Origin of the sequence: Zoogloea sp., assembly GCF_028689785.1 — a bacterium.
In the GTDB taxonomy this organism is placed as follows: domain Bacteria; phylum Pseudomonadota; class Gammaproteobacteria; order Burkholderiales; family Rhodocyclaceae; genus Zoogloea.
In genome coordinates, this window is the sequence record NZ_JAQVCN010000009.1 from 55,622 (window position 1) to 99,813 (window position 44,192).

Annotated in this window: 36 protein-coding genes, 1 tRNA gene and 1 pseudogene (1 of these 38 cut by a window edge); 25 read left to right on the plus strand and 13 right to left on the minus strand. The window is 67.3% G+C overall.

Translation table 11 applies throughout. The annotated features are described in order from the left end of the window. The 18 genes from PHI64_RS06665 to PHI64_RS06750 form a co-directional block, all read left to right on the plus strand. On the plus strand, positions 1-412 hold the 3' portion of the coding sequence (locus tag PHI64_RS06665) for a type VI secretion system tube protein Hcp (protein ID WP_299880498.1). The gene continues 71 nt to the left of window position 1, outside the view; the window shows 412 of its 483 coding nt (coding positions 72-483); its start codon lies off the left edge, out of view; the stop codon is at positions 410-412. Positions 413-510: 98 nt separating this feature from the next. Next, positions 511-1,005, plus strand: a complete 495-nt coding sequence (locus PHI64_RS06670) for a type VI secretion system tube protein Hcp (protein WP_299880501.1) — start codon at positions 511-513, stop codon at positions 1,003-1,005. A gap of 58 nt (positions 1,006-1,063) precedes the next feature. Continuing rightward, entirely contained in the window at positions 1,064-1,897 is an 834-nt protein-coding gene (locus tag PHI64_RS06675) for a type VI secretion system accessory protein TagJ (protein ID WP_299880504.1), read from the plus strand. Then, positions 1,890-2,399: a type VI secretion system baseplate subunit TssE gene (gene tssE / locus PHI64_RS06680; RefSeq protein ID WP_299880507.1), complete on the plus strand. Its 510-nt coding sequence runs from the start codon at positions 1,890-1,892 to the stop codon at positions 2,397-2,399. The genes PHI64_RS06675 and tssE overlap by 8 nt, the downstream gene beginning before the upstream one ends. A gap of 7 nt (positions 2,400-2,406) precedes the next feature. After that, positions 2,407-4,281 carry a type VI secretion system baseplate subunit TssF gene (tssF, locus tag PHI64_RS06685; RefSeq protein WP_299880510.1) on the plus strand — a complete coding sequence of 625 codons (1,875 nt, stop codon included), beginning with the start codon at positions 2,407-2,409 and terminating at the stop codon, positions 4,279-4,281. A 14-nt stretch (positions 4,282-4,295) separates the two neighbouring features. Continuing rightward, positions 4,296-5,345 (plus strand): type VI secretion system baseplate subunit TssG, encoded by a 1,050-nt coding sequence (gene tssG / locus PHI64_RS06690; protein WP_299880514.1) that lies wholly within the window; start codon positions 4,296-4,298, stop codon positions 5,343-5,345. Between the two features lie 13 nt (positions 5,346-5,358). Continuing rightward, complete coding sequence (tssH, locus tag PHI64_RS06695; protein ID WP_299880517.1) at positions 5,359-8,085, plus strand: type VI secretion system ATPase TssH; 2,727 nt, start codon at positions 5,359-5,361, stop codon at positions 8,083-8,085. Positions 8,086-8,115: 30 nt separating this feature from the next. After that, positions 8,116-9,456, plus strand: coding sequence for a tetratricopeptide repeat protein (locus PHI64_RS06700; protein WP_299880520.1), 1,341 nt, complete (start codon positions 8,116-8,118; stop codon positions 9,454-9,456). Between the two features lie 10 nt (positions 9,457-9,466). Further along, positions 9,467-11,530, plus strand: a complete 2,064-nt coding sequence (tssI, locus tag PHI64_RS06705) for a type VI secretion system Vgr family protein (protein ID WP_299880522.1) — start codon at positions 9,467-9,469, stop codon at positions 11,528-11,530. Between the two features lie 5 nt (positions 11,531-11,535). After that, on the plus strand, positions 11,536-12,552 hold the full coding sequence (locus PHI64_RS06710; protein WP_299880525.1) for a DUF2169 domain-containing protein: 1,017 nt from the start codon (positions 11,536-11,538) through the stop codon (positions 12,550-12,552). Then, a complete protein-coding gene (locus PHI64_RS06715; protein WP_299880528.1) occupies positions 12,549-13,604 on the plus strand; it encodes a beta-ketoacyl synthase N-terminal-like domain-containing protein in 1,056 nt (351 codons plus the stop codon). The genes PHI64_RS06710 and PHI64_RS06715 overlap by 4 nt, the downstream gene beginning before the upstream one ends. A gap of 64 nt (positions 13,605-13,668) precedes the next feature. Continuing rightward, positions 13,669-13,995, plus strand: a complete 327-nt coding sequence (locus PHI64_RS06720) for a DUF4150 domain-containing protein (RefSeq protein WP_299880531.1) — start codon at positions 13,669-13,671, stop codon at positions 13,993-13,995. A 4-nt stretch (positions 13,996-13,999) separates the two neighbouring features. Continuing rightward, positions 14,000-14,902, plus strand: a complete 903-nt coding sequence (locus PHI64_RS06725) for an AHH domain-containing protein (RefSeq protein ID WP_299880534.1) — start codon at positions 14,000-14,002, stop codon at positions 14,900-14,902. A gap of 22 nt (positions 14,903-14,924) precedes the next feature. Continuing rightward, entirely contained in the window at positions 14,925-15,500 is a 576-nt protein-coding gene (locus PHI64_RS06730) for a DUF1629 domain-containing protein (protein ID WP_299880539.1), read from the plus strand. Positions 15,501-15,545: 45 nt separating this feature from the next. Continuing rightward, complete coding sequence (locus PHI64_RS06735) at positions 15,546-15,974, plus strand: hypothetical protein (RefSeq protein WP_299880542.1); 429 nt, start codon at positions 15,546-15,548, stop codon at positions 15,972-15,974. Between the two features lie 171 nt (positions 15,975-16,145). Continuing rightward, entirely contained in the window at positions 16,146-17,198 is a 1,053-nt protein-coding gene (locus tag PHI64_RS06740; RefSeq protein ID WP_299880545.1) for a hypothetical protein, read from the plus strand. Positions 17,199-17,236: 38 nt separating this feature from the next. Beyond that, positions 17,237-19,039 carry a type VI secretion system-associated FHA domain protein TagH gene (gene tagH / locus PHI64_RS06745; RefSeq protein WP_299880548.1) on the plus strand — a complete coding sequence of 601 codons (1,803 nt, stop codon included), beginning with the start codon at positions 17,237-17,239 and terminating at the stop codon, positions 19,037-19,039. Beyond that, positions 19,039-19,833: a protein phosphatase 2C domain-containing protein gene (locus PHI64_RS06750; protein WP_299880551.1), complete on the plus strand. Its 795-nt coding sequence runs from the start codon at positions 19,039-19,041 to the stop codon at positions 19,831-19,833. The genes tagH and PHI64_RS06750 overlap by 1 nt, the downstream gene beginning before the upstream one ends. Before the next feature lie 33 nt (positions 19,834-19,866). Here PHI64_RS06750 and tagF read toward each other — a convergent pair whose 3' ends face one another. From tagF to tssJ, 5 genes are all read right to left on the minus strand, one after another. Next, positions 19,867-20,538: a type VI secretion system-associated protein TagF gene (gene tagF / locus PHI64_RS06755; RefSeq protein WP_299880554.1), complete on the minus strand. Its 672-nt coding sequence runs from the start codon at positions 20,536-20,538 to the stop codon at positions 19,867-19,869. Positions 20,539-20,584: 46 nt separating this feature from the next. Next, entirely contained in the window at positions 20,585-24,142 is a 3,558-nt protein-coding gene (gene tssM / locus PHI64_RS06760) for a type VI secretion system membrane subunit TssM (RefSeq protein WP_299880557.1), read from the minus strand. A 16-nt stretch (positions 24,143-24,158) separates the two neighbouring features. Continuing rightward, positions 24,159-25,472, minus strand: a complete 1,314-nt coding sequence (locus PHI64_RS06765; RefSeq protein ID WP_299880560.1) for a DotU family type VI secretion system protein — start codon at positions 25,470-25,472, stop codon at positions 24,159-24,161. Positions 25,473-25,537: 65 nt separating this feature from the next. Further along, positions 25,538-26,878, minus strand: a complete 1,341-nt coding sequence (tssK, locus tag PHI64_RS06770) for a type VI secretion system baseplate subunit TssK (RefSeq protein WP_299880563.1) — start codon at positions 26,876-26,878, stop codon at positions 25,538-25,540. Positions 26,879-26,905: 27 nt separating this feature from the next. Next, positions 26,906-27,385, minus strand: coding sequence for a type VI secretion system lipoprotein TssJ (tssJ, locus tag PHI64_RS06775; protein WP_299880565.1), 480 nt, complete (start codon positions 27,383-27,385; stop codon positions 26,906-26,908). A 195-nt stretch (positions 27,386-27,580) separates the two neighbouring features. On the opposite strand from tssJ, the gene PHI64_RS06780 reads away from it, so the two are divergent. The 6 genes from PHI64_RS06780 (at position 27,581) to PHI64_RS06805 (ending at position 35,513) form a co-directional block, all read left to right on the plus strand. After that, positions 27,581-29,815 (plus strand): hypothetical protein, encoded by a 2,235-nt coding sequence (locus PHI64_RS06780; protein ID WP_299880567.1) that lies wholly within the window; start codon positions 27,581-27,583, stop codon positions 29,813-29,815. 35 nt (positions 29,816-29,850) lie between these two features. Continuing rightward, a complete protein-coding gene (locus tag PHI64_RS06785; RefSeq protein WP_299880569.1) occupies positions 29,851-31,176 on the plus strand; it encodes an OmpA family protein in 1,326 nt (441 codons plus the stop codon). Positions 31,177-31,239: 63 nt separating this feature from the next. Next, on the plus strand, positions 31,240-33,420 hold the full coding sequence (locus PHI64_RS06790) for a choice-of-anchor D domain-containing protein (RefSeq protein WP_299880571.1): 2,181 nt from the start codon (positions 31,240-31,242) through the stop codon (positions 33,418-33,420). Beyond that, complete coding sequence (gene mrtJ / locus PHI64_RS06795; protein ID WP_299880572.1) at positions 33,417-33,827, plus strand: JDVT-CTERM system glutamic-type intramembrane protease; 411 nt, start codon at positions 33,417-33,419, stop codon at positions 33,825-33,827. Before PHI64_RS06790 ends, mrtJ begins: the two co-directional genes overlap by 4 nt. A 57-nt stretch (positions 33,828-33,884) precedes the next feature. Then, the gene (locus tag PHI64_RS06800) at positions 33,885-34,895 is read left to right on the plus strand and encodes a porin (protein WP_299880575.1); all 1,011 of its coding nucleotides are present in this window, start codon (positions 33,885-33,887) and stop codon (positions 34,893-34,895) included. A 27-nt stretch (positions 34,896-34,922) separates the two neighbouring features. Continuing rightward, complete coding sequence (locus PHI64_RS06805; RefSeq protein ID WP_299880578.1) at positions 34,923-35,513, plus strand: hypothetical protein; 591 nt, start codon at positions 34,923-34,925, stop codon at positions 35,511-35,513. Positions 35,514-35,670: 157 nt separating this feature from the next. Here the strand turns inward: PHI64_RS06805 and PHI64_RS06810 are convergent, their stop codons facing one another. The 8 genes from PHI64_RS06810 to PHI64_RS06845 all read right to left on the minus strand — a co-directional run bounded on the left by PHI64_RS06810 (position 35,671) and on the right by PHI64_RS06845 (position 43,227). Continuing rightward, complete coding sequence (locus PHI64_RS06810; protein ID WP_299880581.1) at positions 35,671-37,293, minus strand: serine/threonine-protein kinase; 1,623 nt, start codon at positions 37,291-37,293, stop codon at positions 35,671-35,673. A gap of 195 nt (positions 37,294-37,488) precedes the next feature. After that, positions 37,489-37,573, minus strand: a tRNA-Leu gene (locus tag PHI64_RS06815). Positions 37,574-37,583: 10 nt separating this feature from the next. Continuing rightward, the gene (minE, locus tag PHI64_RS06820) at positions 37,584-37,844 is read right to left on the minus strand and encodes a cell division topological specificity factor MinE (protein ID WP_296411854.1); all 261 of its coding nucleotides are present in this window, start codon (positions 37,842-37,844) and stop codon (positions 37,584-37,586) included. Position 37,845: 1 nt separating this feature from the next. Further along, entirely contained in the window at positions 37,846-38,661 is an 816-nt protein-coding gene (minD, locus tag PHI64_RS06825) for a septum site-determining protein MinD (RefSeq protein WP_296566008.1), read from the minus strand. A 30-nt stretch (positions 38,662-38,691) separates the two neighbouring features. After that, positions 38,692-39,486, minus strand: coding sequence for a septum site-determining protein MinC (gene minC, locus PHI64_RS06830; protein WP_299880589.1), 795 nt, complete (start codon positions 39,484-39,486; stop codon positions 38,692-38,694). Positions 39,487-39,577: 91 nt separating this feature from the next. Then, on the minus strand, positions 39,578-40,447 hold the full coding sequence (locus tag PHI64_RS06835; RefSeq protein ID WP_299880591.1) for an Hsp33 family molecular chaperone HslO: 870 nt from the start codon (positions 40,445-40,447) through the stop codon (positions 39,578-39,580). Next, a complete protein-coding gene (locus PHI64_RS06840) occupies positions 40,444-40,809 on the minus strand; it encodes an ArsC family reductase (protein WP_299880595.1) in 366 nt (121 codons plus the stop codon). Before PHI64_RS06840 ends, PHI64_RS06835 begins: the two co-directional genes overlap by 4 nt. A 90-nt stretch (positions 40,810-40,899) precedes the next feature. Continuing rightward, complete coding sequence (locus PHI64_RS06845; RefSeq protein ID WP_299880598.1) at positions 40,900-43,227, minus strand: Tex family protein; 2,328 nt, start codon at positions 43,225-43,227, stop codon at positions 40,900-40,902. Positions 43,228-43,409: 182 nt separating this feature from the next. Between PHI64_RS06845 and PHI64_RS06850 the strand changes: the two are divergent. Continuing rightward, positions 43,410-44,192 (plus strand): annotated as a pseudogene (locus tag PHI64_RS06850) (hypothetical protein); the annotation flags it as partial.

Here is a 44,192-nt window from a genome sequence, read left to right on the forward strand (position 1 = left end):
AATTGACGTGCTGGCCTGGAGCTGGGGACTTTCCCAGAGCGGCAACACCCATGTGAGTACTGGCAGTGGTGCCGGCAAGGTGAACGTGCAGAACCTGAGCTTCACCAAATGGGTGGATTCGGCGTCCACTCCGCTCATCCTTTCCTGCTGCAAGGGTACGCACATCAAGGAAGCCAAGCTCACGGTGCGCAAGGCGGGCGATCAGCCCCTCGAATACATCAAGATCACCCTCAATGATGTGCTTGTGTCTTCGGTACAGACAGGGGGCAGTGGTGGCGAAGATCGTCTGACCGAGAACGTGACGCTGAACTTCGGCAAGTTCAAGGTTGAATACACTCCGCAGGATGCCAAGGGTGCTGGCGGAGGTGCGAAGACGGCGGCGTGGGACATTCCCGCCAACAAACCGGCTTGATGATCGGGCTGCCCCGGACTGATTGCGCTCCGGGGCGGGCCTGGCGGCCCTTGCGGCCGCCTCATGCATGAGATCCAGACACGCGTTCGGGAGCGGCCATGGCCATCTGCGACATGTTTTTGAAGGTCGAGTCTGCACGTCAGGGGCCGATCAAGGGTGAAAGCGGTGATTCCAAGCACGCCGGAGAGATCGAGGTGATCGCCTGGTCCTGGGGCATGGAATGCGAGGGGGACTGGTATCAGAACAAGGCCTCCCGGGAGGGCGGGCGCACCACCATCCACGAACTGCAGATCACCAAGCGTGTGGATGCAGCGTCGACGGGCCTGATGGCGGCCCTGCGTCGCAACGATCCGATCAAGAAGGCGGTGCTCAGCGTACGCAAGGCATCCGGTGAAACCGGCCTCGACTACCTGACCGTAACCATCGAACGGGGGCGGGTCACCGGGCACCGCATCGTTGGATCCGGCTCTCCGGAGCTGATCGAAGAAGTCCGCTTTGCCTTCCAGAAGGTCAACGTGGAATACCGGCAGCAGGACAAGGGCGGCTCGGGCAAGGGCGTGTGCAGCTTCGAAACCGAGATCGATCAGGCCTGAGCCCGTCAGGGGTGCTGCGCGCGGCCGCAATCAAGATGCACATTTCAGGAGCACCTCAATGAATGCAGTGAAGAATGCCGAGAGTGCTCTTCAGCAGGGCGAGCCGGCTCAGGCGCTCAAGCTCTTGCAGGACGGTGTCCGCGCCAATCCTGCAGACGCGCGCCTGCGCGTTTTCCTGTTTCAGCTCCTGTCCGTTCTCGGGCAGTGGGAGCGGGCGCTCAATCAGCTGAGCGTGGCGGCCGAGCTGGATGCCGCGGCGCTGCCCATGGCTCAGACCTACCGGGAGGCCATCCGGTGCGAGTCCCTGCGCAACGAGGTGTTTGCCGGGCGTAAGGTGCCCATGATCTTCGGCCAGCCCGACACCTGGCTGGCGCTGCTGATCGAATCCCTGCTCACGGCTGGCAAAGGTGATCAGGAGGGGGCCGAGCGCTTGCGCCAGAAGGCGTTCGATGCCGCACCGGCAAGCTCCGGTACCCTCGACGGAGAGGCCTTTGCGTGGCTTGCCGATGCCGACATGCGCCTCGGCCCGGTGTGTGAGGCGGTCATCAATGGCCGCTATTACTGGCTGCCCTACACCAATCTGCGTCGCATCCAGTTTGATGAGCCTGCCGATCTGCGCGATGTGGTCTGGACCCCGGTCCATTTTGAGTTCGTCAATGGCGGCGAAAGTGTCGGCCTGATCCCGACTCGCTACCCGGGCAGTGAGCTGTCCGCCGAACCCCTCGTCCAGCTGGCGCGTCGCACCGAATGTTTCGAGGCGCTGCCGGGCGTGTTTCACGGCAGCGGCCAGCGCATCCTGAGCACCGATGGCGGTGACAAGGCCCTGATGGATGTGCGCCTGATCGAGTTTGATGCCGTGCCGGAAGCGGGCACGGAGCCTGCGGATGACTGAGCTGGTGCCGCGGGAGCGGCTTCAGCCGTCCTTGCTGGATCGACTGACCGATGACGATCCGGGGAGTGTGCAGGAGCCGGTCGAGCGCCGTGTGCTCAGCAGAAGCCAGATGCGCGCGGCTGTCCTGCGGGATCTGACCGCCCTGCTGAACTGCACCCGCTTGAGCGACAAGGACAATCTTCTCGCCGCTGCGCCCCATGCAGGAAATTCGGTGCTCAACTACGGGGTGCCTTCGTTTTCCGGAGAAACGGCGGCTTCCATCGCGGTTAGCGACATTGAACGGGCCGTCAGGGACGCCATCATCCGATTCGAACCGCGCATCCTGCCGGACTCCCTCCTGGTCACGGCGATTCTCGACGACAACATGCTCGACTGGCACAACCTCGTCAGCTTGAAGATATCGGGCCTGCTGTGGGCCCAGCCCGTGCCCCTCGAGATGCTCATCAGGACCACCCTGGATCTGGAAACCGGACAGGTCGAACTGTTCGAACTGAGCAAATGAAGTCCGCATGAATCCTCGGCTGCTGCATCTCTACAATCAGGAACTTCGCCATCTGCGGGAGATGGGGAGCGAGTTCGCGGAGGAGTTCCCGAAGATTGCCAGCCGTCTGTCGATGGATGGCATCGAAGTCGCCGACCCTTACGTCGAACGTCTGCTCGAAGGGGCGGCCTTCCTCGCTGCGCGCGTCCAGCTGAAGCTCGAAGCCGAGTTTCCACGCTTTACCCACCACTTGCTGGAGATGGTGCATCCCCATTTCCTGTCGCCCACGCCGGCGATGGCGATCGCCCAGTTCCAGCCTATCCTGTCCGACGCAAACCTGGCCGAGGGCTTCGTCATCAAGCGGGGGAGTGCGCTGCAGACCGCCTCGGTTGCGCGGGATGGTAGCGCCTGCACCTTCACCACGGCCCGGGACGTCAGCCTGTGGCCCATCGAAGTGGTGGAGGCGCGTTATTTCAGCGCCGCCACCGACCTGCCCCTGCCGTCGCCAGACATCGCCCGCAAGTTCCGCGGTGGCGTGCGCATTCGGCTGCGCAGCACCGCAGGGCTGCGCTTCGATCAGCTCCGGGTGGAGCAGTTGCGCTTCTGCCTCGGCGGTGCCGACGAAACAGCCTACCGGCTCCTGGAGTGCATTGGCGGCAAGCCGCTGGGCGTCATGGTCACTGGCGTCGACCGGCCCATCCGCAACCGCCATTTTCTGGCCGGCTCCTGCCTGACCCTGGCGGGTTACGCTGACGACGAAGCCCTGCTGCCGTCCACGCCCCGGGGGTTCAGTGGCCACCGCCTTATCCACGAATACTTCGCCTTCCCCCAGCGCTTCCTGTTCTTCGACATCTCGGGCCTTGCCGCGGTGCTGTCGCGCATGCCGGTGAGCGAACTGGAGCTGCACCTGCTCTTCTCCAAAGGAGACGCGACCCTGGAGAGTCAGGTTGATGCGGGGAACTTCCTGCTCAACGCCACGCCGGTCATCAATCTCTTCCAGCGGCGGGCGGACCGGATTCATGTCACCACCGGTGAATACGAGTTCCATGTGATGCCCGATCGAACCCGGGCCATGGACTTCGAGGTCTACGACGTGCTGTCCCTCACCGGCTTCAGCTCCGGTGCGGAAAGGGAGCAGAACTTCGTCAGCTTCTACGAAAGCCATCACGGCTGGGATGCGGGGGCCCAAGGCTATTTCACCCTCCGTCGCGAGCCGCGGCTGCTGTCCGAGCGGCAGCGTCGCATCGGCACCCGGACCCGCTACACGGGTAGCGAGACCTTCGTCTCCATCGTGGATTCAGCCGAAGCGCCCTACAGCCCCGACCTGCGCCAGCTGGCGGCGACCATCCTGTGCACCAACCGGGATCTGCCCATACTGCTCAACCTGGGGGGGCAGGGCAGTGATTTCGCCCTGGACGTATCTGCGCCCATCGAGGGGGTGCGCTGCGTGCGCGGGCCCTCCATGCCCGCCGCACCGGTGGCCGATGGGCCCCAGGCCTGGAAGTGCATCAGCCTGCTCTCCCTCAACTATCTGTCGTTGCTGGACAGCGACAGCGCCAAGGGCGCAGCGGCCCTGCGGGAAATGCTCGGGCTCTACGGCGGCAGCAAGGATCTGAGCGTCCGGCGGCAGATCGAGGGGCTGCGCTCGGTGCACGCCGTGCCCTTCTCCACGCGCCTCCCGATGGCCGGGCCACCCTGTTTCGGGCGAGGCATCGACATCGCGGTGGAGGTGGACGAACTGGCCTTCGAGGGCGGCAGTGCCTTCCTGCTTGGTTCGGTACTTGAGCATTTCTTTGCCCGCTATGTGTCTATCAACAGCTTCACGCGGACCAGGCTGCGCTCCCTGACCCGTGGTGAGGTCATGAGCTGGGAGGTCCGATGCGGGCTTCGCCCGATCTTCTAAGCTTGCTGGAGTCCATGACCCGGGAGCCCTGGGCATGGGATTTCTACCAGGCCTTGCGCCGTCTCGATGCGCTCAATGCGGACGCGCCTCGCATCGGTCTCGGGCGTAGCCCCGGCGAAGAGCCGATACGCCTCGGGCAGGACCCCGACCTCACTTTTGCCCCGGCGTCACTGGCGGCTGTCGCCCCGCCCAAGGGGCGGCGGCCGAATCGCCTGGAAGTGCGTTTTTTCGGCATGCTCGGCCCCAACGGGCCTTTGCCGCGACATCTCACCGAGCATGCCCGCAACCGTCTGCTGCATGGTGGCGATGCCAGCTTCGCGCGCTTCCTGGATGTCTTCCATCACCGTTTCCTGAGCCTTTTCTACCGCGCCTGGGCGCAGGCCCAGCCGACAGTCAGCCTCGACCGGCCCGACGACGATCCCTTCGGGGGTTATCTGGGGGCCCTGGCCGGCATCGGCTTGTCCGAGCTGCGCGACCGGGATGCGCTGCCCGACTTTGCCAAGCTCGCCCATACCGGCCACCTGAGTCGCCAGATCCGCAATGCGGAAGGGCTGGCCAAGCTGGTGGCGGCCTACTTCCGCTGCGAGGTGCAGGTCGAGCAGTTTGTCGGCCACTGGATCGTGCTCGACGAGGGCGATCGCCTGGTTCTCGGCACCGGGCGCCAGGCTCTCGGCCAGGGGGCGGTGGTCGGCGCCCGGGTTTGGGACAGGCAGCACAAGTTCCGCCTGCGTATCGGCCCTCTGGCGGGCGATGCCTACGCATCGCTGCTGCCAGGTGGCGCGGGTATCCGGGCGCTGGCGGCCTGCGTGCACAACTACGTGAATCTGGAGTTTTTCTGGGACGCTCGGCTGGTGCTTGCCGCCGCGGACGTCCCGCATGCACGGCTCGATGGTCGGGTGCGCCTGGGCTATTCGTCCTGGCTGGGCGGACGGGATGCCTCCCGCGATGCCGACGACCTCGTGCTCGACGTGGAGCGGGTGCTGGGGCGCCCCGCTTCGCCGTCCGGTGGCAGCAATCCACGCAGTTCAGCCGCCGATCGATTCCCTGCAGCCCAGTCAGCCTAATTGAAAGGTCGGTATGAGCGAGATCAGTCGTGTTGCGCTATTCGGCAAACTCAACAACGTGGCCTACAAGGCCATCGAGGGTGCCACCGTATTTTGCAAGCTGCGGGGCAACCCCTATGTCGAGCTGGTGCACTGGATCGCCCAGATCGTTCAGGCGGAGAACACAGACATCCACTGCATCGTGCGTCATTTCGAGATCGATGCGTCGCGTCTGTCGGCGGACATCACCGCAGCCCTGGACAAGCTGCCACGGGGCGCGACCGCCATTTCGGACCTCTCCGAGCACGTCATGGACATCTGTGAGCGCGGCTGGGTCTATGGTTCGCTGATGTACGGCGAGGGCGCCATCCGCACCGGCCATCTGATCGTCGGAGCGCTCAAGACGCCGCGCCTGTTCAATGTGCTGCTGGGCATCTCGCGCCAGTTCGAGCGCATCCGCGCCGACACCCTGGCCGATGAGTTCGCCGCCATCGTGGCCTCGTCCGCCGAAGAGGCCCTGTCGGTGCCCGGCAACTCCGGCCAGCCTGGCGAGGCCAGCGACGCCCTGGCGCCGGCCTCGATGGGCAAGCAGGAGGCCCTCAAGCGCTTCACCTCCGACCTCACCGCCCAGGCGCGGGAGGCCAAGATGGACCCCATCGTCGGGCGTGACGAGGAGATCCGCCAGCTCATCGACATCCTGATGCGGCGGCGCCAGAACAACCCCATCCTGGTCGGCGAGGCCGGCGTGGGCAAGACCGCGGTGGTGGAGGGCTTCGCCCAGCGCATCGTGCGTGGCGATGTGCCGCCGTCCCTCAAGGACGTGGAGCTGCGGGCCCTCGACGTGGGCCTGCTGCAGGCCGGGGCCAGCATGAAGGGCGAGTTCGAGCAGCGCCTGCGGGCGGTGATCGACGAAGTCCAGGCCAGCCCCAAGGCCATCATCCTGTTCATCGACGAGACCCACACGCTGGTCGGCGCCGGGGGCGCGGCAGGCACCGGCGATGCGGCCAATCTGCTCAAGCCGGCCCTGGCCCGCGGCCAGCTGCGCACCATCGGCGCCACCACCTGGGCCGAATACAAGAAATACATCGAGAAGGACCCGGCCCTGACCCGGCGCTTCCAGGCCGTGCAGGTGGATGAGCCGGACGAGCGCCGCGCCATCCTGATGATGCGCGGGGTCGCCTCCACCATGGAGAAGCACCACAAGGTACAGATCCTCGACGAGGCCCTGGAGGCGGCGGTGCGCCTGTCCCACCGCTACATTCCGGCGCGGCAGCTGCCCGACAAGTCGGTCAGCCTTCTGGATACCGCCTGTGCGCGGGTGGCGGTCAGCCTGCATGCCACGCCGGCCGAGGTGGACGATTGCCGCAAGCGCATCGAGGCCCTCGAAACCGAGGCGCAGATCATCGGCCGCGAGAAGGCGGTGGGCATCGATGTGGCCCAGCGTGAAGCCGAGGTGAGCGTCGCCCTGGAGGCGGAGCGGGCGCGCCTGGAAGAGCTGGAAGCCCGCTGGAAGCGCGAGAAGGAACTGGTAGACGAGCTGCTGGCCCTGCGCGCGCGCCTGCGCGGAGGCGCCCAGCCGGTCGAGGGGACCGGCAGCGCGCTGGAGGCGGCGGCCGGCGAAGTGGCCGAAGCCGATCCGGCGGCCCAATCCAGCGCCCCGAATGAGACCGAGCGGAGCGAACTGCTGGCACGGCTCGGCGAGGTGCAGACCGCCCTGGCCGAGGTGCAGGGCGAAAACCCCCTGATCCTCGCCACCGTCGACTACCAGGCCACCGCCAGCGTGGTGGGCGACTGGACCGGGATCCCGGTGGGGCGGATGGCCCGCAACGAAGTGGAGACCATCCTCAAGCTGGCCTCCGCGCTGGGCGAACGGGTGGTCGGCCAGGATCACGCCATGGAGATGATCGCCAAGCGCATCCAGACCTCCCGCGCCGGGCTCGACAATCCGAGCAAGCCGATCGGCGTCTTCATGCTCGCCGGCACCTCCGGCGTGGGCAAGACCGAGACCGCGCTGGCCCTGGCCGAGGCCTTGTACGGCGGCGAGCAGAACCTGATCACCATCAACATGAGCGAGTACCAGGAGGCCCACACCGTCTCCACCCTCAAGGGCGCGCCGCCGGGCTATGTGGGCTACGGCGAGGGTGGCGTCCTCACCGAGGCAGTGCGCCGCAAGCCTTATTCCGTGGTGCTGCTGGACGAGGTGGAGAAAGCCCACCCGGACGTGCATGAAATCTTCTTCCAGGTCTTCGACAAGGGCTTCATGGAAGACGGGGAGGGGCGCTTCATCGATTTCAAGAACACCCTGATCCTGCTCACCACCAACGCCGGCACCGATCTGATCTCGTCCATGTGCCGCGACCCGGAGCTGATGCCGGAGCCCGACGGCCTGGCCAAGAGTCTGCGCGAGCCGCTGCTCAAGATCTTCCCGCCGGCCCTGCTCGGCCGCCTCGTGGTGATTCCCTACTACCCCCTGTCGGACGAGATGCTCGGGCGCATCGTCAGCCTGCAGCTCAATCGCATCAAGGCCCGGGTCGAGGCGCGCTACCGGATCCCCTTCGAGTACACCGACGAGGTGCGCAAGCTGGTGGTGTCGCGCTGCACCGAGAGCGAATCGGGTGGCCGCATGATCGATGCCATCCTCACCAACACCCTGCTGCCCGACCTGAGCCGGGAGTTCCTGACCCGCACCATGGAGGGGCGTCCGGTGGCTGCCGTGCGGATCGGGGTGGTGGATGGCGGTTTCAGCTACGCCTTTGAATGAGCATGCCCTTGAACGCGAAGCGCTAAAGCCATGACTGCCGACATCGACACCGAGCTGGATGCCCCCGCCGAGCTGAGCCTGGGAGAAGCCCTGGGCCTGGCCCTCAGGCTGCATCGTGAAAAGGCCTACGAGGGGGCAGAGGCCTTGTACCGGCGAATCATCGAAGCCGCCCCCGAACTGGCGGATGCCCATCATTTCCTCGGCGTGCTGTGTCACGAAAGTGGCCGCAGCGCAGAGGGCATCGCCCTGATCCAGCGGGCGATCGAGCTGGTGCCGGATTTTCCGGGGTTCCATAACAATCTCGGCAACATCCACATGCAGTGCGGGCAGCTGGCAGAGGCCACCGCCTGCTATGGGCGCGCCATTCAGCTCGCACCGGACGACGCCGACCTGCATAACAACCATGGCGCGCTGCTGAAGGCCGAAAAGCGTTTCGAAGAGGCCGCGGCCAGTTTTCAGCGCGCCATGGGGCTCGATCCGGGCAACGTCCGGGCCTACAACAACATGGGTCTGCTGCATGCCGCCCAGGGGCAGACGGCGGAGGCGATCCGCTATTACTGCGAGTCCATCGGCCGGATTCCCGGGCACCCGGAGGCCCACAAGCTGCTCGGTCTGACCTACTACTCCCTCGGTCGTCACGAGGAGGCGGCAGAGGTGTTCCGGCAATGGGTCGAGGTGGCACCCGAGCATCCGGTGGCACGCCACATGTATGCCGCCTGTTCGGGCCAGGGTGTGCCGGAGCGGGCCGCCGACGATTACGTGGAGTACACCTTCGATCGCTTCGCTTCGAGTTTCGAGGAGCAGCTCAATCTCAAGCTGTCTTACCAGGCTCCCCAGTTGTGCGCCTCGGCGCTCACCCGCCAGGCGGGGGCGCGGCGCGGCCTGGATCTGCTCGATGCAGGTTGTGGCACCGGCCTGTGCGGCCCGCTGGTCGCGCCCCTGTGTGATCGTCTGGTCGGTGTGGATCTCTCCGGCGGCATGCTGGAGCTGGCCGCCACCAAGGGCGTCTACACCGAGCTGGCCAAGGCCGAGCTCACCGAGTTCCTGCTCGGCCAGGGCGAAGTGTGGGACGTGATCATGTCCGCCGATACCCTGTGCTATTTCGGTGACCTGCGGCGGGTCGTGGCCGCTGCGGCGGGGGGGCTGAAGGCTGACGGACTGCTGGTGTTTACCGTCGAGCAGGTGGACGATGGCACGCCGCCAGAGGGTTTCCGGATCAATCCCCATGGCCGCTACAGCCATACCCGCGGGCACGTGGAAGAGGTGGTCCGGGCGGCCGGGCTCGCCCTGCTGGAGGCGGGCGAGGACAGCCTGCGGACTGAAGGGGGCAAGCCCGTGCAGGGGCTGGTCGTGGTGGCACGCAAGCCTTGAGGGAGATGTCATGGAACAACTGATGGAGATCACGTCCCCGTTCGGGGATGCCGTGCGCTTCGAAACGATGCAGGCCCGGGAAGAGTTGGGGCGGCTTGCCGAGTACGACATCACGGTGCTGTCCGCCAAGGAAACCCTGCTGCCCAAGGACATTCTCGGGCAGGGCGTGACGGTGATCCACAATGGCCTGGAGGCCGGGCCGCGGCATTTCAATGCCTGCGTGACGCGCTTCGGCCTGGTGGGGGTGGAGGGGCGCTACTTCCGCTATCGCATCGTGGCCCACGCCTGGCTGTGGCTGCTGACGCGCAGCGCCGATTGCCGGATTTTCCAGAACAAGTCGGTGCCCGATATCGTCCGCGACATCTTCGGCAAGTACCCCGATGCCAGCTTCGACTTTCGCCTGACCGGCAGCTATGCGCCCCTCGAATACTGCGTGCAGTACCGGGAGAGCGATTTCGATTTCGTCAGCCGACTGCTGGAAACCGAGGGCATCTACTACTTCCTCAAGCACGTGCCGGGCAAGCACACGGTGGTGCTGTGCGACTCCATCAGCGCCCACAAGCCGGTGGTCGGTCATCCGTCCATCCGCTTTCTGCCCGAAGGCGGGCGCGGCCGGGCCGAGAACAAGACCATCGGCCAGTGGATGAGCGCCCGGGAGATCCGCACCGGCATGACCGAGCTGGATGACTACGATTTCGAGCGTCCCTCCCTGGATCTGAAGAAGTCCAGCAAGGTGTCCTCCAGCGATGGGGGGGCGAAGTTCGAGGTCTACGATTACCCCGGCGACTATTTGCGCACCGCCGATGGCGAGCGCTACGTGAAGACCCGCCTGGAGGCTCTGCGCGTCCCCTACGAGGTGATGGAGGGGCGCAGCGGCGTGGTGGAGATCGCCAGCGGCGCCACCTTCACCCTGCAGGAGCACCCCCGCGATGACCAGAACCGGGAATACCTGGTGGTGTCGGCGGAGTACGACATGGTCCATGGTGGGCACGAAACCGGTACCGGGCAGGGCTCCAGCCACAGCTGCCGCTTCACCGTGATGCCCACCGCCGAGGTCTTCCGGCCCGAGCGCCGCACACCCCGGGCCATCGTGCGCGGGCCGCAGACCGCCGTGGTGGTGGGGCCGGCCGGCGAAGAGATCTACACCGACAAGTACGGGCGGGTGAAGGTCCAGTTCCACTGGGACCGCCTCGGCCGCAAGGACGAGAACGCCTCCTGCTGGGTGCGCGTGTCCCACCCCTGGGCCGGCAAGAACTGGGGCATGGTGGCGTTGCCGCGCATTGGTCAGGAGGTCATCGTGGACTTCCTGGAGGGCAACCCGGACCGGCCGATCATCACCGGCCGGGTCTATAACGCAGAGCAGATGCCGCCCTACGCCCTGCCGGCCAACATGACCCAGACCGGTATCAAGACCCGCTCCAGCAAGGGCGGCTCCCCGGCCAACTTCAACGAGCTCCGCTTCGAGGACAAGAAGGGCGAAGAGCAGGTCTATGTTCACGCTGAGCGCAATTTCGATGGTGTCATCGAAAACTGCGAGACCCGCTCCATCGGGGTGGACCGCTCCAAGACCGTCGGCCACGATGAGACGGTGTCGGTGGGCCACGACCGCAGTGAATCGGTGCAGAACAACGAATCCATCACCATTGGCGTCAATCGCGACCTGGCGGTGGGGGCGGATGCCAGCACCTCGGTGGGGTCCAACCGCAGCATCACGGTGGGATCCAACGAAAGCCACGACGTGGGCGGGCGCCGCGATCGCAGGGTGGGTGGCGACGAGCACGTGGACATCGGCGCCAATCTCGCCGAGACGATAGGCAAGAACGTGACCCTCAGCATCGGCGAGAACCAGTCCGTGACGGTTGGGAAGGACGGGCGGGTCCAGCTCGGCAAGACCTACTATCTCGAGGCCGCCGACGCCATCACCTTCAAGACCGGCGACGCCTCCATCACCCTCAAGAAAGACGGCACCATCACCATCCAGGGGCGCGACATCGCCATCAAGGGCAGCGGCAAGGTGAGCGTCAAGGCCTCGGGCGAGGTGGCCATCAAGGGCATGAAGATCGCCAGCAACTGAGCCCGATGCTCCAGGTCATCAATACCACTCCCTATCCGGCCACGCTGGCGGTCTTCCCCGCGCCGAGTGGCGTCGAGTGCGCCTACGCCGCTGTGAAGATCAGTTACGACCTGTCCACCGGCGTGCCGCAGCTTGCCGCCAGCCAGGCGATGTTCCTCGCCAGCGACGTGTATTGGGGCGATACGGCCAGCACGTCCCTGCGCGCCGCGGCAGATCTGACCCTGCTCAAGCCCTCCACCGACGTGCTGCTGCTCGGTCGCGCGGTGGCGCCGGCTGGGCCGGTGGCGTGCATGGACGTCGCCTTGCGCGTCGGTGGTTTTGGTCGGCGTTTGCGGGTTTTCGGCGAGCGCAGCTGGCAGCGGGAGGGGGAGGGCTGGCGGCCTAGTGCTCCGCAGCCCTTCGAGCGCCTGCCTCTGCGCTGGGAGCTGGCCTTTGGCGGGCCGTCCCGGGGCCATCCCGAGCATCCGCCCGAATGCGAGCAGCGCAACCCGGTGGGGCGCGGTTTTGTGGCCAGTTGGGACAGTGATCCGGTTGGCTTGCCGCTGCCCTGCATCGAAGACCCGGACGCCCTGCTGCGCCATCCCCACGAGCGCCCCGAGCCGGCCGGCGTGGCGCCTGTGGCGCCAGGCTGGCTGGGGCGTGCCAGGTATGCCGGCACCTACGATGCGGCCTGGCAGAAGACCCGGGCGCCGTATCTTCCCCTCGACTTCGACCCCCGCTTCTTCCAGGCCGCCCCGCCCGGGTTGGTCGCGCCGGTGCGCCTGACGGGAGGGGAGGACGTGGCGCTGGAAGGGGTGACCGGGGGCGGGAAGGTCTGTTTCGCCTTGCCTCGCCCCGATCTGCACATGGCCTTCGATTTTGCCGGGCGCCACATGGCGGCTGAGCCGCTGCTCGATACCGTCCTCATCGAGCCGGACATGGCCCGCCTGCAGATGGTCTGGCGGGCCGAACTGGCGGTGGACAAGCACCTGCTCAAGCTGCGTGCCCTGCATGTGTCCGGCCAGCTGGAGAAGGCCCCATGAGCGCCGTCATCGCCGCCGCCGGCCTGGTGTGCCCGGCGGGTCTCGGTCTGGCGGAGAGTGCAGCCGGGGCACGGGCGCGACTGTCGGCCTTGCGCGAGATCGACTGGTGCGACCGACGCCTGGAGCGCTTCATCGTGGGCCGCGTGCCCGACCCGGGCCTGCCGGCCCTGGCGTCGGCGCTGGTCGACGCTCCCCTGCAGGCCCGCGAGGCCCGCATGCTGCGCCTGGCCCATGCCGCCCTGGTTGATGTGTATGCCGGGTTGCCTGCCGATCTGCCGGCGCCCCCGCTGCTCCTTGGCCTGCCGGAACATCACACCACCCTGCCCATCGATTCCGAACGCTTCCTCAAGCTGCTGGCAAATCAGGCTGGGGCGTGTTTCGACCCGGCGCTCAGCATTGCCGCGCCGCGCGGTCGGGCCAGCGGCCTGATGGCCCTGTCCCAGGCCGTGACGCGCATCGCCGCCGGGGAGGCTGGCCTGATCCTGGTGGGCGGGCTGGATTCCCTGGTGGATCTGTACGTGCTGGCGGCGCTGGACCGTGCCGGGCGGATTCGCGGGGAGACTGTCAGTGACGGCTTCAGCCCGGCGGAGGGGGCCGCCTTCCTGCTGGTGGCGAGCGAAGCAGAAGCCCGCCGCCACCGGCTGCCCGTGCTGGCGCGGATCGCAGCGACGGGGAGCGGCTTCGAGCCCGGGCATCTGTACGCCGACGAGCCCTACCTGGGGGACGGCCTGGCCGGTGTGGTCTCGGCTTGCCTCGACAACGCGGGCCTGGCGGCGCCGCTCCAGACCGTCTATTGCAGTTTCAACGGCGAGCGTTATTGGGCGCGGGAGTTTGGCGTGGCGCGCATCCGCAACGCTGCGGCCTTTGCCGACGAGGCCCGGATGGAGCACCCGGCCGAGTGCTTTGGCGACCTGGGGGCGGCCCACGGCGTGGCGCTGGCGGCGCTGGCCTGCCACGGCCTGGCTGGGGGCTATCGACCCGGCCCGGCTTTGGTCTATGCTTCTTCCGACAAGGGAGACCGGGCCGCGGTCATCTTCGAGCGCAGCAGCTGAGGGTCGGTCGATGCCATGCACTGTTCATAATATTGCCGGGTTCGCGCACAAGACCAGTGGTGGCATGAGCATGGTCTTTCCCGATGTCTGCAAGACCCCCGCACCGCCGGCCCCGCCCGTACCGATCCCGTATCCGAACATCGGCAAGTCCTCCGACACCATTGCCGGCACTACCACGGTCAAGGCTGACGGCTCGATGGTGATGGTGAAGGGCGCCAAGTACATGATGAGCATGGGGGACGAGCCGGGGACGCTGGGGGGCGTCATCAGCAGCACCTTCAAGCAGGAATGCGAGTTTCTGATGTACTCCTTCAATGTGATGCTCGACGGGAAGAACGTCTGCCGTCTGGGCGACCCCTTGTGGCACAACAAGAAGAACATTCTCGGGTGAGGGCATGACCGAACTTGCAGAATCCGTGATGATTGGCCTGATTGCCGATAGCGGCGATGTGCCCTGCCCCTTTGATCACGACGCCCCTGCCCCCGAGAAGGTCAATAACCAACTGGTGGGCAACGGCGGCACCCTGGGAAGCTACATGGAGGCGGGCAGCGGCACCACCCTGTACCCACCACTGAAGCGCAAGCTCAGGCCCGTGCCCTATCCCGAGCAGGCCGAGCGGGAGGTCACGGTGGGTGAGCACAGCTATCCGGTATGGTGCGCCGCCCATCACCTCATCCCGGCCCAGGCCTCCCTCAAGAAGGCCACCCAGCTCAAGCGTTTCATGGAAAAGGGGCGTGGCCCCAGCAAGTTGTGGAGCGATATCGGCTACGACGTGAATGGGCTGCAGAACGGCGTCTGGCTGCCGGGCAACTATGCCGTGGGGGGCATGGGTACGGGTGACTGGGTGGGGGCGCCCAGCGCCATGGACGGGGACGCCGAAGAGGGCAGCGTGCGCCGCCGCGCGGCACGCCGCAGTGCGTCGAGCACCAAGCTCGACGGCCTGCGCCACGAGATCGATCCGGACAACCGCAAGTGGCTGTATGTGGACAAGGCCACGCGCCTGGTGAATGCCCAGTTCCACGACGCCCACGTGGATTACAACAAGTTCGTGCTGGGCATCCTCAACAAGATCGGGGCGTCTTTGCAGGAGCGCAAGAAGAAGAACCTTGACGGCCTCGCCTGCCGCAAATGCGCCAAGCGCGAGGAGAAGATCGCCGAATATGGCATTCCCCCGCCCTTCAGCCTGATCAAGCGCCTGGACGGGGTGTCGGCGCGCCTGCGGTCTTACCTGAAGGGGCGGCGCGGGCATGCGATGGTGTTCACATCGCGCTGGGGAAAACTGATTGGCAAGGGCTGAATCGCCATAGCCGGAGTAGCCGATGACCGAACCATCCGCCGCGTTTTTCATGCTGGCCTGCCACAGCCCGGAGGAGGGCGACCACGCCCAGTACAGCTACGAGCCCGACGACGAGGAGCGCAGCTGGATCATGGGGCAGCCCTTTGACGCGCCACCCCCTGTGCCCGTGCCGGTGACCGTCGAGCCGGGGGAGGAGGGGCTGCAGCCGGAGCTGACCGACGTGCCCGTGCCGCTCATGTCCCGCCGGCTGGCCAAATGCCTGATGGCGGCGGGGGTGTCGAACATCGATTTCTATCCCGCCCGGGTGACGGAGCAGGCCAGCGGGTGCAGCCACGACGGGCTGCTGGCGTTCAACCTCATCGGCCTGGTGGCTGCGGCGGATCTGTCCCGCTCCACTTTCTCGGCGCCGGATGGCCCGCTGCTGTCGGTGGATTTCGACGGCCTGGCCATCGATCCCGCCAAAGCGGGGGCGGCCGACATGTTTCGCCTGGCCGAGTCGGTGAATGGCATCGTGGTGAGCCGGCGTGTCCGGCAGGCGATCCTCGATGCCGGCATCACCACCCTGGAGTTCATCCTGCCGGAGGACTGGGTCGGTTGAGCGCCGCTCATCGCCCGGTCTCCGCCCCGCTGTCTGGAGTTGTCCATGTCTGAAACCGCACGTGTCCTGGCCTTGCCCCATGAAGTCGACCCGCTGCCCCAGCGGGCCGAAGTGACCGCCCTGCTGGAGGGCGGGCTGATCCGGGTGCGCCTTTCGGGGGGCCGCGAATGGGATGCGGCCTGGCTCCAGGCCGGCAGCAACGCCTCGGTGGCGCTGGCCATCCATGACTGGGTCATCGTGCTGCCCCCTGCCGGCGGGCATCCCGCCGTGGTGATGGGGCGGATCGGCCCTTACAGCCCCCCGGCACCCCCGGCGCGGCTGTGCCTTGAGGCGACCGAAGTGCTGACCCTCAAATGCGGCGCCGCCGTGCTCGATCTTCGGGCCGATGGCAAGGCCGTGCTGCGCGGGGAGGATGTACTGATCCGCGCCCGGGGCCTGCAACGCATCAAGGCCGGCAGCGTTTCCATCAATTAGGCGATGCCCGTCGTCGCTCCCCTCACGCGCGCCTGGCGCTTCATTCCGGAGCGGGTCCTTACCCATCTGTAAGAGCTGGCCTACCTGTGGCAGCGGCGCCGTGCATCCATTCGCTCCGACAGCCTGACCCTGCGGGATTTCGCCTACCTCAACGAGAGAATCGAGGCGCACGTGCAGGGGGCCATGGTGGCCGGCGCGGCCCTCGACGACATTGCCGGCAGTGCGCTGGTGTCCTCCGACCGGGATGAGGTCTTTGCCATCGGCTGGGCCCTCCTGCGCGGCGCGGCGGATCACCAGGTCTCCCGCGTGCTTGAGGTCTTCCTGGAAACCAAGGGGGGCGGGCTGGCCGGGCTCGGGGAGGCGCTCACCCTGGTGCCCCTGGCATCCACGGAAGCCGCTTTGCGCGATGCCCTTACCCACGGGAATGCCCCCCAGGCGGCATGGGCCAGCCTTGCCTTGGCCCAGAAGGGGCGGCTCGAAGCTGATGCGGCCGGGCTGGCGGGCCTGTTGGTGCACGATCAGGGCTCTGTGGCGGAAGTAGCCTGGCGGGCGGCCCGGTGTGTGGATGCCCACCACACGGCGCAGCCGCGGCCCTATGCCGAAGCACTCCGTCATGCGGACCCGCTTGTGGTAGAGACGGCTGTCGAGACGGCCATCTGGACGGGGCAGCCCTGGGTGCTGGACACGCTGTGGCGTCTCGCCGCGGTGCCGGAGCGGCAGCCCTGGGCGCTGGGGTGGCTTGGGGCACTGGCGCCCCCTGACGGGCAGGCCGCCGTGCTTGCCCGGATCAGCGAGCAGCCTGCGGCGCAGCGCGGCCCCCTGGCAGCCCGCCTGGGCACCTGCCAGGCATTGGAGCAGGTGCACGTCTGGATGGCGTCGGATGATCCGCAGCTGGCCGCGTCGGCCCTGCGCGGCTGGAGCCGGATGACTGGGTTGAGTGCGGACGGTGCCCGGGTTGCTTCCCCCGCAGGTGACGATGAAAATCCGGTGTTCCAGGATCTTCGCGATGAACTTTTACTGCCTGACCTTGCAAAGGTCCGCCAGCTCCGGGATGAGCACGGCAAACGTTGGCAGGGTGGTGTACGCTGGTGCCGGGGGCACGACATCCGGGACAGCCTGAGCCGTGAGGCCCAGCGTTGGATCGACCTCGAAGCCCGCTGGGATTTTGGTGCCCGGGCCGCCCTGGCAGGGCAGGGGGTCATTCCGCCACCGCCGTCTGTCTGACACAATCGGATCTATCAGGATTAAACGGGCATTTGCTTATGCGCATCGTCGTGATGACTTTCAAGGGCGCTCCGCTGACTGAGCCCATCCAGGCGGAGTTTGGTGCCGGCGGTGGAACCATCGGTCGCGAGGCGGGGAATCGTCTCACGCTGCCAGACCCCGAGCGTCACATCTCCCGGGTACAGGCGCGGGTGCTCGTCGAGGGCGGGCGCTACATGCTGGAGGATCTCGGCGGCAATCCGACCCTCGTCAATGATCGCCCGGTGGGGCGAGGAACCCGCGTGCTGCTCACCGATGGTGACCGGGTCTGTGTCGGCCAGTACGAGATGTGGGTTGAGCAGAGCCGCGTCCAGATGCCAGGCGAGGGGGCCAGGCCGGTCGGCAGCGATCCGCTGGGGCTGTTTGGCGGAGCCTCTTCGGGGGGCTCGGATCCGTTCGGCGCGCCGCCCCGCAGCCCCTCCCTGACGACCCCGGCCGAAGATCCGTTCGGTGTGTTCTTCAATGCGGCCGCGGTGCCCCCCGAGCCGCAGGTGCCAGCGGCCTCCCTGCCTGACCCTTTTGCTCCGGCGCCGCGCCCGGTGGTGCCGCCTCCCGCCGTAATGGGTGGGGTGCCCGGGCTGGAGGCGAGTGTCGATACCCTGTTCGGTATCCGGGCGGGGGATGGGGGCAGGGATCCCTTTGCCGGCACCGCCCTCTCCGGCAATGTCGCACCGACCCTGGGGCAGGCACCCGTCGTAGATGATCCCCTGGCACTCTTTGGTGGTGCCGTCCGGGAGGCCGTGCCGAACCCGGTGCGTGACGATGCGCCGCTGCTTGCCGAGAACATCGGGCTGCCGCGGCCCCTGGCGGTACAGGCTTTGCCCGCTGTTCCCGAGCGCGCCGCGGAAGTGCCGCCGTTGCCGGACCCGGCCCCTGCCGCAGTGACATACTCGCCCGAGCCACCGGCCCGTGATCCGGCCGGTGCTGCGCCGCCGGGGGGGGGTATTGTGCTGTCCTGGTCTGCCGGCGAAGGCTCCAATGGCGGATCCACACCGGCCCGGGAGCTGGGAGCGCTGCCCCAGACAGAGATCTACGAGCGCCGCAAGGACGCGTCGTCGCCGGCTTCCCACCCGCCCCGGGCGGCCGGTGCGCAGGCCTTTGATGTGGTCCTCACGCCTCCGCCGCCCCTGTCACCTGCCACCCCTGCACCCACGCCCGAGCCGACAGCACCTGCCGCCGCTGCGCCTGCGTCGCCCGATGTTGCGGCGGCGCTGCTGGCTGCCTTCCAGCGGGGCCTGGGCATGCCGATCTACGCGCATGGGGGGTTGACCCCCGAGCGCATGGAGCAGCTTGGTGTCGTGGTACGCGAGTCCGTGGCCGGCACCATGGGCCTGCTCAAGGCCAGGGCCCTGACAAAACGCGAGTTTCGGGCCGACATGACGATGATCGTCAGCCGGGAGAACAACCCGCTCAAGTTTGCGCCGGACCTGGAGTTCGCCCTGTTTCAGTTGTTGGAGCCCAAGGGCGGCGGCTTCCTGGCGGCAGAGCCTGCGATGCGCGATGCCTATGTCGACCTGCGCTCCCATCAGTTCGGTTTCCTGGCCGGCATGCGGGCCGCGATCGGCGGGCTGATCGAGCGCTTCAAGCCCGAGGTGCTGGAGAAGCGCATCAGCCACGGCGGCTTCCTGGCCAGCGTGCTGCCCGGCGCACGCAAGGCCCGCCTGTGGGATCTCTACGAGCAGCACTATGCCGCCATCTCCCGGGAGGCCGAGGACGATTTCGATGCCCTGTTCGGACGGGAGTTTCTGAAGGCCTACGAGGCGCAGATCGAGCGCCTCAGGGACGAGGCGGAGGAGCAGTGATGGACCGGTCTATCGCCCTCGAGACGGCCTATCTCTCGAAGCCCGGCGGCAGGGGCTACAACGAGGATGCCTGCGGTTTCTGGAGCAACGACAGCGCGGCATGCTGGGTCGTTTCGGACGGGGCGGGCGGGCATGGCAGCGGCGACATTGCGTCGCGGCTGGTGGTCAGCAGCATCCTTGAGGCGTTTTCCGCCAATCCCACGGTGAGTTCGGACCGGGCGATCGAGCTCCTGCGCCATGCCAATGACGCGGTGATCAACGCCAAGCAGAGCGGTGTGACCAAGGACGACATGCATGCCACGGTGGCCCTGCTGATGGTGGATCGAGCCACGGAGTCGGCGATCTGGGGGCACGTGGGTGATACCCGCATCTACCTGTTTCGCGACGGTGACATTGCCTACCGCACCCGTGACCACAGCCTGGTGCAGAGCTTCATCGATGCGGGCTACAGCAGCCCGAGCGATCTCCGCACCCATCCCCAGCGCAGCCTGCTCACCTCCGCCATCGGCTCCGCCGAGACCATCGAGCTCTCGGTGGCCGGGGCGCTGGTGGGGTTGAAGCAGGGCGACGCCTTCCTGATCTGTACCGACGGATGGTGGGAGTACGTGGACGAGAGCTGCATGCTGTCCCAGCTGGCGGGGTCGGTCGAGGCCAACGACTGGCTGGTGAGCATGGCCCTGCAGGTGGAACGGGTGGCCAAGGCCGAGAACGACAACTTCAGTGCGGTGGGGGTGTTCTATGGCGCCCGGCCCGCTGCCACCACCGTCATCCGGTCCTATCCGTCGGCCCAGTGAGCAGTGGCCTGAGCCTGCCTTGAGGGCAGCCGGTCAGGCCCTGACGCTGCCCTGGAGCATGTCCACAAAGGCCGGGCCGGACGGCAGATGGGCATGGGCAATGGCCCGTTGTCCGTCGCTGTCCCACCACAGGCTGTAACCCTCCAGGAGCTCATCGAGCGCTTCGCCGGCCAGCCCGTCGAAGGCCGGTGGTTGTCCCGGGAGGCGGGGCAGCGGGCAGGCCCGGCTGCTGGCCTTCAGGGCGGCCAGGGCTGCGCCACCGGGCGGCGGTGGCCCCAGGTCGAGGGGGCCGGCTGCGGCCAGGGCGGCTTCAAAACCTGCTACCGTGGCCTCGTGGGTCAGGCAGGCCCGGGCCGCATCCTCAAGACGGTTCAGCCACGCATCCAGCGCCGCGACCTGGGTGGCCGCCCAACTGAAGGGCGGGAGCGCAGTGCAGATGGTGAGCGGAAAGTAGCGCCCGACCCTATCCACGGAGGGGAGCAGGATGCCGCTCCAGCGGCGCCCATCCACCACCCCGGGGCCCAGCATGAAACGCCAGACCGGCGCCCGCAGGTAGGTGGCCAGCCAGTTGCCCCCCAGGGTGCGCTGGCTGTCGACGATCACCGCCTGCAGCCAGGTGTCCCAGTGGGTGATGAAATCCTGTTCCAGCCGGCGCTGGGCGAAATCACCCAGCGCCGGCAGCTTGCCGTACCAGCCTGCGGTCATCGTCGGGCTCCTGTGTGACTGTTCCGGTCATCCTGTCCTGGCGGGGCTAGAGGCCCCCGGGGCAGCGGAATTCGGCGAGTTCGCGCAGCCGGAAGGGGTTCTGGACACTTCCCGCGGTCACTTCGAAACTGGCGCCGCGGCCGTCCACGTCAAAGCTCACGCGGAACTTCTCCGGTGCGCCCAGGCTTTCGATGCGGGCCTTGTCGAAGAGCCGGAACAGCGCCCACGGGCCTTCGGTGGAGAATCCGGAGTTGCCGCTGGCGGAAGGCGGATTGACCTGAACCCGGGCGCTCAGGCCGCCCTTGGCGCCGGGCCACTGCACCGACTGGAGCACCTGCGGGCCGTGGGCATAGCGGATCAGCTGACCATCCACGTCGAGGGTGATCTGGGTGAGGGCCGGGTCCATCTCGAGGGGTTTGAAGTCCAGGCGCAGGGCGCCGCCGCTGCGGAAGAACACGTCGCGGATGACCGCTGCCCGCTGGAACTGCACCAGGCTGCCCGGGTCGCCGAGGGACTGCTCCTGGACCTTCTTGAAGCTCCACTGGCGGGTGGAGGTGTCCACGTACTGGGCCAGGTTCTTCTGGAAGAAATCGTCGATGATGCCGCCCGGCGCGAACAGCCGGGCGAAGTCTTCCCGGGTCACGTCCCGTGTGCTGCCCTTGGTGAAGGGGTAGCGGCCCTCGATGGCGCGCTGGCAGAACTGGCCGACCTGGCCGCCCACGTTGGCCGACAGGTTTTCGCGGGTGGCGGAGAGGGCCTGGCTGACGCCGGCGTTGGAGATCTGCTGCAGCATCGAGCGCAGGGGTTCGGGCATGCGCGCGCCTTCGGCCTTCACCTTGGCAGCGGTGCCCCCCGGCGGCGGCGCCACCTTGTCGCGCAGGGCGGTTTCGGTGGCGGTGAGGTTGACGTAGACCTCGTTGAGCAGGGCCATCACGCCGTCGATGGGGGCGGTCTTGCCGTCGCTGCTGTCCACCAGGTTGCGGATCGGGGCGAAGTGCTCGTCCACCATGCTCTCCTGGGAGGGGCCCTGGGGCCCGCGCCCGCTGGCGACGGGGTCGAAACCGAGGATCTTGCCCAGCTCCTGGCGGGCGCCGGAGATCTTCTCCTTGGCCGTATCCACCACGGTCTTGTCCTCGGGCTTGCGGCTCAGGGAGGTCTCCCGGGCCACCGCCTTCAGGAAGCGCGGCAGGGGCGAGTCCGGGGCTGACAGGGTGCGCGCCTGCTGGATGCTCTGCTGCAGGCTGGCGGAGCGGATCAGGGTTACATCTTTCAGATACTCGTCCCACACCGCGATGTAGTCTGCCAGGTAGAGCCGGCGGACGTCCTCGATGAGGCGGGCGGCGTCGGGCGGGGTGCCGGCGGCGCTGCCCAGCACCCAGGTCTCCTCGCCGGCCAGCTGCTGGGTAACGCGCCCGACCTCCCGGTCGAAGCCCTTGTAGTAGCCGTCGTGGGTGTACAGGCCGGCGATGCCCTTGGTCAGGGGCTGGCCGCTCTTGCGTGTGAAGACCAGCGCGGCGGACGGGCCAGCGGCCCGATCAAGGGCGAAGTCGGGGATGTCGCGGCCGACGCCCTGGCGCTTGAGGCGGCTATACACCCGGGCCGGCAGCGAGAAGCGCAGCAGCTGGTTGCGGGCCTGGGCCACCAGGGCACTGTCGGTGGCCACCGGGGAGCTGACGGCGCCGTTGGCAAACAGATTGTCCAGGTGCTGGTTGAGGGCGCTGCGCTGATCGGTGGTGGCGCCGGCGGGGAGGGTCCGCTCCCAGTCGCTGGTGATCCAGGCCTTCAGTGCCTCCCCGTTGAAGTGGGCCGGGTCCTGGAGCATCAGGTAGGCCTTGAGGGCCTCGTAGGTGAACTCCAGGTTGTTCCGCGGCAGGCTGTCGCGCAGCTGCGCGTCGATGCGCTGGGCGATGCGCGGCATCAGCGCGTCACGCAGCACGTTGCGGTAGGCCTGGTCGGCCGCAGCATCAAGCTTTTCGTCCTGGGCCAGGCCGAAGCCCAGGGACATGGGCGTGTTGCCGTTGGGGCGGGCGGCAGTGACGGACACGCCCTGCACGGCATCGATCACCGGCAACAGCGCTAGCAGATTGTCCAGGGGCAGGTCGGAGGCCTTTACGGTGACGGGTTTCAGCTCGGCCACGCGGGCATTCACTTCATCGATGTAGCCCCGGTTGCCGATGTAGGAGAGCGTCCAGGCCAGCAGCAGACCCACCGACACGAGGCCGATGGCGGCGAAGGCGGCCAGGCGGATCAGCCCGCGGCGGCGCTCCCAGGCCAGGTTGGCCTTGCCGATGCCCTGCTCGGCAAAGATCACCTCGCGCAGCAGGCGCGTCATGAAGAAGCTCTTGCCCGAGCCGAACTGGGGCGGCAGCACGCGCCGTTCCAGGCTGAAGGCGCCGCCCAGGGTGGCCAGCACCCGGTCGATGGGGCTGCCTTCCTGGGTGCCGCTGGTGAAATAGACGCCGCGCACGAGGGCGTCGTGCTTGAAGCCCGAGGAGGCGAAGATCTGGTCGATGAAGCTGCCGAGCACGCGGGTGGCGCCAGCAAACTGATGGGGAAAGGCGGCAATGGCCTCGCGCCGGGACAGGTCGCGCTCGCTCTGCAGGCGTTCCAGGAGCTGGCCGTCGATGCGTGCCTGGAGGCCTGCGAAACGTGCGCTCAGGCCGGCCAGAGGCTTGGCCTCGTCGTCCAGGGGCAGGGTGGTGCCCCACACCTGGTCGCGGGCATCCTTGCCCAGGTTGCCGAAGAACTCCTGGAAACCGGCGATCAGGTCGGACTTGGTGACCAGCACGTAGATCGGCAGGCGCACGCCGAGTTCGGTGTAGAGCTCGTGGATGCGCTCGCGCAGGGCAGCGGCATGGGCGCTGGCGGCGGCTTCGTTGTGGGTCAGCAGGTCGCTCAGGGAAAGGGTCAGCAGGACGCCGTTGAGGGTTTGGCGGGGGCGGAACTTCTTGAGCAGGGCCAGGAATTCACGCCACGCGCCCTTATCGCTCTCCCGGTCGGAGTCCTGGGTGGTGTAGCGGCCAGCGGTGTCCAGCAGCACCGCTTCGTCGAAGAACCACCAGTCGCAGTTGCGCGTGCCGCCCACGCCCTTGACCTGATGGCCGGTGGTGCCTTCGGCCAGCGGGAAGCGCAGGCCGGAGTTGATCAGCGCGGTGGTCTTGCCGGAGCCGGGGGCGCCGATGAAGACATACCAGGGTAGCTCGTACAGGTAGCGGCTGGAGCCCAGGGCGGACAGCTTGTCCAGCGCGCCGCCCTTGGCCTCGCCGCCTAGCCGGCGCTGCTTGAGCACGGCGGTGCCTTCGGCAAAGCGCTGGCGCAGGGTCTGCAGCTCCGGCGACTCTTCCTTCTGGGCCGGCTTGCCGGCGATGCCGTCGATCAGCTCGGCGTTCTTGCGGCGGGCTTTCCAGCCCCGGTAAGCCAGGTGGCCGGCGATGGCCAGCACGCACAGCACAATGAGCACCAGCCGGGCGGTTTCCGATTCGAAGGGAGCGTGGCCGGCGATGGCGACGAGGGGCCCCACGTACCAGATCACCAGGCTCAGGGCGATGAGGCCGATGGCGGTGATCGCGACGGGGTGGAGGAGGGCCTTGAAAAAGCTTTTCATGGAGGTGTCCAGCGGATCAGTTGCCCGGAGCCGGGGGGAACACGACGATTTCGACGCGCCGGTTGCGGGCACGCCCTTCCGGCGAATCGTTGGAGGCGACCGGCATGCTCTCGGCCATGCCTTCGGCCCTGATGCCGCCGCTGCCCGGCAGGCGCGCCGCCAGCAAGGCCGCCACGGCGTCGGCGCGGGCCTTGGAGAGGTGCCAGTTGGACGGGAAGCGCGCCGAGCGGATCGGCTGGTTGTCGGTGTGGCCGCGGACCACCACACTGCCGCCCACCTTGCCGATGGCGGTGCCGATGTGGTCGAGCAGCGCGATGAAGGTGGCCGAGGGGGTGGCGCTGCCGGCGTCGAAGAGGCCGTCGCCCTGGGTCAGCACGATGCTCCGGTCGGCCAGGTCTTGCACCACCAGGCGGCCGGAGCGCACATCGGCGGCGAGCTGGCTGGCCAGTCGGTCGGGGGCCGGGGCGGCAGGGGGGGCGGCCTTGGCGACGGCGTTGCGGGGCGCTACGGTGAGGGCGAGGATGTCGGAGAAGGTCGGGTCGGACTGGCGGTTGAGGGCGAAGGAGGCGCCGACGTAGACCAGGCCGGTGAGCGCCGCGGCCACGGCCGCCACGGCCCAGATGGGCAGGCTGTCACGCAGGGGCTTGCGCTGGCTGGCGGTGGTGCGCCAATCGGGAGAGAGCTCCCGGTCGGGTTCGCTGCGCACCCGGCTGAGCATGGCGTAAAGGCGCTCGCGCACCTGTTCGAGCTGGGCCGCACCGTTCTGCAGGACCCGGTAGCGGCCCTCGAAGCCGAGGCTGATGATGAGGTAGAAGAGTTCCAGCAGGTGGCGGTGGGTGTCGGGCTGCTCGGCCACCTTGCCCATCAGCTGGAAGAACTTCTCACCGCCCCAGGCTTCGTTGTGAAACTGGATCAGCAGGCTGTTCTGGGCCCAGATGCGCTCGCCCCAGGGAGTGTTGGCGGCGGCCTCGTCGAGGAAGGTGCACAGGGCGTAGCGGGCCGCCACTACGTGTTCGTTGGGGCTGCCGGAGGCGCGGGCGCGGCGCTCGAACTCCTGCAGCGCCTGGGCCAGGGTGGCGCGCAGGCCGGACGGGTCGGGCGGAGCCACCTGGCGCAGTTGGGGGGCGAGGTTGAGCAGGGGGCTGGCGGCCGCGACGAGGGGGTTGAGCCCGGTCTCCCAGTCGAGGGCGCTCAGGTCGGTGCGTTCGAAGCGTCCTCCACCGGGGGGGGGCGGAGGCGAGCCGGCCTGGGGGGCGGGGCGGGCACCCGGGGACGGAATGATCAGGGTGCGATCGGCGGGCATCTGCCCGAACGGATCATCGTGTGCCATGGGCCAAACCTCTCAATGGCACCCCCGCGCCGGCGGGAGTGGAACGATTGCGCCGGGGCCCGCGCCTAGGCGCGGATGGCCCACAGGGAAAGATCAAGGCCGGGAAAGTCCCCGGTGACATAGATGCCGAGGGCGCCGGAGGCGTCCAGCTGTTGCCAGAGGTCGCCGGTGTTGTCGAGCTCGAAGTAGGAGAAGCCAGCGTGGTAGGGGATCTGCCGCGGGGCCACCGGCAGCGGACGCAGGGCGATGCCGGGCAGCTGCAGATTGACCAGGTCGCGCATGCGCTCCAGGGGGCCGAGCTTGGCCTGGGCGGGGAAGCGGGTGCGCAGCATCTCGCCGGGCAGCTGGGCATTGACGGCCAGGATGAAGCCGGCGTTGCGCAGCAGGCTGCGGTCGATGATGTGGCCCACGTAGCGCCCCTGCTTGTGGTCCTGAAGGTCGATGGCGATGGCGTTCTGGTCGAGCAGGGTGGTGAGCCCCAGGCGGATGGCGCGGATCAGGGGCAGGAAGCACAGATCGAGCTCGTCGTGGCAATACACCGGGAAATCCCCGGGGCGGCGCTCGGTGGTGGCGAGGGTGGATAGCTCTCCAGCCACTTCGAGCAGGCGCTCGAACAGGTGGTGGGGGTGCAGCGGGCGGTCGGCGCGGAACTGGTCGAACAGCGGCTGGTAGCGATTGACCGTCATCAGGAACAGGAAGTCGGCCACCTCGGCCACGCCACCGGCACCCGGGTGGGCCAGCCGCGAGGCGAGGGCATCGCCGCGCTGGCGCAGCAGGGCGCTGACTTCCTTGATGTAGCCCTCAAGCACTGGCGAGGCGGTGCTGTCGAGCACCGGGGGAATGTAGCCCCGGTCGAGGAGCAGGCTGTTGTCGGCACGTTTCTCGGTGACGCGGACCACGCCGATCCGGGTGTAGGCATCGGTCAGCGGGTCGCTCAGGGCCAGGCGCAGCTTGGGTTGCCCCACCTGGATGCCGACGGTGCCGCCTTTTTCGGTGTGGGCGTCGTTGAGCTCGAAATCCACCGGCTCGTAGCGGGCCAGGCGGGCGGTGGCATCGGCGGCGTCGAGGCTGACTTCGAGCCCCTGGGCGCGGCGCAGGGGCAACGCCAGGCAGACGAGCTGGTCCTTGGCGTCTTTGGGGAAGTCGAGTGCCGGCGGCGGGAGGTCGATGCCGGGAATGTCGAAGGGCGTGCCGTCGGGCAGCACGCCGCGGGCTTCGACGATGGCGAGCTTGCCCGCCAGCAGCGCGGCTTCGTCGATGACCAGGTGGGAGAAGCCCCAATGGTTGCCGAACAGCGGCGCCACGCGGGATTCCACCCACCAGGCGGCGTGGCGGTCCTGCTGCTGAAAATGCTGAGGTTGGAGAAAGAGGCCTTCCGACCAGACAACCCGACTGAACCAAGACATTGTGATGATCTCCAGGGCCTGAGCCGGTCAGCGTTGGGGGCCGATGCTGACGGTGTCCCGCCCGACTTTCGCTTGCAGGGTATTGAGCGTGTTTCGCTGGATGGGGGCCACGGCCCGCCAGACTGTTCGGTTGGGGTCGCGGTAGGCCACGAAGACGCCGATCGACTTCACCTCTGCTCCGGGCCGCAGCAGGGTCTTGACGCTTTCACCCGGCCTCAGGGTGATCTCCTCACGCTGTACGCTGGTGTTGCCGAGGGTTTTTTCGTCGGCATCGAAGAGCGAGAAGAAATCGGCGGCTTCGAATGATGCCGGGTGAGACAGCAGGTAATAGCGCACCACCACCGGGGTGGAGCGCCCGCGGCTGTCCTGATTGACAGACGTATCGGCCTGGAGTGTCAGCTGAACCAGCGTGGGGGGAAGCTCTGGAACTTGCGGCTTGCTGCCGCCACAGGCGGCCAGCGCAATGCACAGGCCAACCCAGCAACCGGTCTTGAATGGCTTCCACATGAATCGGGGTCCGCGAGTCGACGACCGCAGCAGTTTATCCTGTAACCACAGCGCTTGAGCGGCGGATAAAAGGCCACCGGGCATTATCATTTTTGCTAAGGTAAGCGAATAAGGACGTCGGCGTGCGAAGGCCTTTTACGGCCGGGTGCGACCAGGCATGAAGCCACAACGTCATCACCGCAGAGGGAGGCCCACATGCGCGTTTCGCTCGTCTCGAAAGTGCCCGTCGCGTCTGTCGCCTGTTTGATCGTCTTGGGCCTGCTGGCCGGGTGTGGGGGCTCCGGGAGCGCCGATGGGGTCAAGAAGAGTACGGGCGCAACACTCACCTCCCTGCGGGTGGAGGCGCGTGACGGAGAAGGCGACAGCCTGAACTACCAGTGGCGGGTGACGGCAGGCAGTATCGATAACCGCAATGCCAGCGCCACCACCTGGGAGCTCCCCGACGGCCCCGGTATGCACTTCGCCTATGTGCTGGTCGGCGACGGCCGAGGTGGCTACATGGAGCAGCAGTACGCTGTTTCCAGTGATGCCTTCAGGATTTCCGCTCCGCTGGCCACCCCGGCAAGCTATAGCACCCCGGCCGTGGCCGCCGGCGACGAGGTGAAGGGGGGCACCGTGCGGCTCCGCTTCATCGCCGATTTCGACACTACTTTCCACAACGGGGCCGCTTCGGGGGTCCGCAACGTCTATCTCCCCGACATCCGGGTGAACGTGACCAGGGCTGGTAGTGGCGAAGCGGTGTTCTCCGGAACGAGCAACCTCGGCGGTGAGCTGACGCTCCCGGCCCTGGCCGAAGGGGAGGCCTTCAACATCGTTTGCAGCGGCCCCCAGGGGAACACCCTGGAGGGCTGCAGCACGCTGACGGGCGCCGCGCTTTCGCAGGGGCTGCAGCTGGGCGTCAAGGCGCCGTCGAACGTGCATAACCTGCGCCTGTATGGACATGTGGGGCTGGCGGATGGCGGCATCTGCGGCGTGGACAACACGTTTTTCGGCGTTCAGTCCGCAGCCACCGTCCAGGCGTTGCAGGCGGATGGCAGCAGCCTCGCCGCGCCGGTTCGGGTGAACCGCTTCGGCGACTACGTGCTGGATGCAGCGGTGCTGGTCAACGCCCGTCTCAAGCTCCGCATTAGTTGTGAAGCCTATTCTGTGACCCTCGACCTGCCCACCCCGACCGGGGGCTACCTGGGCAATGCCATCGAGTTTTCCCATGTCATTCCCAATAGCCGGCCGGCGATGGTCAAGATGCTGGCCAATGGCCCGGATGGCAATGTCCGGGGGCAGATGGTTGTGCCGGTGGCCGGCGCCTTCTCCGTGGCCCAGCCCCGGTCCGACCACTTCCTGACCTACAAGGGGGCCGACAGCCGGGTGGGGGCCTGCAACTACTACCGGGCCTTGGGCGCGGTGAAGGACTGCGACGCCCAGGGCAACATGGTGGGCCCCATTACCCTGGAGGACTGGAAGCGCGAGAACCGGATGGGCAGCTACCGGGCCGGCAACGAGGAAGTCTCGGCCACCTATGTCAATCAGCGCGATCTCAACCTGGTGCGGCGCATGGTGGCCACACAGGCCGCGCCGGACCGGATCGCCTTTGTCGTCTGCAACCACCCCGGCCCGGACGGTGAGACCCAGCGCGAGACCAATGAGGTGATCGAAACGGCCCTTGCCGATGAGAAGCGCGTTGCCTGCGTTGCCATGGAGTATTCGCCGGCCACGGGGCGGAGCGATGGCCAGCCTTTCACCAAGTTCCTTACCTTCGGGCCCGACGGCAAGCTGGTGCTCTCGGTCAATCTGGACGGACGTGGCGAGAAGTACATGCCCGGCGCCTGCGTGGCCTGCCACGGCGGTGCCGGCTACCTGGGGCACTTCCCCGAATCCGGCCACCCCAGCCCCGATCTAAAGTCGAATTTCCTGCCCTTCGATACCGGCAACTATCTGTTCTCGACCCGCCAGGGCTTCTCCGAGGCAGAGCAGGCCGCCGCCATCCGCAAGCTCAACGATCTGGTCGTTGCCACCCAGCCGGCCACGGCCACCCGCAAGCTGGTCCAGGGTTGGTATGCCAGGTCGGCCCTGAGCCTGGACAAGACCTACGTACCGCCAGCCTGGGTCAGCTACGACACGGTCAAGCCCGGTGCCGCGCGGTTCTACCGGGAAGTGGTGGGCACCTCGTGCCGGACCTGCCACGCCGCCATGCAGGACAATTTCGACTGGGACTCGGGGGCCGGCCAGCCCATTCTCCTGAGCCGCGTGGCCCTGCCCCACGTCTGTGGCGGCCAGGCCGACCTGTATGCCAATGCTTCCATGCCAAACGCCCTGATGTCCCTGGACAAGCTCCATACCCGCATCCAGGCGGACCCCTCCCTGGCGACGCTGGTGAAGGATTTCCTGGGCTGCACCACCCCCGCCCCGGATCCGGTCTACCCCCGTCGCTGATCCCCGCACATTCTGCCGGACCCTAGGAAAACCAGATGAAATCAAGCACATCCACCCCCTCCCTCAAGATCCTGGCGGCGCTGCTGCTGAGCATGGGGCTTGTCGCCTGCAGCAACCCCAAGGGGCCCGCGTCGGCGGGCAGTGTCCGCGCCACCCCGGATGCAAGCCAGAACACGGCGGCCGATACCGATCCGGGCTACGTCGCAGAGGGTGCCCCCCAGCCGCCCGTCCGCTCTCCGCGCAAGCCCCTGGTCGCACCTTCCCCGATCAAGTTCGAGGACGCCATCACCCGTGCCGGCGACAAGCTGTTCGAGGATGCTCTGGCTGAGTTGGGCAGTGGCAAGCGGGCTGTGGTCATCGACCCACTGATCGATGCCAACACCGGCGCCCAGACCGTCAGCACGGTCAAGATGGGGCAGCAACTCCAGGCCCTGCTCAAGCAGCGCCGCTACACCAATTTCACCGTCAAGCCGCTCACCCGCCAGAGCCTGGCGGAGCAGCCCCTGCTACTGATCGGCACCCTCACGCCGGTCAATGTGGAGCGGGCCATCGACACGCCGCCCGACGCCTTCCGGGTCTGGCTCACGGTCATCGACCTGAAGACCCGGCGGGTGGTCGCCAAGCAGATCGACCGGGCCACCGTGGGCTCGGTGAATCCGGAGCCGCTGCCTTACTTCCGTGACAGCCCGAGCTGGCACAAGGACAAGACGGTGATGGGCTACATCAACTCCTGCCAGGTCAACACTCAGGTCGGCGATCTGGCCGACCCTGACTACCTGTCCCGGCTGCCTGCCGCCGCGGTCATCAATGAAGCCATGCTGGCCTACAACGACGGCAAGATCGGCGATGCCAACGCGCTGTACAAGGAGGCTTCCGGGCTTGCCGACCGGGGTGATCTGCGCGTTCTCAACGGTCTCTACCTGACCAGCTGGCAGCTGGGCCAGCGGGACGCCGCCCAGGATGCCTTCAGCCGGCTGGTGGCCTCCGGCCTGGAGGCCAGGCGCCTGCCCATGAAGCTGCTCTTCAAGCCCGGCACCGTCAGCTTCAACGACCTGGGCGACCTGCCCACCCAATACCAGCTATGGCTCGCCACCATGGCCCGGGAGGCGGGCAAGACGCCCGCCTGCATGAAGATTGTCGGGCACACCAGCCGGACCGGCAGCGCCAGCGCCAACGAGCGCCTGTCCCTGCGCCGTGCCGAGGCGGTGAGCAAGCTGCTGGAAGGGCGCGAACGTTCGTTGCGCACCCGGCTGTCGGTGGGGGGCGTCGGCTCCCGCGAGGCCCTGATCGGGCTGGGGACCGATGATCAGCGGGATGCTCTGGATCGGCGGGTGGAGTTCCGGGTCGTCGATTGCATCTAGGCGTCGGCTTCACAAGGGGCCCGGCAAGGGCCGGACACACGCATTCTTGGGGGGCAGATGGGCATGTTCATGAATCTTCGGAATGCAGGCCGGATCGCGCTGGCGGTGTCAGGCCTTGCCATGGCTGGCGCTGCCATGGCAGCGGGCGGCCCCAGCTCGACACTCTGGACGGATGTCTGCCAGACCTGCCACCAGGGGAAGGACCACCCCGGCTTCGTGTCCACGCCGTCGAACCCTCCGACGGATCCGCTTTACCCATCCATCCTCAAGTCCGCCAATCGATCCGACTACACCTGGCTGGATTCCGTCGCCGGCCTGAAGGCCCATATCGCGGCTGTCGCCACGCCGGGCTCCACCATGAAGCCGTACTACGACGCCTACATCGCCAGTGGTACCACCACGGTGGAGGCTTTGCGTGTCTTCCTGCTGGCCGCCCTGGATGGCGCCTTCGACAAGACGAGCATCAACTTCGGCAGCAGCGACATCAATGTTGCAAAGAGTGACAGCGTCACGATCACCAACCTGCGAGCCAGTAATCTGGTCGTGAACACGGGGTCGATCAGCGTCAGCGACCCGGCCAGTTACCAGATCAACGCGGCTTCAAGCACCTGCTTCACTCAGCCAAGCCTCGGCCCCGGTGGAGAATGCACGCTCTCCGTCTCTTTCAAGCCGGCCAGCGCCGGCCTGAAATCCGCCACCCTCCAGGTCCCGCTGGATCCCGCCGGTGGCGACCCCCCTCCCACCGTGGCAAACATTGCGCTGTCCGGGACGGGGAGCGCGCCGCCGCCGATCCCTGTCCCCATCCTCAGTTCGGGCAACATCAGCGGACAGATGGATCGCCCGGTGGGAGAGAGCAGCACCGCCGACCTGACGCTGTTCAACGTCGGCAATGCCCCGGTCAGCCAGCTGGTTGTCGCCATCCAGGGGGCTGCCGCGGCTGACTACACCTTCACCGAAGACTGCGCCACGAATCCCCCAGCGCCAGGCGGCGTCGAGGCGTGCACGGTCCGGGTCAGCTTCAAACCTGCTGCCCTCGGTGTGCGTGAGGCGACGCTGCTGGTCAGCTATTCGGGAGGCGCGCCCACGCAAGATTTCTCCCTGCCGGTGGTCATGAACTTCAGGGGCATCGTTCCGCCAAAGCCCGTCGCTACCCTCACCGCGTCCACCGACTTCGGCAGCCAGGGGGTCGGTAACGTCTATCCGCCCCGGCGGCTCATCTACACCAATTCCGGGCTTGTCACGATCGCCAATATCGCCGTTTCGATTGCCGGCGAAGGCTTCTCGCTTGTCAGCCCCGCCTGCCCCGCCAGCCTGGCACCGGGGGCCAAGTGCAGCATCGACGTTCAATTTGCTCCTGCCCTGGCGGATACAGACTATGCGGGTGTGGTGAGCGTTGCCAGCAACGCCGAGGGTGCTCCCCACAAGGCCACCCTGAACGGCCGCGGGGTGAATGAGCCGACCCCCGTGCTGGCCTGGTCTGGGGCGGGCGGCGTGGTCGATTTTGGCGCCGTTGCAGTCGGCGCCAGCCGGGAGCTCGATGTCACGCTCACCAACCCGGGCCCGGCGGCTGTGATACTCAAGGTTGCCAACATCCTCGGCGCCCAGGCCCGGTCCTTCCTGGTGGTGCCGATTTCGTGCCAGTTCAACGACTATCTCACCGCGGGGCAGTCCTGCAAGTTCAGGCTCAGCTTCAGACCCGGCTCGTCCGGCACCAAGGTCGCCGATGTCCAGGCCGGCACGACGGGGAGCGCCCCGGGCTTGCTGACGGTCACGGGCATCGGGCTCAGCGGGCCGGAGCCCGGGGCTGTGCTCTCTTCGACGGCCTTGAGCTACACGCCGGTCCGGGTCGGCTCCAGTTCGGCGCCGCAGCTCATCACGCTGCGCAGTAGTGGCTCCGCTGCCCTGCAGATCACCGACATTGCCCTCAGCGGCGCCTTTGTGATCAGTGCGCAGACTTGTGCGGCACCCCCCTTCAGCCTGGAGCCGGGCTTTGACTGCACCTTCTCGGTGAGCTTCAAGCCCACCGTCGAAGGAACGCTGGCGGGAAGCGTAAAGATCAGGTCAAACGCGGCTGATCTGCCGGAATTGCAGATCAGCCTGAGCGGCACGGCCGATCCGGCCCCCAAGACTTCGGGGGGCGGCGGCTGCTCCCTGGTGCAGGGGGATTCGCCTGCCGATCCGACCCTGTGGCTGCTGGCCGCCGCCGCGCTGGGCGTGCTGTGGTGGCGTGGGCGCCGGGCATGAACCGGCAGCCAGGCCTTGCAGCCCGGCCGGATGCGGGCCTGCTGCTGCAGTGTGCCGCCGTGCTCGGCCTTGCCGCCATCGCGGCGGGCCTGAGTGGCACGGCGTGGCGGCAGGGGGTTGTCCTGCTGCTGTTCGCCCCGGTGGTGGAAGAGCTCATCTTCCGCCGGGGCCTGCAGGAGCTTCTGCTGTCGCGCCGCTGGCCCGGCTGGCAGGCCAACCTGGCCGTGGCGGCCACCTTCGCCCTGGCCCACGGAGCCCTGAGGGGCAGCGTGGAGGCCCTTGCCCTCGTGCTCCCGGCGATCCTGCTCGGCATGCTCTACGCGCACTGGCGGCGGCTGGGGCCCTGCGTACTGGCCCACGCCCTGATGAATGGCGTCTGGCTGCTCGCTGTACCGACCCTGATTTGAATCGACCCCAGGCATGGCGCCCCGCCGACACTCCGAAGCTGACACAGGCTGAACATCATGAAAAACACATCCACGATCCTGACGGCAGTCCTGGGCGGGCTTCTCTTCATCGGCGCCGATGGGGCCTTGGCCCAGGTGGATTACAGCGTCTACGGCGTTGCCGACCTCTCCTACGGTGTCTTTGAGCAGAGCGGGCTGGCCAGGGATGTGCGTTTCAACAGCAACTCCCTGTCGCCGAGTTTTGTGGGCGTTACCGGCAGCTACGGCTTCGACGATGGCTGGAGCGTGGCCGCCGTGGCGGAGACCTTCATCCGCTTCCACGATTTCAAGACCGGCCGGCGTGACTCCGACCCCCTGCTGTCCAGGAATGCCTTCATCGCCCTGCGCAGCAATGACTACGGCGCCCTGCGCTTCGGCCGCCTGCAGACCCCGATCTTCGACACCACCAACCGCTTCAACGCGCTCGGCAATTCACCCCTGTCGCCGGCGATCCGCCAGCTCTTCTTCAGCGGCAACATTGAAGGGGTGGATGGGGATTTCTACTGGGACAACGCCGTCGGCTACACCAGCCCGAACTTTGATGGATTGAGTTTCAATTTGATGCACGCTGCCCAAAAGAATGAGGAGCGGGGCAGCTACCAGGGGGGCAGCGTGGTGTGGTCCGTGGGCCTGCTGTCGCTTGAGGCCGCGGCCCAGAATGTGCATGTGAATGACGGCATCAAGGACCCGACCAGAGAAACTACCTGGCAACTGGGGAGCAGTTACAACTTTGGCTTTGCCCGGGTGTTCGGCCTGTACTCCCAGGTGCGGGACCGGGGCCTGGATGCCAGGAGCAAGCTGGCCTCGGCGGGGGTCAGCCTGCCCCTGGGGCCGGGCTCCCTGCTGTTCCAGGTCGGCTCCTCCACCACCGCAGGGGCGGCGATCGACCGCAAGCACACCACCATCAGTTCGGCCTACCTGTATGAATACGACAGCGCCACCGATATCTACGTGATCGGCATGGACGACCGGGTCCGCGGCCAGAGCAGCGGGCAGTCGGTGGCCCTGGGGGTACGTTTCAAGTTCTGACGGGGCGGGCTGCCCCAGGGAGCAGAGATGACTGCATTGAACAGTTGCTATGTGAATGAGACGGCTCGGCAGGCGGCCGAAGGGGGCATGCGTGTCGAGGGCGTGAACGATTTTTCGCCAGGTACGGTGCTCTTCCGGTTTGTCCAACGGGCGGACGTGGCGGACGAGGTCTACATCTCCAGTCCCTGGTGGTTTCAGGCCTCGTCGGTTCGCCGCATTCTGCAGGCGGCGCGCGAGGGACATCGGGGTGAGAGCCAGGCCTCCGGTCAGGCGAGCCGCATGGCGGCCCTGTCGTCGACCTGGGCGCGCAGTGGGGCCCACTACTTGCTGGCAGCACGGGTCATCGCGCCCATGACCTTTCTGTGGGGGGCGCCGCGGGCAGTCGGCATGCGCAGTTCCGGTGATGAGCGCGCCTCCGGGCTGGATTCCGGATCCGTGGTTGCGGAGATCGAGATCGTGCCGGACCCGCGTTGCGTCCAGCTGTTCCTGCCCGGGATGCAGGATGCATCGCTGGCCAGAAAGGCGGTCAGTGTCATCTCCCGTACCAAGATGAAACACAGTGAAGCCCTGGCGGAAGGGGAGATCGAAGTCTTCCTGCGCAGCATTACGGCCTCCTGACGCTGGCGGCAGGCCGTCATCCTGACTTGAGGGCCCCCTTCCGTGGGGTCGAATTCATTCGACCGCGGACTTTGGTCAGCGGCTTGCCGGTCATTGGCGTGAGCAGGTCGAATGAACTCGACCCTACGGGCCCTCCAGCCGCCGTTGCTGCGCGGGTCTAGCGGCAGCGCGCCTTGTCAAATCGGGCCAGGAGCTCGGGCGAGCTTTCGCCGAGGGAGATGCGCTGCAGGATGCTGGCGCATTCGGCGGAACGGGGGGGGCCAGCTTTTTCGGGTTTGGCCGGCTTGGTGCCCGTGGCTGCTGCGGTGTCGGCCGGTGCCTTGCGCACGGGAGCGGGCGTGGCGGAAGTCTCCCTGGGGGAGGGGCGTGCGACCGGGGCCGGGGTTTCGGGCTGGCGGCGAACGGGGGCGGGCGGGGTTGATGGCGCAGCCGGTGCAGCCACTGAAGGGGGCGTCGATGGGGCGGCTGCCGGAACCGCCGGTGGGGCTGCAGTCGGAGTCGCCGAAGAAGGGGCAGGCGGGGCCGGTGTTGATGCTGCTTCAGCCGGGGCCGGGCGTGCAGGTGGGGGCGCGGCTTCCTGCACCGCGGGTGTTGCGGGCCGTGCAGCAGCGGGGGTTGTCTCCGTCGGTCGCTTCCCGGTGCTCAGCCACCAGGCTGCTGCCATGGCACAGGCAAGAGCCAGACCGCCCCCCGTCAGAGCGATGGGGGATATCCGTCGTGGAGATGGGGTAGCGGCCTCGGCTGGGCGCGGGCCGGGTGTGGGCTGGCTGTTTGCGGCCGGGGGCCTGGCGTGCTCTGGCGGTGATGGCTGCGGTTCCAGATCATGGACCAGGTCGGCGATGGTCTGGGTGCGTGCCTCGGGCCGGGCGGCCAGGGCCCGGTCGATGGCCCCCAGGAAACCCGCGCTGAAGCCGACCGGTGCCCGCTCCGCCAGCGGGTGGTATTGGTCATTGAGCAGCCGCCCCACCGAGGGCGGCGGTGTGCTGCCGGTGATGACCCAGTGCATGGTGGCCGCCAGGGCGTAGACGTCGGTCCACGGCCCCTGCTTCATGTCAGGCAGCTCGGCGTACTGCTCGACCGGCGCGTAGCCGGGCTTGAGGATCACGGTGAGGGCCTGGGTCATGTCGCCGATCACTCGGCGGGCGGCACCGAAGTCGAGCAGCAGCGGGCGGCCGCTGCCCTCCAGCAGGATGATGTTGTCCGGGGCGATGTCCCGGTGGAAGCACTGCTCCCCGTGAATGAGCCGGAGGGCATCGCACAGGGGGGTGAGGATCCCGGTGAGCCAGGCCTCGCTGACCTGTGTCCGGTCTGCCTGGATGTGGTCCTTGAGGGTCTCCCCTTCGTAGAGGGGCATGACCATGTAGGCCGTGCCGTTCGCCTCCCAGAAGCGATACACCTTGACCAGCGCGGGATGGTCGAACTGGGCCAGGAGCTTTGCTTCATTCACGAAGCTCCTGAGGCCCGCCTCGTAGGTGCTCCGATGGCGCTCCGAGCGGGGCGCCACGGTTGCCGGGCCCTTGCGTGAGGCGATCGAGGCGGGCATGTATTCCTTGAGCGCGACCTTGCGCTCCAGGGAGTGGTCCCAGGCGAGGTAGACGATGCTGAAGCCGCCCTCGCCGATCTTCGCCCGCAGCTCGAATTCGCCGATCAGGGTGCCCGCAGGCAGCGCTTGTCCGTCCCCGTCATCGTCGATCCGCGGGGCGCTCCCCGGCGTGGCGGACGTGTCATTGCCGGCAGCAGAGAGAATGGTGCGGTCGTCTTCTTCTGGTGCGTTGCTCATGGCCGGTCCGGGGTCTTGGGAATGCGTCAGTCTTGTGGGTTCGGGCGATGGACTGTAAAGCCTGAACGGCGCGGAGGCCACACGCGGTTCATCGTAGCATGCCCGCGTGGCGGCTCCGGTGCTTGTCAGGCACCCCGCCGGATAAGCAAACACCCTGCATCCGGAGAGTGCAGGGTGTTGATTTTCAGTACTTTCTGGTGCCCGGAGCGGGACTTGAACCCGCAAGGCTTGCGCCGGCGGATTTTAAGTCCGCTGTGTATACCGATTTCACCATCCGGGCGGGGAGGGCTTCAGCGCTGGGGCTGTTCCGGCAGGGTGATGTTGACTTCGAGGATCTCGCAGTTGTCCTGCTTTTCGAGCTGAACCTTGATGTCGTCGGGGCCTACGTTGACGTACTTGGAGATGACGGCGATCAGTTCGCGCTGCAGCTCGGGCAGGAAGTCGGGCGCCCGGTTGGTGCCCCGCTCGTGGGCGATGATCAGGGACAGGCGTTCCTTGGCGACGGAGGCGGTCTTCTGCTTGGAGCCGAAGAAGTAGGAGAGGAGGGACATCTCACTTGCCTCCGAAGATGCGCTTCAGCAGGCCGGGCTTTTCGTAGTTGACGAAGCGCAGGGGCCGTTCTTCTTCGAGAAAGCGGGCAATGACGTCCTGGTAGGCGGTGGCCACGTCGCTGTCCTTCAGGTGGATGGCCGGGGTGCCCTGGTTGGAGGCCTGGAGCACGTCGTCGGATTCGGGGATGACGCCGATCAGGGGCACGCGCAGCAGTTCCTGGACGTCCTTGTAGGACAGCATCTCGCCATCTTCGACGCGCTTCGGGGCGTAGCGGGTGACCAGCAGGTGTTCCTTGACCGGCTCGCGGCCTTCCATGGCGCGGCGGCTCTTGCTTTGCAGGATGCCGAGGATGCGGTCGGAGTCACGCACGGAGGAGACTTCGGGGTTGGACACGACGATGGCTTCGTCGGCGAAGGTCAGGGCCATCACGGCGCCCCGCTCGATACCGGCGGGGGAGTCGCAGATGACGTAGTCGAAGCCCATGTGCTCGAGCTCCTTGAGCACTTTCTCGACGCCTTCTTCGGTCAGCGCGTCCTTGTCGCGGGTCTGGGAGGCGGGCAGGATGAAGAGGTTCTCGCAGTGCTTGTCCTTGATCAGGGCCTGGTGCAGGTTGGCCTCACCGTTCACCACGTTGATCAGGTCGTACACCACGCGGCGCTCGCAGCCCATGATGAGGTCGAGGTTGCGCAGGCCCACGTCGAAGTCGATGACGGCGGTCTTGTAGCCGCGCAGGGCCAGACCGGTGGAAATGCTTGCGCTGGTGGTGGTCTTGCCGACGCCACCCTTGCCGGACGTTACTACGATGACGCGTGCCACGATGTCCCCTTAAGTCTGTGAGTCGCTGCTTCAGTCGTTCTGAAGCGGCATGATTTCGAGAGTGTGCAGGTTGTCCGAGCCGCTCAGACGTACCTGGGTGCTGCGCCCGGCGACGGCTTGCGGGATGCCCCGTTCGAAGGTGCGATACACCCCGGCGATGGAGACGAGCTCGGGTCCGAAATTGGTGCTGAAGATGCGGGCGCTGGTGTCGCCCCGGGCGCCGGCGAGGGCGCGGCCGCGCAGAGGGCCATAGCAATGGATGCAGCCGTCGGCGATGACTTCCGAGCCGGGGCTCATGCCGGCCAGCAGCACCAGGTCGCCGCCCTTGGCATAGACCTGCTGGCCGGAGCGCAGCGGGCGCTCGACGACCATGGTGGTGGCAGGGGCGACACTTGCCGCGGCAGCCGGCTGGGGCGCTGCTGGTGGCGCCTCGACGGGCGCGGGGGCCGGCGGCGGGGCCTGGGGCTTGGGCGGGGCGATCGGGCGCTCGGCGGAGATGCCTTCCGGGCCGAGGATGGCCAGGTTGGCACGGCGGGCGCCGTCGTGCAGGTAGTCCGGCAGGTTGCGCACACCAATCGGTTGCACCTGGTAGCGGCGCAGCAGGCTGATGATGGCGGTCCAGTCCACCCGGTCCGGGGTGCTGGCGAGCTGGGCGAAGTCGAGCACGGCCGGTTCGCCGGCAAAGAAGTCCGGCATGCCGCCGAGCATCATGTGCAGGGCATCGGCGAGACGCACGGCTTCGGTTTCACGGACGTGGGCGGTCATTACCGCCAGGCTGGCGCCTTTGAACTCGATCAGTTTGCCCTGCAGGGATGCGTCGGCCATGGATGTCGGGTGAGGGGTTAGCGGACTAAAACCGGTGAAGTCTACGTTTCAGCAGGGTTTCGGGCAAGTCCGCTCGCCAAATGGCTGAAGATCAGTGCAGGGTGCGGGGTTCGGCGGGGGGCTCGGCGAACAGGGCGGCCACGTCGTCGGCATCGAACCGGTATTCATGGTTCGACAGGTCATCGTGGATCAGGATCTCGCCGTGTTCGGCCAGCATTGCGTCGAGCTCGGTCCGACCCAGGGAGCGCAGCATTTCGCGCACCTTTTCCCAGTTCTGCGGCCACTCGTGGGTGACTTCGCGGGTATCGAGAAGGCGCACGGTCTCCTGGTGGAACAGGCGGATCAGGATGTCTTCGGCGGAGAGCCCGAGGAGCTCGTCGTCGCGGATCGTGGCGGCAAGGCGGGTGATCCGGTCCCAGCCGTCCGGGTCCTTCCGGTCGGCGTCGGGGAGCTTCTGCAGGAACAGGCAGGCCGCACTGCGGGAGGATGCGGCGGTGTGCAGGGCGGCCGGCTGCTGCTCGGACTGGGTGAGATAGTGTTCGAAGACCTCGGCCACGGAGCTGCCTTCGATGGGCACGTAGCTCTGGTAAGGGTGGCTCAGGCCGGGCATGTCCAGGGTCAGCAGAAGGTGGCCGTCACCCACCAGGTCGGCGATGCCGGTCTTGCCGGCAGCTTCGTCACTGGCCTTGGCGTAGCCGCGCAGGTTGAGGCCCTCGGTGACATCCACCACCAGCAGGCTGACCGGGCCGTGGCCCTGGAGCTGGATGGTGAGGCGGCCGGACTGTTTGAGGTTGCCACCGATGATGCTGGCCACGGCGCTCATGGCGCCCAGCATGTCGCGCACCGGGGGGGCGTAATCACGATTGACGAGCAGGGCCTGCCAGACTTCGTCGAGCCGGACGATGGCGCCGCGGATGTCGAGGTCTTCAAGGAGGAAACGTTGGATGGTGGAGGTGCTCATTCGGTCGTCCCCGCGGGGCTGAGAAAACTGGTGTAGAGGGCGGTGTCGAGGCCGACCAGCAGCTGCCCGCCGTCTGTCTCGATGACTGGCCGGCGGATCAGGCTGGGGAATTCCTGCATCAGTTGCACGGCGGCGCTCTGGGTGTCGATGGCCTGGCGCTCTGCGGGCAGCTTGCGCCAGGTGGTGCCGCGGGTGTTGATCAGGCTCTTCCAGCCGATGGCCTTGCTCCAGGCGTGGAGGCGGGCGGAGTCGATGCCGGATTTCTTGTAGTCGTGAAAGGTGTAGGTGACACCGTGCTCGTCGAGCCAGGCGAAGGCCTTTTTCATGGTGTCGCAGTTCTTGATGCCGTAAATCGTCGTCATGGTGCCGGAAGCAGCGCGACGCCCCGGGAGGCGTCGCTGGAAAATCAAGGGGATGGGGCGGATTTTAGCCGCCCGTGGGGGCGCCGGGGCTTATTTCTTGAGGGCCTTGGCAAAGGCCGAGGCCAAGGAGCCCGCCATGGCCGGCTCCCGGTTCGGCTTGCTTGCGGCCGGGCGGGGATTGCCCCGGGGGGCATCGCGTCGATCCCCGGCCGGCTTGCTGCCGCCCTGGGGCTGGTCGCCCATGCGCATGGTCAGGGCGATGCGCTTGCGCGGCAGGTCCACTTCGATGACCTTCACCTTGACCACCTGGCCGGCCTTCACGACGCTGTGGGGGTCCTTCACGAAGCGGTCGGCCAGGGCCGAGACGTGGACCAGGCCGTCCTGGTGCACGCCGATGTCCACAAAGGCGCCGAAGTTGGTGACGTTGGTGACCACGCCCTCGAGGATCATGCCCACTTCCAGGTCCTTCAACTCCTCGACGCCGTCCTTGAAGCTGGCGGTCTTGAACTCGGGGCGGGGGTCGCGGCCGGGCTTGTCGAGTTCCTTGAGGATGTCCTGCACGGTGGGCAGGCCGAAGCGTTCGTCGGTGTAGCGCTCGGCCTTGAGCTGGCTGATGGTGCGGGAGTCGCCCATCACCTCGCGGGCGTCCTTGCGGATGTCGGCGAGGATGCGTTCCACCAGCGGGTAGGCTTCCGGGTGCACGGCCGAGGCGTCCAGCGGGTTGTTGCCGTTGCTGATGCGCAGGAAGCCGGCGGCCTGTTCGAAGGTCTTGGGCCCAAGGCGGGGAACGTCGAGCAGCGCTTCGCGGCTCGGGAAGGGGCCGTTGGCGTCCCGGTGGGCGACGATGTTGGCGGCCAGGGTGGGGTTGAGGCCGGAGATGCGGGTGAGCAGGGCGGCGGAGGCCATGTTCACATCCACGCCGACGGCGTTCACGCAGTCTTCCACCACCGAATCCAGGGCCCGGGCCAGGCGGGTCTGGTTGACGTCGTGCTGGTACTGGCCGACGCCGATGGACTTGGGGTCGATCTTGACCAGCTCGGCGAGCGGGTCCTGCAGGCGGCGGGCGATGGAGACTGCGCCGCGCAGGCTCACGTCCAGGTCCGGGAACTCCTTTGCGGCCAGCTCCGAGGCCGAATACACCGAGGCGCCGGCTTCGGAGACGACGATCTTGGTCATGTGCAGTTCGGGGCGCAGCTTGATCAGGTCGGCGGCGAGCTTGTCGGTTTCGCGGCTGGCGGTGCCGTTGCCGATGGCGATCAGGGACACATTGTGCTTCTCGCACATCTTGGCCAGCGCGTGCAGGCTGCCGTCCCAGTCGCGGCGGGGCTCGTGGGGGTAGATCACGCCGGTGTCGAGGAGCTTGCCGGTCTGGTCCACCACCGCCACCTTGACGCCGGTACGCAGGCCGGGGTCGAGGCCCAGGGTGGCGCGGGGGCCGGCGGGGGCGGCGAGGAGCAGATCCTTCAGGTTGCGGCCGAAGACGCGGATGGCTTCTTCCTCGGCCTTCTCGCGGAGCTGGCCGAGCAGCTCCAGCTCCAGGTGCAGGGAGATCTTGACGCTCCAGGCCCAGCGCACGGTCTCGCGCAGCCAGGGGTCGGCGCCGCGGCCTTCGTCACGGATGCCGAAGTGCCCGGCGATCCGCCCCTCGCAGGGGTTGGGGCCGGGGGCGCTGCCGTCGGTGGGGTCGGAGTCCAGCCCCAGCTGCAGGCGCAGGAAGCCTTCGTTGCGGCCGCGGAACAGGGCCAGGGCCCGGTGGGAGGGTACGGTTTCGATGGATTCGCGGAAGTCGAACCAGTCACGGAACTTGGCCGCGGCGGGGTCGTTCTCTTTTTCGGCGATCACGGTGGAGGCGACGACGCCGTGGTCCACCAGGTATTCCCGCAGCTTGCCGATCAGCTCGGCATCTTCGGCAAAGCGCTCCATCAGGATCTGGCGGGCGCCATCCAGCACTGCCCGGGTGTCGGCAAAGCCCGCCTCGGCGTTGAGGTAGGCGCCGGCTTCTGTCTCGGGGACCAGGCTGGGGTTGGCCAGCAGGGCGTTGGCCAGGGGCTCGATGCCGGCCTCCCGGGCGATCTGGGCCTTGGTGCGGCGCTTTTGCTTGAAGGGCAGGTAGAGGTCTTCGAGGCGCTGCTTGGTTTCGGCGTTCTCGATGGCTTCACGCAGCGGTGCGTCGAGCTTGCCCTGCTCGGCAATGCTGGCGATCACAGCGGCGCGGCGGTCTTCCAGCTCGCGCAGGTAGCCGAGACGCTCCTCGAGGTTGCGCAGCTGGGTGTCGTCCAGGCCGCCGGTGACTTCCTTGCGGTAGCGGGCAACAAAGGGCACCGTGGCGCCTTCGTCGAGAAGCTGCACGGCAGCGGAAACTTGACGGGGCTGTACACCCAATTCGGCGGCAATGCGTTGTTCGATCGGCAGAAGCATGGACGGGCTGGCGCAAAAAAAGGGCGCATGGTGCAGAAAGCTGGCCGCGCCTGCAAGCCCGTGGCCGACCCGGTTTCCGGTAAAATCAAACAATTGTCCGTGTCGCGAAGCGGTCCCATTCCGCGCACATCCAGCCTGGCCGCCATTCTTGGCGAGTCCGGCCCAGCAGGAGATAACACCGAATGAATCCATTTTTCGCTGCGTTGGCGGCGGTGGCGTTTGGCTTGACCGTGGTCGGGGCAGATGTCTCGGCCGCGCCGCAGCCATCCCATCCCGCCCCGGCCCGCAAGGCAGCACCGGCGGCCAAGGCAGCCGCCAAACCCGTTTCGAAGCCCGCCGCCAAGTCGGCACCCAAGGCGGCACCCGCTCGCGTCGCAGCGCCGGCCAGGCAGGGCAAGGCGTCGGCGCCCAAGGCGGCCGTGGTCAAGGGGAGCGCCTCCAAGTCGATCCCGGCAAAGCCGGCGTCGTCCAAGGCTGCCGCTGTTCAGGGCAAGCAGTCCGCCACCAAGCAGGTTGTTGCCAGTGGCAAGGCGGGGCGCGGTGCCAAGGCGGCTCAGCAGCCGGCGCCGGTTGAGCTGGTGACCAAGAAGGGGCGTAAGGGCCGGGCTGAGCCTGTCGTGGCAGCTGCCCGTGAATCTCGTACCCAGCAGCATGGCCGGATTGCGCCGTCTACGCCCGCGCCGGTGGTGGAGCGTCGGCCTGTCGTCAGGGGGGGGGCTGCGCCCATCGGGCGTGAGGCTTTTGTTCCGAGTTCGCCCCCGATCTCCCGCGCCGAGGCGGTGCGTCAGTTGCAGGGCCGAGTGGCTGCACCGGCCGCGGCGCCCGTGGCACCCGTGGCTCCGCGTGCAGCGCTGACAATCCCCCCCCCGGCGGCGGAAGTTTCCCGGGCTGCATCCCGTTCGATGCCGGCCACGGAGCCCCCCCTGCAGGCGACCAACGAACTGCCCAGGCGGGTGGCACCGGTA

What these genes read in the sequence shown, in the direction of transcription:
- tssK (WP_299880563.1), bottom strand. Translation starts at nt 26,878, where the DNA reads ATGTCTTGGTTCAGTCGGGTTGTCTGGTCGGAAGGCCTCTTTCTCCAA.
- PHI64_RS06835 (WP_299880591.1), bottom strand. Translation starts at nt 40,447, where the DNA reads ATGAGCACCTCCACCATCCAACGTTTCCTCCTTGAAGACCTCGACATC.
- PHI64_RS06800 (WP_299880575.1), top strand. Translation starts at nt 33,885, where the DNA reads ATGAAAAACACATCCACGATCCTGACGGCAGTCCTGGGCGGGCTTCTC.
- PHI64_RS06730 (WP_299880539.1), top strand. Translation starts at nt 14,925, where the DNA reads ATGACCGAACCATCCGCCGCGTTTTTCATGCTGGCCTGCCACAGCCCG.
- mrtJ (WP_299880572.1), top strand. Translation starts at nt 33,417, where the DNA reads ATGAACCGGCAGCCAGGCCTTGCAGCCCGGCCGGATGCGGGCCTGCTG.
- PHI64_RS06810 (WP_299880581.1), bottom strand. Translation starts at nt 37,293, where the DNA reads ATGAGCAACGCACCAGAAGAAGACGACCGCACCATTCTCTCTGCTGCC.
- PHI64_RS06785 (WP_299880569.1), top strand. Translation starts at nt 29,851, where the DNA reads ATGAAATCAAGCACATCCACCCCCTCCCTCAAGATCCTGGCGGCGCTG.
- tssE (WP_299880507.1), top strand. Translation starts at nt 1,890, where the DNA reads ATGACTGAGCTGGTGCCGCGGGAGCGGCTTCAGCCGTCCTTGCTGGAT.
- PHI64_RS06725 (WP_299880534.1), top strand. Translation starts at nt 14,000, where the DNA reads ATGACCGAACTTGCAGAATCCGTGATGATTGGCCTGATTGCCGATAGC.
- tssG (WP_299880514.1), top strand. Translation starts at nt 4,296, where the DNA reads ATGACCCGGGAGCCCTGGGCATGGGATTTCTACCAGGCCTTGCGCCGT.
- PHI64_RS06805 (WP_299880578.1), top strand. Translation starts at nt 34,923, where the DNA reads ATGACTGCATTGAACAGTTGCTATGTGAATGAGACGGCTCGGCAGGCG.
- PHI64_RS06790 (WP_299880571.1), top strand. Translation starts at nt 31,240, where the DNA reads ATGTTCATGAATCTTCGGAATGCAGGCCGGATCGCGCTGGCGGTGTCA.
- PHI64_RS06750 (WP_299880551.1), top strand. Translation starts at nt 19,039, where the DNA reads ATGGACCGGTCTATCGCCCTCGAGACGGCCTATCTCTCGAAGCCCGGC.
- PHI64_RS06845 (WP_299880598.1), bottom strand. Translation starts at nt 43,227, where the DNA reads ATGCTTCTGCCGATCGAACAACGCATTGCCGCCGAATTGGGTGTACAG.
- PHI64_RS06780 (WP_299880567.1), top strand. Translation starts at nt 27,581, where the DNA reads ATGCGCGTTTCGCTCGTCTCGAAAGTGCCCGTCGCGTCTGTCGCCTGT.
- tssH (WP_299880517.1), top strand. Translation starts at nt 5,359, where the DNA reads ATGAGCGAGATCAGTCGTGTTGCGCTATTCGGCAAACTCAACAACGTG.
- tagF (WP_299880554.1), bottom strand. Translation starts at nt 20,538, where the DNA reads ATGACCGCAGGCTGGTACGGCAAGCTGCCGGCGCTGGGTGATTTCGCC.
- PHI64_RS06710 (WP_299880525.1), top strand. Translation starts at nt 11,536, where the DNA reads ATGCTCCAGGTCATCAATACCACTCCCTATCCGGCCACGCTGGCGGTC.
- PHI64_RS06700 (WP_299880520.1), top strand. Translation starts at nt 8,116, where the DNA reads ATGACTGCCGACATCGACACCGAGCTGGATGCCCCCGCCGAGCTGAGC.
- PHI64_RS06765 (WP_299880560.1), bottom strand. Translation starts at nt 25,472, where the DNA reads ATGGCACACGATGATCCGTTCGGGCAGATGCCCGCCGATCGCACCCTG.
- tagH (WP_299880548.1), top strand. Translation starts at nt 17,237, where the DNA reads ATGCGCATCGTCGTGATGACTTTCAAGGGCGCTCCGCTGACTGAGCCC.
- tssJ (WP_299880565.1), bottom strand. Translation starts at nt 27,385, where the DNA reads ATGTGGAAGCCATTCAAGACCGGTTGCTGGGTTGGCCTGTGCATTGCG.
- PHI64_RS06720 (WP_299880531.1), top strand. Translation starts at nt 13,669, where the DNA reads ATGAGCATGGTCTTTCCCGATGTCTGCAAGACCCCCGCACCGCCGGCC.
- minE (WP_296411854.1), bottom strand. Translation starts at nt 37,844, where the DNA reads ATGTCCCTCCTCTCCTACTTCTTCGGCTCCAAGCAGAAGACCGCCTCC.
- PHI64_RS06675 (WP_299880504.1), top strand. Translation starts at nt 1,064, where the DNA reads ATGAATGCAGTGAAGAATGCCGAGAGTGCTCTTCAGCAGGGCGAGCCG.
- tssI (WP_299880522.1), top strand. Translation starts at nt 9,467, where the DNA reads ATGGAACAACTGATGGAGATCACGTCCCCGTTCGGGGATGCCGTGCGC.
- tssM (WP_299880557.1), bottom strand. Translation starts at nt 24,142, where the DNA reads ATGAAAAGCTTTTTCAAGGCCCTCCTCCACCCCGTCGCGATCACCGCC.
- PHI64_RS06670 (WP_299880501.1), top strand. Translation starts at nt 511, where the DNA reads ATGGCCATCTGCGACATGTTTTTGAAGGTCGAGTCTGCACGTCAGGGG.
- minC (WP_299880589.1), bottom strand. Translation starts at nt 39,486, where the DNA reads ATGGCCGACGCATCCCTGCAGGGCAAACTGATCGAGTTCAAAGGCGCC.
- PHI64_RS06840 (WP_299880595.1), bottom strand. Translation starts at nt 40,809, where the DNA reads ATGACGACGATTTACGGCATCAAGAACTGCGACACCATGAAAAAGGCC.
- tssF (WP_299880510.1), top strand. Translation starts at nt 2,407, where the DNA reads ATGAATCCTCGGCTGCTGCATCTCTACAATCAGGAACTTCGCCATCTG.
- PHI64_RS06715 (WP_299880528.1), top strand. Translation starts at nt 12,549, where the DNA reads ATGAGCGCCGTCATCGCCGCCGCCGGCCTGGTGTGCCCGGCGGGTCTC.
- PHI64_RS06735 (WP_299880542.1), top strand. Translation starts at nt 15,546, where the DNA reads ATGTCTGAAACCGCACGTGTCCTGGCCTTGCCCCATGAAGTCGACCCG.